The organism is Pseudoalteromonas sp. SG43-7, assembly GCF_014164295.1.
In the GTDB taxonomy this organism is placed as follows: domain Bacteria; phylum Pseudomonadota; class Gammaproteobacteria; order Enterobacterales; family Alteromonadaceae; genus Pseudoalteromonas; species Pseudoalteromonas rhizosphaerae.
Genome location: NZ_JACJEY010000009.1, coordinates 79,628 through 137,000 on the forward strand (window position 1 = coordinate 79,628; position 57,373 = coordinate 137,000).

A 57,373-nucleotide genomic window follows, 5' to 3' on the forward strand; every position below is an offset into this window, starting at 1 on the left:
AATCGTTTTTAAAGCCCTCTTTGCCATTATTTTTTTAGAGCGTTTCAATATTTACTTAGCATGCTAAGTAATGTTAAACTAGTTAGCATGCTAAGTAACTAGGTACTATTATGATTTCATCACCTCCTTTTCATGAAACTTTAGATTTAAGTTTATGCGGTAGCATGGGGCGCGTTTTCCGACTCTGTCGCAATGCCGTTACTCTCGCTGTTGAGCCTTTAGGGTTAACACAATCTCGTTGGACTGCGATGATCCATATCCATCATTTAAAACAAGGTGTTACACAACAAGAACTGGCTAGCAGTTTGGGGATTGAAATGCCTTCGCTAACGCGAACAATTAAACAGTTAGAGCAACAAGCGATTATTGTTCGTCGCATTGATAGCGATGATAAACGTAGTCGTAAAATCTATTTTACTGAGCAAGGATTACTATTATTAGATGCGCTCAGAGATATTATGGCTGAGGTTAAAACACAACTTTATGCAGAACTTACAACGCAGCAGCTTGATACTATGGCCTATGGTTTAGTGCAAATGGAAGCCAATGCTCGACGTTGTATTAGCCACTTTTCTGGAGAGAAATAATTCATGACACCGGATCAAAAATTTGCCCGCTATGTAAAAATATCATTAGTTGGGTTTATTTTATTGTTCGCTTACTTTGTCGTTGCCGATATGTTTTTACCGGTTACTCCGCAAGCGCGCGTATATCACCCTGTAGTGCAAGTAACGCCACAAGTGAGTGGCCGCGTGAACCAAGTATTGGTGAATAATAATCAAGCGATTAAAACGGGTGAAGCGCTATTTTTAATAGAAGCAGCTCCTTTTAAATTAGCACTAGAGCAAGCACAACTGGCTTATGCTGATGCGCAGTTGCAAAACCAGCGCTTAGACAGCAGTGTTAAAGCGATACAGGCTCAGCTAGCCGCTGGAAATGCCAAGCTGCATGAGCAACAGTTGTTATTTGATCGCAGTGAATCGTTATTGAAAAAACGGTCTATCTCGGAGCAAGAGTACGAAACAATTAGCGCTAATTATCAATCAAGTAAAGCGAATGTCGCAGCTATTGAAGCACAGTTAACCGAGGCAAAACTGGCACGAGGGCAATTAGGCGAAGACAACCTAGCATTACGCCATGCGCAAAACCAACTGGCACAAGCGAAACTCAATTTATCATACAGCATAGTGACTGCTGATGCTGATGGTAAAGTCGCAAACTTGCAAGTAAGCACCGGAACATTTGCTAATAAAGGTCAACCGATGTTAGCTGTTGTGGCCAATAAAGCTGATTTAGTGGCTGATTTTCGTGAAAAGTCGTTAGTTAATATTAAAGTGGGCAGCAAAGCAAAAGTAACGTTTGATGCTCTGCCAGGCCAAGTATTTGCTGCTACAGTGAATTCTTTTGAAGCTGGCGTAAGTAATGGGCAGCTCAATGCTAATGGCTTATTAAGCAGTACTGAAAGCAGTAATCGCTGGGTTCGTGATGCGCAGCGCCAACGTATTCACATTGATTTAGAGCAAGCACAGCTATTAAGTAAACTACCTAGTGGTGCTCGTGCAACAGTGCAGCTACTGCCTGAGTCAGTAATTGGGCAATGGTTTGGTGTCATGCAAATTCGCTTTATCAGTTTACTGCATTACATTTACTAATAAGGCTTTATTATGTCTGCATCAGTCCCTGTAAAACTAGACCAGAATGGCCTTCGGCAAGCGTTGCGTATCGCTGGCGGCAGCGCGTTGGGATTTAGTTTATGTAAATTGATGAATTGGCCAAATGGTATTTTCTTCACCGTTTATCCTATGTTGATATTAGGATTAGTGCCGATTTTAAATGCACATATCATTCGTCAGTTTTTTGCCAGCGCGGCATTTAGTGGGTTATTTGTATTAATAGTACAGGGGTTATTTTCTCATTTACCAGTGGCGATGACCTTGCTGTGCTTTTTAGCGTTTGCATTTTTGTTTTATCAAATGAGCTGCGGTGCTAACTTTTTGTTTGGTGCTTTAAGTGTCGTTAGTTTATCTATTCAACTGCACTTTTCTAGTTATGTTGGTAATGGCACAAGTATTTATCCGTTGATCATCAGCAATGGTTTAGCAGTCGTAGTGACCGTGTTAGCGGCGGTATTAATGCACTTTGTATTTCCTGATGTTGCACCACGCCAAGGTCGGGTGATGCCAACAAAAGCAAAAGAGAGTATTCGCCACGAAGTACTGTTGTGCGCTACGGTTGCTACACTGTCGTTTGTGATTTTTCAGGTATTTGATTTACAAGATTCAATTTCAGCACAAGCGGCATCGATCTTAATTTTGTTTCCATTGTGCTGGAAAGCCGCTGGCATGGCTGGTTGGCAACGAGCAATTGGCACATTAATTGGTTGTAATTTAGCGTTAGTATCGCAGCTGTTTTTGTATAATCACACCGATATTCTGATTTTTCCGGCGCTGATCTTGTGGGTTTTAACCTTTATATTTAGCCGTTATCATATTTTAGGTGGCGGTATCCCTGGTGTTGGATTTGGGGTTATTACCACATTTGGAATTTTATTTGGTCAGTCTCTCGGACCTGGGCAAGACTTGGTTTACAGTGCGCTTTATCGGTTTTCGTCTGTATCGGTTGCGATAATCGTGAGTTTATGTGCGGTGTATATTATGCATCATATTCTTAACCGGTTTAGTGTCACCCGTCATCATACTTTCGACTAATATAATAACCGCCTTAGTCAGTTCCTTATGCACTAGGGCGGTTATTACTTTGTTATACTAACAGTGTTTAAATAATGATCACTTTAGGCGTGAGTTTATAAACCACTAATTAACACAATCGCTACTCAACGATGCGTTAAGCTGATTTATTGCGAGTGTTATTTTCGCGGGATCAACCATAAAGTCAGCGCGCCTAACAATATCCCCCAAAATGCCGAGCCAATAGAAAATAAAGTAAGATCAGAGGCGGTGACCAAAAAAGTGATCATTGCCGCTTCAGTGTAGTAACTATCAGACAAAGCTTGCTGTAAGCTCGAGGCAATGGTGGTGAATAAAGCAATCCCCGCCAAGGCTAAAATAAGTGCTTGTGGCAAACTTGCCACTAAACCCACTAGAGTCGCTGCTCCAATCGCCATCAGGATATAAAAGCCACCGCCCGCGATACTTGCCCAGTAACGCTTTTTAGGGTCGCTGTCGGCATCTTCACTCATGCAAATTGCCGCAGTAATAGCTGCTAAATTAATGGCGTAACCACCAAAGGGGGCAATAAGGATATTACTAAAACCAGTGACATTGAGCGCTGCAGAGATGGGGGCTGGGTAATTATGTGCTTTTAACACTGCAATGCCTGGCAAGTTTTGTGAAGTCATAGTGACGATATAAAGCGGAATACCTACGCTGATCATCGCTTGTAAATTAAATTCAGGAGCGATAAACGCAAACTCGCTCATTTTCCATTGCCAACTGCTGGTATCTATTTGTCCTGTAACGCCTGCCATTACAAACCCGGCAATCAGTACTATAAGCATTGAAAAACGTGGCATTAAACGCTTACAGACTAAATAAACCAGCACCATCGCACCAATTAGCAATGGTTTTTCACCCATAAAGTTAAATACATCTATGCCAAAAGTCACTAAAACACCGCCAAGCATTGCACAGGCAATTTGACTCGGGATACGTTGCATTATTTTTTCAAACCAGCCAGTGATCCCTGAAATAAATACCAGTAAAGCACTGAACATAAATGCGCCTACAGCTTGATTTAAACTATAACCTTGGGCACTGGTAATGAGTAAAGCGGCACCGGTTGTTGACCAGGCAATTAAAATTGGGATTTTATAGTAGTACGATAAGCCAATTGAAGTGACACCCATCGCAAGACCTAACATAAGTACCCAACTTGCAACGAGCTCCGCTGTGCCACCTAGCACAATAACGACTTGGTAAATAAGTGCGATAGAGCTGGTAAAACCGATGATCACCGCAACTAAGCCCGCAGTTAAACGGTTTAATAGTTGATTTGATAGTTGCATGTGGTTCCTAAATCGTTGAATTCAATCGTTCTATTTATACACAAATATTACTTTGATGCTAGGGCGTGTTTATCTTTCAAGGTTACTTATGACTAAGGTCTTACTGGTTGGAGAAAGTATTGATGTTCTGAGGTAGTGATAAAGTGTTAGATTTGTAATGGCGACGGTGTAACAGTTTTCACACGTCACCAATGACAGCTTAGTATACAAAGCAATAGTCGTTATTTACGACTAAAATTTTACTGTACTACAGCGCTTAATTTGGGGCTTGGAGTTGGCTGTTCCATCGCTGCTTTACTGTCTTCATCCAAGGCTAAGCTTAAATTCTCTGGGCGGTCAAAAATACCCAAGCGAATGCGAATAAAATGCAAGATTTCACGAGCCACATTGATCCCCAGTGCAGCTTCTAAGCCTTCAAATCCAGGGCTTGAATTTGCTTCGCAAATTTTAAAGTGATTATCATCAAATAATAAATCAATACCAGCAACGTCTAAATTGAGTACATTAGCTGTTTGTGTAGCTAACCATTCAATCTCTGGAGTAATTGGGTGCGGTTTACCAGTGCCACCTGCACTCACGTTCGCTTTAAAGTTTTTACCGCCAGAGTTTCGCTCCATACATGCGACAGCACGGCCACCAATAGTGAGTACTCGCAAATCACGACCGTGGCTAGATTTAACAAACTGTTGCAAGATGATATTAGCTTGCGGGTTGGCGGCTTCAATTAATTGCATTAAATCGTCAAATTCGCTTTTTGACTTTGATAAAAATACGCCACTGCCCTGCGAGCCTGAAAGTGTTTTAATCACCACTGGAAAGCCTATTTGCCTATCTACTAAGTCGATATTTACTGGAAATTTTACCAGCATAGTATTTGGTGTAGGTAAGTTACGCTCAGCTAAAATTTGCTGTGCAAACAGTTTATCTTTTACCGTCTCAATTGATTGTGAGCTATTAACGCAGTACACCCCTAGTCGCTCGAGATGGCGAATAATTGCTAGTGCAAAATAGGTGGTGCTGGCGCCCATGCGAGGAATAACAAAGTCAGGCAAAGTTGTGGTTACACCGTCAATTAGAATGCTTTTGCCATCTTCGCGGGTGATAGTTAAATCAAATTGATCGGGAGAGAAAACTTGTAAATCGATACCTTCTTCTTTTGCTGCGGCCAGTAAACGCTCTACTTCGTAGGTCTCTTGTTTTAGTAATCCAGCACTGTCTTTATAAATGATCCAGCCACGCATGGTATTTCCTCTTGAGTATTGATCCGCAGCTCACAGAAAAAATAGGCTCACTACGTTATAGATGTTCACAGTCACTTATGATGATGAGAGTCTGCGGCAAAAGACGCGGAGTATGAGGTTCATCTGATGTGCAGTAAAACAAATAAATTTTATCGTCACGATAATATTATTTTTCAGATCTCATTTTGGTTAATCAATAGTCGGTGTTTTTTTATTGCAATAAAGTATGTAACTGTAAAAGGTATAATTGATAAGTTAATGTTAACTTAAAAGGTTGTGTTATGAGGGTGAAAGTTAGCTTTTAATAGGTTTTGTTTGATGAAATTATTAACCATAAGATTAATATGATAAATATTTAAAAAGACTGTTTTTATTTTCGGTAACAAATTTATGCTTGCGCTTTAATTTACTCTGATGTAAAAATAACAATATATTAACTTTTAGATCTAAAAGAGAGACAAATGAAAAGGGCTATTGCATTTATAATTGTCGTTCCGATCAGCGCTTTTTTGCTATATGAGTTTGTTATCTACAAAGAAAGCAATGTCACCCATTCGGTTGCTGCGAGTGACGTTCAGTTATCGGGTATAGCGCCTAAGAAGCTAGCCGCTAAAGTATCAGCTGATATATCGTTGCCAAGTGTGTCAGCTACACAGCCAGCTGTAGTAGATCAAACGTATGATGAATTTGATGCTATTAATCGTCTCTCAGAGAAAGCAGAGCAAGTTCTCAAAGCCTCAGGATTGTTGCCTACAGATTTACATAACGAAGCTTATATCGAGTTCGATTTAGTGGCGCTCAGAAAGCTCAAGCAAGGTGATAATTTTGATCTAGCTATTCCACAAACTGCTGAAACTTTTAGTGCAGAGGTGACTAATATTATTGCAGCAAGCAATGGTGATAAAAGTATTTTTGGCCGAGTGCTTGGTGCTGATGGGCGATTTCACACCACCGTAATGACTATTGGCGAAGACGCTATATATGGTCAATTAACTGCACCAAGCGGTAATTATGTATTTGAAAGTAAAGGTCAATATGGTTGGCTTGCGGCAAAGCGAGATCTTTATAAAAATCATATGGAACATCAAGTAACGAAACAACCAACCCCTCAACCAAGTAATGGTGAAGATCCATTTGCGCCAAAACCTACGGGTAATAATTTATAGAAATTTAGCAAAATAAATTTTTATAAGGCAATAAACACAACCAAAAAGGAACTAACATGAATAAACGACTAATTCCCTTAGCTGCATTTTGTGCATTAGGTATGACAGCAACTAGCCACGCTGCGACAATTGATATTGCGATTTTATATACAGATCAAGCGGCGGCTGCCACTGCAAACATTAATACTAAAATTAACCAGTATATTGCCTTTAGTAACCAGGTTTACAGTCAAAATGGTATTGATATTACGCTTCGATTAGTTGGTAGCGAAAACTTAGGAAATCATGCGATTACACCTTCAAGTAGCTGGTTAAATTCAGTCACTAACAGTAGCTATATTCAAGGCTTACGCAATAGCTGGGGTGCTGATATGGTCGCGGTACTTGGCACCGGTCAAAGCGCTGGCAGTAACTTAATTTCGTGTGGTATTGCGTGGGTTGGCAGTGGCAGTAACGGCAATTTATATAGCTCAGTAAGTAACAGTATGTACAGCATTACAGCGGTAGATTGTGGAGCAACAACCTTCGTACATGAATTGGGCCACAATCAAGGCTTAGCGCACTCTCGTAAGCAAGGCGATACCGCCGGTGGTGTTTATGTTGATGGTATGGGCCATGGCGTACAAAATCAGTTTGCCAGTATTATGGCATACCCTCATGTGTTTGGAAGTGCCACGCAATACGATTACTTTTCTAACCCTAGCTGGGATGTTAATGGTATCCCCTATGGTGTAACTGGTGAGTCGTTTGCATGGCGTACAGTAAATGCCACTAAAGACAGTATTGCTAACTTTAAATAGCGTTTATTTTTAGTACATAGTTTTTTCCCTTTTGAGCGCATTTGCGCTCTTTTTATTATTTAATTAAACCAAACCTAATTATGATAGATTTATTACTCAAAGATCAGCTTAGTTAGTTTAAAGCAGGCCAAAGTGTTGCACCATCGCCATCGATTGCATTGAGCACTTTAATTCCCAGTACTTTGGCAATAAGTGGATATATATCTAAATTATTTACTTCATCGATTACTAATGAATTTTTAAATGCTGGGCCATTGGCAATAAAGGTTGCCGCCATATCTTCGCTATACGCATAGCCATGGGTACCTAAATAGCTTACTTTACCGGTATCAGCAAAACTTCTTGGTGCTGTGGTTTGTAAAATAATATCACCAGTTCGGCCATTGTTAGCATAGTGATAAAGCTTACGTTGTTCATCACTTAGCACGGTATAGCGCCCTTTTGCTGCTTTCGTTAAGTGTTGTTTATATGCTGTGATCTCAGCTTTTGTAGTGCCCTTATTAGCATAGATCAATACTCTCGGTCCGGTATTTTTAACCATAAACTTGTCGTCTTTCGGTAAGCTGCTGATAGCAATACTTTGGTTTGGCTCAACGGTACTCATACCATGATCGGAGACAATCACTAAGTTAACATTTTGCTCTAGTTCATTAAGACGTTGCTGTAATTGCCCCATTAATACATCTACTTCTTTTACCGCTTGCTTGGTTTGCTCAGCATCAGGCCCATATTCATGGCCCATACTATCTACCAGTGAAAAATAACTAACAACTAATTGCGGGCGCTGCGCTGCTGGCAATGTTAGCCATTGAATAATTTGATCAACACGATTTTGATAATCACTGTGTTTTGAATAATGGTAAAAGTAATCCGGCAGCATGCCATTAAATCGCGCATCCGATTCTGGCCAAAAATAAGCGGCTGATTTTAATCCCTGCATCGACGCCAAATTCCACAGTGGAATGCCATTGAACCATGTGCTGTCGTCTTTCCCTTTTCCCATGCTATAGCATTCATTTCTTTGTGTATCGCAAAAGCGGTTATCTACTACGCCATGATTAATTGGCAATAAACCTGTAATAATAGATATATGATTAGGAAACGTTTTAGTCGGATATACCGGGCGCATTTTAGTTGCGCGAACTCCCGATTTAGCTATTGCGGCTAAATTTTTAGCACCGTGTTTTTCGATGTAATCCCAGCGGAATCCATCAAGAGAAACAAGTACTACGGTATTACTTGCAGAGTTTTTATCGTCTTTAGCGTGGCTAAAAGAGCTATAAATGAGCAATGCTAATAACAGAAAACTTAAAATAGGCTTCATTGTATTACTACCTTTGTTGGGCATTATTGGTAATCAGAAGATAAACAAATACGTTACGATATGCTTATGTTTAATATGCAGTGTACCGCTATTTTATGACCGTGATAATTATTAATAGATAAATTTATGTGCGAACAGCAGTCATGGATATTAATTTAGTAAACAAGCTGTTAGATTAAAAGTAGACAATAAAAGGAGCGTCTATGATCGATTTCAGCAAAAAAATAACGTCAGCGCGTGAGCTGCGCTCAACCCCTAATTTACAGATGGCGTTAGAAAGCGATCGTGGCCGTATCATCAATAGTGCTGCAATTCGCCGCTTACAACAAAAAACGCAAGTGTTTCCGTTGGAGCGCAATGCTGCGGTACGCTCGCGGTTAACTCACTCTCTCGAAGTACAACAAGTTGGGCGTTTTATAGTGCAACGCATCTTTGCGAATTTAACGGCCAAACAACAAGCTGAATATGGCCTAACAGGATTAGAGAGGCCGCTAGAAAGTCTGGTTGAAATGGCCTGCTTGATGCACGATATAGGTAATCCACCGTTTGGTCATTTTGGTGAAGCTGCGATTAATCACTGGTTTAACGCAAATTTAGCAACGCTTACCCCTCAGCGCTGCGCCGATCCACACACGGGAATTGGCTTAATATTTAAACATTTAGCACAAGATATTTGTAACTTTGAAGGTAATGCGCAAGGTATCCGTATTGTACACTCACTATTATCACTTAATTTAACCTATAGCCAAACGGCTGGTATTCTAAAATACACGCGTCCGGCAAGTATGGCGAAAGAAGATATACCGCGAACTAAAAATTATTTGATGAAAAAAGTAGGCTTTTACTACAGTGAAAAAAACTTTGTTGAAAGATTGCAAAAAGAGCTATTGATAGAGCCACAATGTCGCCACCCCGCCAGTTATATAATGGAAGCGGCGGATGATATTTCATATTGCTTAGCTGATATTGAAGATGCCGTAGAAAAGGGCATCATCACTGTTGAGTTATTATGCGATAAACTCAAACAGCATTATCAAAAAGTGTTAACTAATCTTACTATTGACGATGCAGAACATCAGCACGTGGTTGAAAAAGCAGTTAACTATGCCCTCGATAAGGCCGCTCAGCAACCTTATAACTTTAATAGCGAGTTTTTTATTTATTTACGGGTAACTCTACTCCACCCTCTGGTTAATTATGCGGCCAAACGTTTTATAGATAATATTGAAGCGGTTTATCATGGTGATTTTAATCAGGCCTTGTTAGAAGACCGCAGTCATTTACACGCTATAACCACCACTTTGAAACAAGTGGCGTTTGAATATGTGTTTTCACATAAGGAAGTCGGTAAACTTGAATTACAAGGCTATCGAATTATCAATGGATTACTTGATTGTTATAAGCCACTACTACTGCTAAGTCATGATGACTTTAAACGGGTGATCAAAGGGGATGGTCGTTTCTTAATTGAAACACGGTTACTCAAAAAGCTTTCGAAAAAGCATTTAAATAGCTATTTACAAGCCATTGAAGCGATGCAAGCAGAACCTGATCATGTACTCGCTTATGAGTTTTATTATCGCTGTCGATTTATTCAAGATTATATCAGCGGCATGACAGATCAATTTGCTTACGATGAATACCGTACCTTGATGGTAATTGATTAGCAAAACACACTGCTAGATAAATTTGCGCACAACTATTAAACTGGGTTTATTGTGTTATTTTGTTTAATAGATTTATGATGGCTCACGTATTACGACTTTGCTTATTTATTTTATTTACTTTTAGTTTCAATAGCTTTGCTAAATACAGTGAAGCTATGTGCATTTTGTATAAACAACAAATGCAGCAATACAGCGATAATACAAGTAGCCGTAGTTATCGAAATGCGGCAAAAGATTATAAAAACAACTGCAGTAACCCACCTCCAGCAGCGTCTCAAGCGCAACCAGCACCTGTAGTGGTTGCACCAAAAACACATGTTGATAATAAAATAAAATCTACATTAGAGACGCAAAACTCGACTGTAAACCCCCTTGACAGCAATTCGTCAGTAGCCAAAAATGAGCCAGCAGAAGTTCAAAGGGAGGCGTCTGTAATTGTTGAAAATGTTGAGAATGTCCAAAGTATTGAAGTTGAGCAAAAGAGCAGCGCAGAAACCACAGTCGAACAGCCGCTTGGGCAAAACAATGATGTAGTTGATGCTACACCCGAAGCAGTAATAATAAGCGAACCTGCGACGATAAAGGTAACAGCCCCAGAACCAGTGCGCACTGAGTCGGATTCGTTATTAATGCCAAGTTTATTGTTGTTAGTAGTTTTATTATTAGCTGCAATGTTGCTGCTGCGCTTACGCGCTAACAAAAAAGCAGCAGTTGAAACTGCACCGCTAATTCCTGCAACTGATAAGGCTTCAAGTACAGAAGCCGCTGAATCAAAACCAACCCCCGCAAAGGCTGAGCCCATAGCAAGCGAATCCACTGTTGCGCCAAAAAAAGCGGTTATAGCAGAGCAAGTAGTCATTGCAACTCCACAAACTGAAGTGATAAGTGCAGACGATGTAAACGTAAAAGTTGAGTTAACGCAGCGGCTTTTTAAAAATGAGCATGATTTTAAAGAGCCTGAAGTGCGTATGTTTGATCCTGATGCGCCATTACCAGGTCAGAAGCCACAACAACCTAAAAATGTCATAAAGCCTGCGACGATAAATGTTGAAGCTGATCTTGATACTAATTTAGAACCACACCAAACGACCACAACAGAGCTCGATAGCGAAGCTGAGCAATTACCTAAAATGGATGATGAAAACGTTATTCATTGCGCAACGAATGAAGTAGCAAATGAAATTGTCCATTCGGATGCTGTTAATAGTAGTGGCCAAGTGCTCACATCAGGCCTTTCGCAAACGAGGGAAGTTAAGCTATCAACGACCGTAGATGTTCAACCACAAGCTGATACTTTAACGGTAACTGACAGTGATGATGAAATAGCACAGGCGCTTGCTGCATTAAACGATGAATTAGCTGCAGAGCAGCATAGTGTATCAGAGCAAGATGAAAGAGATGATATATCTGGCGCATCTGTAGCAGATCCAAATCAGAGTAAAGCTAATCCATTTGCTAATTTATCACTCGACCCTACTTGGGATCCAAATTCAAAAGAAAAGCCGACGATTGTCCCGAAAAAAACAGTGCCAAAATCAGCCAAATTAATTGCAGCACAAGAGCGTGCAAAACAGTTAAAAACCGACGATTAATTTATTAATTGTCGCTGGGGGGTGTTTATTCTCCAAAGCTCAGACTATTTCGTTTAGTAGCAGCCTGCTCTGGGCTGTTACTTGCTGCTATAAATTACTTTATTTGTATGAGTTAAGATTACGAACCGCTTCACCCTTTTAGCATGTCGCCAACTAAAAAATAAAATCACAACGGTAATAAACAAACAAATACACACAATCCCCATTAATGAAGAAGCATGTTGTAATAAGCTTGTTTGGGGGAGTGACTTTACGTTTTGAGTAGCTAAACTAATCGATTGCATGCCTTTTCTGGGTAGGATGATTTCATAGACATGATCATTAGGTTGTACTTCGGCACGTTGTAAGTTGCCCGCTGTTTGCCATTGTAACTCAAACTGTTGGCGTTTTTTTCGCTGATGCTCCGTACACCAAAGTGCATTAATGGTGGCGTTTTCTTTAGTTTTACAGCGCGCTGGCAACTCATAAAAATTGCGCCATGCAGTCTGTTTTGCCGTGTTGTTATATGAGTGTAGATAAAAACCAGCTGTTATTGGTGATTCAATTATATTCGCGAAGCTGTCTTTATCGGTTGATGTTGTGATGTTTTCTCTGCGATTACAAAAATCAGCTAGTCGAGTTAATAGTGTTGTGTCAGGTTGTTCTAATTGCGGTTGTGTCAAAGGGGAGTAAACAGCGGATGCAGTACATAGCGGGCTGAAACTGAGGGAGATTAATATAAAAATCCATTTTTTCATTAGTTACGTCCTGTAAAAGATGAACTTACAGCCTACCATTATTTTTTGTTATTGCAAACTTTATAGGTACAAAAAAATAAGACGGTAACCGTTAAAAGCTTATATTTGGCTTGAAAGCACATGAAAAAATTATTATTGATTCTAAGTGTGTCAGTACATTGTTGTTAGTGGGATGATACACAATCCCAAGTAATGGTGGTTTTATTAGACCTAATACGAATCTATTTGGTTAGGGTAAGATATTGAAAAATAAAGTGTCAATATTAAAACCGTTAACCAGCGTTGGGTAAACGGTTTTAAAAATGCTTTAATGCATGTCTAGGAAGTAATAGAGCATTGTGAAAGGTAAATTATTAGTTTACGTTTAGCGTTTTTGTGCCACATAACCACTAAAGCCAAGTGTTTTAAAATACAACTTGCCACTATTGAAGCCTGTTTCATCGAGTAAGTCGGCAAGACGAATTCTATCAAGTGGGAAAAACTCATGCTCAAAATTATGCTGCATGCGCTCTACCCCTGTTTCAGTTAAGCCTAATTGTTTGCTGAGTATCAATTGGGCATCACGCTCAAAAAGTGTTTCTGGACGCATTAAATCGGCTAAATATAATTGCCCATGTGCTTTTAGCTGTGTGCTAATTGCTTGCAACATGGCTTTTTTATCGCCGTTATCTGCCACAAAGTGCATCACTAATAAGCATAATGCGGCATCCGCTTGTTGTTTAAGTTCGGATGGCGAGCCTAAGTGTAAAGTAACCCGCTCACTGATCCCAAGCTCAACAAATCGTTGCTTTGCGATATCGAGCATGTCTTGTGAGGTATCTTGTGCAGTAAAATGCCATTTAGGCTGCAAGGCAGCAAGGAGGGCGACTTCTTTACCGGTACCGGCGCCTATTACCAATATATGTGCTTCATCGCCGAGCGTTGCTTGTAGTTGCGCTGCGGTACTGTTGTGCAGTAATTCATACCCCGGTACTAAACGAGGAATGCGAGAATCATACTGCGTTGCTTCGTCTTGTGTAAATGTTGGCATTACTATTCCTTAAATAATTGTAACAGTCGAATAGCCACCAGGTTTCTTGGCGACATGAACTTGGGTAGCAACCCGTTCTGTCATTTGAGATACATGGGAGATCACGCCCACTTTGCGCCCCTGCGCTTGTAATGAATCAAGTGCATCCATGGCAATGCTTAATGTTTCACTGTCTAACGTACCAAAGCCTTCGTCAATAAACAAAGAGTTAATACTTACTTTATTGGATGACAAAGATGCAAGGCCCAGCGCAAGTGCCAACGAGACTAAAAACGACTCGCCGCCGGATAAGGTATTAACTGAACGTTGCTCATCGGCCATGTCCTTATCAACAATGGCGATATCCAAGGTTTGCTCAATAGCTGTAAGTTCATAGCGTTTGTTTAACGTTCGTAAGTGGCTGTTTGCATAGTGTAATAATATTTTTAGCGTTTGCGTTTGTGCTAAGTTACGCATGGTTTTACCCGTTGCATCACCCAACACTTTATTAAGTACATGCCATTGCTCGACGTGTTTTTGCAAGGTTGCCAATTCAGTTTGTTTGCCTTGCAGCGCCTGACGGTTTTGATTGTGCTGTTCAAGTACAGTATTGGTTGCAAGCTGTGCTTTGTGCTGCGCAGCTTGCTGATCGTTTAAATTGGCTAACTGTTGAATAAGCTCAGCATGGCTTTGCTTAGGTTTATTGCTGTTTTGATGCTGTAAGTAAGCGTGTTTGTGCTGCTTTAACGCGGCATTTTCATCTATTAAAGCTTGCGCTAATTGTTCATGTTGCTTTAAATGCGTTTTAATTTCATCGCTACTTAGTGTTAGTAAAATTGCGACCTGTTCGTGGCTTGTATCGCTGTAGCGGCTTTTAAATTCAGCAAACCATTGATTATAGCGAGTATCGAGGTCGGCTTGTTCTTGCGCATTTTCAAGTAGCCGTTGCTCGAGGCCTTGCAGCGTTATCGCGTGCTCGTCGCGTTGCTTTATCGCGTTATCGTGCGCTTTTTGGCTGTGTTGAAGCTGTGCTTGGCATTGCTCTTGTTGAGCAGCTAGCTTCGTTTGGTAGTCGTCAGCACTAATGTGTTCATTATTAAATAGCGCTAAGCGCTCACTTTGCGAGCTGCTATGTTGTTGCTGTGCTTTGGCTAAATCATCATTTAGGTTTTTTAAGATCAGCTCCGCATCACTGATCAGCGGTGTAAACTGCTGCATCTGTTGGTCAGCGCTATCGAGTTGTTTTTGCGCTTGCTCAAGCTGCTCTTGGTTGTGCTGATATTGCTCAACTTGCTGGTTTAACTCAGTTAAATCAAGCGTATTATTTTGCAGTTGTTGCCAAAATTGAGCCTCTTGAAATTGTGAATTAAGGGTCGCGGTTAGCTCATTAATTTGTGTGCTTAGCTCACTTAGCTTGCTATTGAGCTGGCTTTGTTGATTGCTTAGTTCAAGGTGGCGTGTATGTAACTGTTGTTGAGCTTGCTGCTCATTTTTAAAGATACTTTGCAGTTGGTTTACCTGCTCTTGCAAGTTGCGCTGTTGTTTTTGTGTTGCATAATACTGTGTTTTTTGTTCATTGAGCGCAATGTAACTGGCCTCCAATTGCTCTGAGGTTAAGTCATTAAGTTCAGTGCGGGCCGCTTGCATGGTATGTTTTATTTCAAGCTGTTTAGTCTGTGCAGCCTGTACCGCTTGGCTGTGTTGTGTGTGTTCAGCAACGAGCACAGCATGCTGAGTTTGATGCGAGTGAAGCTCTGCTAGGGCATTTTCGTAGTGCTGTTTTGCAGTTTTATAGTCATTTTCAAAAGCAGCGATTAAGTTAGTTAATTGCTGATCTGCGAATGGGTGTTCGGTTGCTCCACATACCACACAAGGTTCATTTGGCGTAAGTTGAGCACGTAAATGTTCGACACTTTCGCTGGCACGCAAGCGAGCTTGATTTAGTGCGTATTCACTGTGTGTAAGCGTTTGTTCTCGTGTTACTAGGTTCTGGGTTAGCGTTGTTTGTGTTTGCTCGCCCTGACTTAGTTTGCTTGCAATAACGCTTTGTTGTTGCGTGCTTTGCTTTAGCTCTTGATTAAACTGTTTGTAACGCTCGCGTTGCTCTTTTAAGTAATCGATATTTTTAAGTTTGGCATCACATTGCTCAATATTAAATTGGCCGTGTTGCTTATTGAGTTGATCAAGCTTTTGTTGTTCGCTTAAAAGTGTTTGTTCGCTTAGCGTCAGTTTTTTAGTTTGTGTTTCCAGCTGCTCGTTTTGCCGTATAAGCTCAGCTGCTAACTGTGTACTTTGTTCAGTCGTTGTTGCAAATTGCTGCTTAGCGTGCAAAAACTGATTAAAGCTATGCTGATAGTAATTCCAATCACTCGCTAGTTGCTTAAGTTGACTATGCTGGGTTAGCCATTGCTGGTGTTGCTCGGAATGTTTTTTTGCTTGTTGATGACTTGCTTGGCTTTGTTTAAATTGCTGCTGTAAATGAGTAAGTTGTTTTTGCTCTTTTTCATTTTGCCTTGTAATGCTGGTTATTGTTTGTGTTTGCATCGCAAGTTGATTGTCGAGCTCACGCGCTTTAGCAATGATTGGTTCTGCGCTTTTTTGCTGTTGTTTCGCCGTTTGCAAGCTCTCGTTGTGCTTTTCAAGTGCGCTGGCAAGATCAGTAATGAGTGCCGCGTGATCGATACTCTTTAAATCATTTACCTTGGTATTTAGTTCATTATTTTGCGCCGTTAAGCTTTTAAAACGATTGCGATTGTCTTTAATTTCCAGTGCACTTTGCGCTTGTTTAGCCTGTTCACTTTGTGTTGCAATGGCTTTAAGCGCTGTACTGGCTTGTTGTTGATTTTGTTGTGCTAGATTCAGTGCTTGCTCTAAGCTATTGGCTTGCTTATACCAGTTTATACCCTGCTCGATGCCAGCTAAGGTTTTTGTAGTATCTTCAATTTGCTGTTTTAAATCATCAAGTAGTTGAGTTTTCGCGGCAAGTTCTTCGTCGGTGAGTAAGGTATAACTGGCTAAACTGGCTTTGAGCAATTCGAGTTTATTTAGCTGTTCTTTATGGCGCTCAAAAATACGTTTACCAATCAAGCTAAATTTATCTGTGCCAGTTAAGCATTCTAAAAGCTGGGCTCGTTCATCACCCGTGGCCTTTAAAAATGCAGCAAACTCATGTTGCGCTAATAATACCGCCCGCGAGAATTGTTCAAAGTTGAGCCCTATTTTACTTTCGACTTCTTTTATGGTGTTGCTTTTATCAGCTATTAGCGTTTCGTCTGGCAAAGTATAGAGGCTGTGCTCAGCTACTTTTAACTTGCCGGTTATTTTTTTATGAGTTCTTTGAATGGTATAGCGCGCGCGATAGAGCTGTTTATCTTGGCCTAAAAAATCGACCTCGGCAAAACCTTCCCATTTACCCTTACGTAATAAGTTACGTGGGTCATTTAACTTTATACTGTCGCCATTAAAATCTATTAAGTTACCTTTATCACCTCTTAATCGAGCTGTTTTGGTATAAAGGGCTAAGCAAATCGCATCTAAAAAAGTGCTTTTTCCTGCACCGGTGTCGCCCGTTATGGCAAATAAACCAGCATCCCTTAACGGTGCTTTGGTAAAGTCGATTTCGGCGTCAACAATTGAGGCTAAGTTATGGATGCGTACTGCGGTTATTTTCATAGTTGTTCTTGCTCCGCAAGTTCGCTTATTACATCGTTTAAAAGGGTTTTTAGCTCATCCGGGACAGCTTGCCCCGCCATGTCTTTGTTATTGGCAAACGCTTGCTCTAATAACATTTGCGGGTTGAGCATCTCGACTTGGCTTAAATCTTCAAAGACAGTTAAACGCTGCTCTTTATTTTGCTGACGAACGCGTTCTATGCCACAAAAGCGCACTTCTTTGTTCTCTAGTGCTTTTTCAATTTGCTCTCGAAAAGTTGTATCGGTATCACCTGCACTAAGCTTTACTCTTACATACGGAGCTTGGCTATATTGGCTTAGGTCTAGGCTCGATAGTTGTTGGCATAATTGTTCAAGAGGTACGCACTCTCCTTCAGGTAATAAAATCACTTCTGTTGGGCGAGGAATGTAAAGGGGGTTTACAGTCACTGCAATCGTATCATCAGTGGTGGTTGTAAACTCAGCAACACATACTTGGTGTTTATAGTTGCGCTCTGAAAACGACATCGGCATTGGTGTACCGCTATAGCGGATTGTCTCGGACTTTGCGACTATTTGCGCTTTATGCAAGTGGCCCAGGGCAACGTAATCAGCATGATTGCTAAACACGTTTGCTGTGACTGATTCTTCTCCGCCAATTATCAAATTTCGCTCAGAATCACTAGAGATATCGCCGCCCTTGGCATGTAAGTGCCCCATCACTATTAGCGGCGTTGTTGCAGGCTTATCAATGAGCGCATGCTCAATACTTAGCTGGTACGCCTTAGCTATGCCTTGAGCGTAATCGTGACCGTTTTCAGTGTGACTAAGTGAACTAACATCACTGGCACGTAAAAATGGCATTGCAACGATATGAGCTGTTACAGGGTTGCTATTTAAACGCAGTACCACATCTGCTGGACTATTCGCATCAAAACGGCCTACGACCTGAGTATCAAACTGAGCAAGCAGCGGCTGGGCGGCCATTATGCGATTTGCAGAATCATGATTACCGGCAATAAGCACTATTTGTAATGCAGGGCAGTGTTTTTTGGCATCTTTTATAAATTGGTAGAGTTGATTTTCACTGCTAGCAGGTGGGGTAGCTGTGTGATAAATATCACCAGCGACTAACAGCAGATCTATTTGTTGTGTGATGAGCGTGTCTATGAGCCAACTGAAAAACACCTGATGCTCTTGGCAGCGATTGTGTTCGTAAAATTGTTGGCCTAAATGCCAATCTGAGGTATGTAAGACTTTCATGTCACGCTCTTAAAAAACAGTTAAGAGCGTCAATATACCCAAGCTAAATTAAGATGCAAGGGCACAAGCTGAATCTTTAACTTGTTAGGTTATACCAAGCAAAGATCACCATGGGTAAAGCTAACAATGCCAGCACTAATGGTACTTTGAGAGCTTTGGTTTGTTTGGCCTGCAGTACTTTTAACGCATTCGTTTCGTTACAGGCAGCTACTTTATCAATATAAAAATAACCTGAATCTAAATACTGTTTACAACTTTGTTCATCTGCTGGAATTGCAATTACTTCTTGTTGTTTTTTTAGGATATAAAAATCCATATGCCCACCGCATTTTACTAGTATGTTGAAACACTTTTGAGGAGAAAAGCGATGCTTTTAACCCCCTCAAATCAAAAAAGTGGGCGATTTTAAATACAAATGACTATAAAGGTCAACTAAAGAATTCATTATTTAGCCATTAATACAAAAATAGCCGAAATTAAGCTAAAAGTTATGCTTATAACCAACAAACTACTGCATAAAACAAGCCACTTTTTACGTTTTTTACTATGTTTTGGAAAGCGAGCGAGTGCGTCGTTTTTATCGCAAGCCGCAACGACTTCAACAAACTTAAAGCCCCGCTTTTGATATTCATTTAGTTGCTTAGTCTGAGCTGGAATTGCCGCAACACTATTATCTTTTTTTACAATGTAAAATTTCATCGGTTACCCCTGCAAGCTGTCAGCTAACTTATTCGATACTATGGTAAGAGGGTTTACTACTCATCGTTTAGGTTAACGTGTTTACAAACTGTAAAGCTAACTGTAATTGACTTGCATTAATTAAGCCTGAATTTCGTACAAAAGTTGCTGTAAACCCCCTTTACAATAATTGCCTTGTTGTTAATCATCAGTATTTAAGAATAAGTTATTTTTTACCCTATAAATGCGGCGGTTTATCGCTATTTCATTGAATATATCTCACTATTTTGACAAAGTATGCTTACGAAAAATTAACAGGATTAATTATGAAAAAAGCAGTTGTAACTTTAGGGGCTATATTTTTACCGTTAGCTCTCTCAAGTACTGTTATGGCTTCTGCAGTTGAGCAAACAAAAGGCAGTTATGTTGATAAGTTTCGCCAACTTGATGAAGTGCTGCCTACACCGAATGTTTATCGTAGTGCAGCAGGTGAGCCTGGTGAAAAATATTGGCAGCAGCATGTTAATTACGACATCGATGTAAAGCTTGATGAAAATGCACGTCGCTTAACAGCAAGTCAAACCATAGAGTATAAAAATAATTCACCGCACACACTCAAGTATTTATGGTTGCAACTCGATCAAAATATTTTTAAAAGCGACTCTATTGCAGAACGTACTGCTACATTTAACGGCTCTGCCCTACAGGGAGATCCACAACCAAAAGCAACTAAATTAAGTTTAAGTCAGTTACGTCGTCAACAATTTATGAGTGACAATGAACTTGGCTTTACAATTGCTAATGTTAAAGATGATAACGGTAAAGAATTAAAAGTCACAGTTGTTGATACACTAATGCGTATTGACTTAAATGAACCACTGAAACCAGGCAAAGACACTGAATTCAGCATGGACTTTGCTTTTAACATCGTTGAAGAAGATGCCGTTGGCGCTCGCTCTGGTTACGAGCATTTTGAAAAAGATGGCAACGACATATTCTTACTTGCTCAATGGTTTCCGCGTTTAGCTGCTTATACAGATTACGAAGCATGGACTAATAAAGCCTTTTTAGGCAGTGGAGAGTTTACGCTAGAATTTGGTGATTATGATGTTGAGATCACTGTTCCTGCCGATCATATCGTCTCTGCAACGGGTAAGCTTGATAATGCTAGTAGCGTGCTGACCCGTACTCAGCGAAACCGTTTAGAACAAGCCAAAAATACAAAGCGCCCAGTATTTATCGTTACTGAAGATGAAGCCTTAGAAAATGAAAAAGAAGGCACAGACAAGACCAAAACATGGCACTTTAAAGCTGAAAATGTGCGTGACTTTGCATGGGCGTCGTCGCGTAAATTTATGTGGGATGCAAAAGGTTATCAACAAGGCGGTAATGATCAGCCATTAGTGATGGCTATGTCATTTTTCCCCAAAGAAGGTGGCGATCTATGGAAGAAGTATTCGACCGAAGCAATCGTACATACAATGGAAGTTTATTCACGCTTTTCATTTGATTATCCATACCCTGTTGCGCAGTCAGTCAATGGTCCAGTAGGCGGTATGGAATATCCAATGATCACATTTAATGGCCCTCGAACTGAGTTACAGGATGACGGTTCGCGTACTTATTCACAAGCTGAAAAGCGCTTTTTAATTGGCGTGGTGATCCACGAGGTTGGTCATATTTATTTTCCTATGGTGGTGAACTCTGATGAGCGCCAATGGACTTGGATGGATGAAGGTTTAAACAGCTTTTTAGATGGTGTTGCTGGGCGTGAATGGGATCCAACTATTCCATGGGGGGTTGAACCACGTGACGTTGTTGCCTACATGAAGTCTGAAAATCAAGTGCCGGTAATGACTCAGTCAGACAGCGTGCTGCGTTTAGGGCCTAATGCTTATACCAAACCTGCGGCCGCACTGAATATTTTGCGTGAAGTGATTTTAGGCCGTGAGTTGTTTGATTTTGCGTTTAAAGAGTACGCCCAGCGTTGGAAGTACAAGCGCCCTACCCCTGCTGATTTTTTCCGTACCATGGAAGAAGCATCAGGTGTTGATTTAGATTGGTTCTGGCGTGGCTGGTTCTATAGCACTGATCATGTTGATATCTCGCTCGATAAAGTCTATCAATTACGTTTAGATACTAAAAACCCTGATATAGATTTTAATCGCCTACGTGATATTGAAGCGGCTAAACCTATGCCACTATTTGTGGAACGTAATAAGGCTGAAGCTAAAAAGCTATGGGTTGAAGAAAACTCCGACGTAACTGATTTCTACGATGAAAACGACCGCTTCACTGTTACTAACAAAGAGCGCAACTCGTATAATAAATTCTTAAAAGGCTTAGAGCCATGGGAGCGTAAAGTACTCGATCGCGCAGTTGCAGAAGATAAAAACTATTACGTGCTTGAATTTTCGAATTTAGGCGGCCTAGTAATGCCAATTTTACTTGAGCTTAGCTATGAAGATGGTACTAAAGAAGATCGTATGATCCCTGCCGAAATCTGGCGTCGCAACCACAAACATGTGCAAAAACTTATTATTACTGATAAGAACAAGCCTTTGGTATCAGTAACGGTTGATCCTCGTTGGGAAACTGCAGACGTAGATGTTGAAAATAATAACTACCCTCGTCGTATTATCCCTTCACGTATTGAAGTGTATAAAAAAGAGCAAAGTAAAGCCAAAGTCAGCCGCGATATCATGCACGATATTAAAACTGAGCTAAAAACAGGTGACGAAAAAGACAGCGATAAGGAGCAAGAATAATGCGTTTTATGCTTATTATTCTTGCTTTTATAGTTGCTATGCCAGCGATGGCGCATCAACTTAAAGCATCAGTAACTACAGTTTTATTTAATAAACGTACTAGTAATATTGAGCTAATGCATCGTTTTTATTTACATGATACCGAGCATGCTGTGGAGCATTTATTTGCCGGTGGTGCAGATATTATTAGTAATAAAGAAGATCAACAACGCTTTGTAGATTACATCGAATCACATGTTGCTTTACAAACACTCGATGGTGAGCCGCTAGTGCTGAAGGAAGTGGGTGCGCAAGTTGATGGTAAGTTTTTTTGGGTTTATCAAGAAGCACCGATCCCAAAGGATATTAAAGGTATCCGTATGAGTCACGGCGCGCTGCGCGATTTATGGCCTGCGCAAGTGAATATGGTTAATGTTGAAGGTAAAGGCAAAGTGAAAACACTGCACTTTACCCAAGATGACACTTGGCTAGAAGCGCGCTTTGAACCAGCTAATACAGCGGTAGACCAAACAAAGTAGGCAAATTTAAAAGTCCCCCAACCGACGCGCACAGTAGTTTTGTGCGCGTTTTTTATTAATTTTTATATTAAATACGAATATGTTCCTTTTCATATCTAATTGCGTAAACTATCTTAAAGTAAGTAATTTGGATGAAAATCAAATCATATACAAGGAGTGGTATGAATACGTATCAAAGTACAGTAGCTGGGGTTATTTTTGATTTAGATGGCACCTTAGTATCATCTGAACTTGATTTTACTCTTATCAAAGCTCAAGTCGGTTGCCCTGACGAGCATGATCTACTTAGTTTTATTGATGGCCTTCCGTCTCCTTACATGCGTGAGGAAGCAATGAATATTGTCCATCAGCATGAGCTTATTGATGCTCAACATGCAACGTTGTTACCCGGTGTAGCGCAAGCTATCGCGCGTTTAAAAGAGCAAGCAATACCAATGGCAATCGTGACACGTAATTACGACCGCGCTACTGCGCTGAAATTAAAAAATAATCCGTTGCCAATTCAAACTGTACTCACGCGTAGTGATGCCCCCCCTAAGCCAGATCCGAGTGCTTTGAATGCAATTGCAACGTTATGGGGAATAGATCAGCAACATATACTTTATGTTGGTGATTATCTTTATGATATCCAGGCTGCACATAATGCCAATATGCGTGCTTGTTTATATGCACCGAGTGATGTTCCTGCATATGCAGAACAAGCTGATTATATTCTGCACCATTTTTCTGAATTGCCTAAGTTAATAAATAATTTAGGGCAAACACGACAATCTCGACTTATAAATGCTTCAGTTTAAGTAGAATTTTAGTGTTATGTTAAATAGCGTGTTGTTTAACTTTTATAAGCGTAAGTACTGTTAAGCGAAATGTCATAATTGTGATTTTGCAGTCATTTAATCACTAGCTCAATACTGCGCAAATTGTTAAAATGTTGCCAATATCGAGTTTCCAATAGAGGCATAAGATGGGCAGAGCATTTGAAGTACGTAAAAGCTCCATGGCGAAAACAGCCAATGCTAAAACCAAAGTTAATTCTAAGTACGGTAAAGAAATTTACGTAGCAGCAAAAAATGGTGAACCTGATCCAGAAGTAAACCAGTCGCTAAAACGCTTAATCGAACGCGCGAAGCGAGATCAAGTACCAGCACATGTCATCGAAAAAGCGATAGAGAAAGCTGCTGGCGGAGCTGGTGAAGATTATGCAACAGCCCGTTACGAAGGCTATGGCCCAGGTAACTGTATGGTGATTGTTGACTGTTTAACAGATAACCCAAATCGTACTATTAAAGATGTTCGCTTACCGTTTACTAAAACTGACTCAAAAATAGGTACACCAGGCTGTGTAGCACATATGTTTGATCATTTAGCTGTACTTGGTTTTAGTGGTGACGATGATGAAGTGGTACTTGAAGCTTTAATGATGGCTGATGTTGATGTAACCGATGTAGAAGTTGAAGATGGCAAAGTATCGGTTTTTGCTCCACATACCGAATATTACAAAGCAAAAACAGCATTAGAAGAGGCGTTTGCAGGTATTATTTTTGAAGTTGACGAAATCACCTTCGTGCCACAAGTGCATATAGAAATTACTGATGCCGATGTTATCGCTAATTTTGATAAATTTATTGCAATGTTGGAAGATTGTGACGACGTACAAAACGTTTATCATAACGCCACGGTAGTGAATTAGGCTGAAGTTATAAATTTAGCCAGTAGTAACACTAGTTTCGAGAAGATACAAAAGCGCATTTCATTGCTGGAATGTGCTTTTTTGTTGTTGATGGCTTATTTTTCTGAATGCTGATTATTCAGCAAAGTTATGGTTAAAGGATAATTTAAGCAAAAAAAACCAGCCCGAGGGCTGGCAATATGACACTAACAAACTCGAAGGGGAGTTATTGTTGCGCTTTATATTTTATACGAAACGCATGCAACAATGGTTCAGTATAACCACTGGGTTGTTTAACTCCTTCTAATACAAGGGCTAATGCCGCTTGATATGCAATACTTTGTGCTAAGCTTTGCACTGAATCAGCCATATTAACATAAGCCGGATCCCCTTCATTTTGGCCATCCACTACTTTTGCCATTTTCGCCATAGTAGTTTCTATTTGTGCTTGCGTGCATACCCCATGCTGCAACCAGTTAGCCATATGTTGGCTTGAAATACGCAGTGTAGCCCTATCTTCCATTAATCCTATATGGTTAATGTCAGGCACTTTAGAACAGCCTACACCTTGATCAATCCAACGTACTACATAACCTAAAATACCTTGAGCATTGTTATCCAGCTCTGCCTGAATATCTTCTTTGCTCAAACTATTAGGATCAACCATCAAAGGCGGAGTTAATAGTTCTGTTAAACTAGCTTGTTGACGCTGGGCAATCGCTTTTTGACAGGCAAACACATCAACGTCATGATAGTGCATAGCATGTAAGGTGGCTGCAGTAGGGGAGGGCACCCAGGCTGTATTAGCGCCTGCTTGCGGATGGGCAATTTTTTGCTCCATCATCAACGCCATTTTATCGGGCATTGGCCACATACCTTTGCCTATTTGTGCGCGACCACTTAACCCGGTTTGCAAACCGATATCGACATTTCTGTCTTCATAAGCATTGATCCAAGGTTGTTGTTTAATGGCTGCTTTTGGTAATACTACACCTGCTTGCATTGAGGTATGAATTTCATCACCTGTACGGTCTAAAAAGCCAGTATTGATAAATACCACACGTTGTTTAGCAGCATTAATACAGGCTTTTAAGTTCACCGATGTACGGCGCTCTTCATCCATAATGCCCATTTTGATGGTGTTTTTGGGTAACTGTAAAAGCTGTTCAATACGACTAAATAATGTATTGGTAAAAGCAACTTCTTCAGGACCATGCATTTTCGGTTTGACGATATTGATACTGGCTGCAGTTGAATTTTTTACCGGGCTATTGCCATTTAAGTCATGCAGTGCGGCAGTGACCGTGATCATTGCATCCATGATACCTTCAAATACGTCGCGGCCTTGGCTATCTTGAATCGCAGGGTTTGTCATTAAATGGCCAACATTACGCACAAACATCATACTACGCCCTTTTAGACTTAGCGGTTTCCCATCAATACCTAAATAACTGCGGTCTTTAGCGAGTGTACGCTCAACCGTTTTGCCATCTTTTGTGAATGACTCAGCGAGAGTGCCTTTCATTAAGCCTAACCAATTTTGATAAACTTGCACTTTATCTTCGCCGTCAACGGCGGCAACGGAGTCTTCACAATCCATAATGGTGGTAAGTGCAGCTTCGAGGAGGACGTCTTTTAAGCCCGCTTTGTCGGCTGCACCAATGCTATGATTATGATCTATTTGTAGCTCTATATGGAGGCCATGACTGAGTAATAAAATTGCCCTGGGGTTTTGTGCTTCACCTTGAAAACCAATAAGTTGCGCTGGTTGTTTTAAGCCTGTTTGTGAGCTATCACGTAAGGTGATGATGAGCTGGCCATTAACTACCGAATAATTAGTACTTTCAATATGTGAGCCATTTTCAAGTGGTAACGCTTTATCTAAAAACTGCCTTGCGTAGGCCATTACTTTAAAACCGCGAACAGGATTATAGTTGCTGCCTTTTTCAGCGCCATCTTCTTCGCTAAGTACATCAGTGCCGTATAAGGCATCGTATAACGACCCCCAGCGTGCGTTAGCGGCATTAAGTGCAAAGCGTGCATTACTTACTGGCACAACCAGCTGAGGGCCAGCTGTGCGGGCTATTTCAGGCTCAACATTTTCTGTCTCAATGCAAAAATTATCGGGCTCAGGGACTAAATAACCAATGTCAGTTAAAAACTGTTGGTATTGCGCTGCATCCCAGTGTTTATTTGCTAGGTGATAGCTATCAATTTGGTGTTGTAGGTCTTCACGCTTGACTAATAATGCACGGTTAAGCGGACTAAGGTCATCAATAATTTCAGCAAATCCTTGCCAAAAGTGTTGTTCGCTAATACCTGTACCGGGTAGCAGTTGCTGGTTAACAAAATCGGCTAATTGGTTATCTACGGTTAATCCAAATTGGCTGTGAGAGAGTGTCATAATCGATATCCTTTTAAACGGTCGCGGTGCAATTGACTGCATGTGAGCAATCTTTTGTTAACCATAACCTAAAAATACGCAATAGGTGTTCTTTTAGCCATTCACTAAATATATAGCCAGCATAACAACTATAAATTTACTAAATCCAATAAATCGGCCTAATGTTGATTTAAGCGCTACAGAGCATTAACTCTTAGCCTCTCACACAACCATATAAATAAAATTTAGTTTTAACCCGTTCAGAGGATTTTTTATTATGACTACTTATCAACGTGAAACCGATACTTTAGCTACACTTTGTCAAGCACAAGGTAAAACATGGCAAGCAATTAATCCTGAATACGCAAGTCGTATGCGTTTGCAAAATCGTTTTCGTACGGGATTAGACATCGCTCAGTTTACAGCTGACATCATGCGTGAAGATATGGCTGCATATGATGCTGATACCAGCCAATACACACAATCGCTTGGTTGCTGGCATGGTTTTACTGCCCAACAAATGATGATGGCGATTAAACGTCACCAAAAAACCACTAAGCGTAGCTACGTATACCTAAGCGGTTGGATGGTTGCTGCGTTGCGCTCTGAGTTCGGCCCACTACCGGATCAAAGTATGCACGAAAAAACCTCAGTACCGGCGTTGATTGAAGAAATTTATACTTTCCTAAAACAAGCCGATGCTCGTGAACTTGACCATTTATTTAAAGACTTAGATAACGCCAAAGCAACTGGTGGTGATGTACAAGCGGTACTTGATAAAATAGATAACTTTGAAAGTCATGTGGTACCGATCATCGCAGATATTGATGCTGGTTTTGGTAATGAAGAAGCAACCTACTTACTCGCTAAAAAAATGATTGAAGCGGGGGCATGTGCTATCCAAATCGAAAACCAAGTTTCAGACGCGAAACAATGTGGTCACCAAGCAGGTAAAGTAACTGTGCCACACGAAGACTTTTTAGCAAAAATTAACGCCGTGCGTTATGCCTTTTTAGAACTGGGTATTGATAACGGTATTATTGTCGCACGTACTGACTCACTTGGTGCCAGCTTGACCCAAAAAGTGCCGGTATCACAAACACCTGGCGACCTTGCTAGTCAGTACAATGCGTTTTTAGAAACCACGCCAATTAACGGTGTTGAAGATTTAAATGAAGGTGATACGGCAATGAAGCTGAACGGCCAACTATGTAAGCCGACTCGCCTTGATAATGGTTTATACCAATTTCGCGAAGGCACAGAAAAAGACCGTGTTGTACTAGATTGTATTACCAGCTTGCAGTCGGGTGCTGATTTACTGTGGATTGAAACTGAAAAACCACATGTAAAACAAATTGCTGAACTGGTTAATCGGGTTAAAGAGCAAGTTCCTGACGCTAAACTGGTTTATAACAATTCACCTTCTTTCAACTGGACATTGAAATTCCGCGAGCAAGTTTATCAACAGTGGTTAGACGAAGGCAAAGACTTATCTGCTTATCCAAGTATTGATGATAATAAGGCGCTAATGGCACCAGAGATGGATGCAACTGAACTTGCAGTCGCAGCAGATGAGTTAGTACAAAACTTCCAACGTGATGGCGCGCGCGAAGCTGGTATTTTCCACCACTTAATTACGCTACCGACCTATCACACGGCTGCATTGAGCACTGATATTCTGTCAGAAGGCTACTTTGGTGACTTAGGTATGCTGGCTTATGTACGTGATGTGCAGCGTCAAGAAATTCGCCGCGAACAAGCATCCGTTAAGCATCAAGACTTAGCAGGTTCTAACATGGGAGATACCCATAAAGAGTACTTCTCAGGTGAAAATGCGCTTAAAGCTGGCGGTGAAGCAAACACTATGAACCAGTTCTAACATAACAGTCCAACTCAACAATGTTACAAAGGGCCGCAAGGCCCTTTTTTTGATGCTAGCAATTACACAGGATATACAGCTTTACACCTGCTAACTTTACCGCTCAGATCAGATTTTAACTAAGGCTTGGATCAGTATTTAACTAGCATCAGATTTACTTTCAATTTTTGGATCAGATTTTTATCAAGTAAATTTTTTTGCGGTATTTCTTATCAATTTAGCGATTTAATCAGCTTTTAGCTCTTTGGAAAGGGGGGATTTTGATAAAAATGGCCGTTATTAGCCATTAATCAGAAAATATAAACCGATTTTTTACCAACTCTAACCGACTACAAACCACTTTTTTACCAACTTAAACGCCATAAACAGTGACTCAAACCGATTTTTTACTAACTCAATGACCAAAAAATGTCATAAACCGAAATTTTACTAACTCGATTTTTTACAAAGTCCGATATTTGTGTAAACTTTAGAATATGTGAATGAGCACTCACTTTTTGTAAAGGGGGTTTACAGGGGATTTGACTAGTGACAAATTAGCGAGAGTAAAAGTTGCTAAGGACCAAGCTACGGTTTCTAGCTTCACACTTGCAACTTGTTAACTTTACTCTCGCCGCTAACTAATTTCTATTTACTATGTTTATCAAACCACCATTGAATATAAGCGACTTTAGCCATCAAGTTTGACGGCCGTTTTGTTATGCCATGTGATGCATCAGGAATACGTACCATTGCTGTATCAACTCCTTGTAGCTTTAATGCTTGATAAAATTGCTCGGTCTCAGAAATAGGAGTGCGGTAATCCGCTTCACCAGTGAGTAGCATGGTTGGTGTTTTAACATTACCAACATAGCTAATTGGCGAGCGCTTCATATAATGCTCAATATGATCCCATGGCTTACCTGGGAACCAGTAATCGGCAAAGAATGGGTAGAAGTCAGCAGTTAGTACAAAGCTGATCCAATTGATCACCGGCTTGGCAACAACAGCGGCGGCAAATCTGTCGGTATGGCCTACAATCCACGCCGTAAGTACACCGCCACCTGAGCCACCGGTTACAAACAGTTTTGACTGATCAATAAAACCTTTGCCAATAAGCGCATCAACGCCAGTCATTAAGTCATCAAAATCGTTACTAGGATAATTGTGATGAATAGTTTGCGCGAACTCCTTCCCGTATGAATCACTACCACGCGGGTTCATATATAAAACCACATTACCTTTAGCGGCAAATAATTGTATTTCAGCGCTAAAGTGTGGACCGTAGTTAGCGACAGGGCCGCCGTGTATTTCTAAAATAAGGGGATATTTTTTATTACTATCAAACCCAGGAGGGTAGGCGACCCAACCTTGAATTGATAAGTCGTCATAACTTGATTTCAGCCAAATTTCTTCTACTTTTGCCAGCTGTTTATTACCAAGCGCGTCGTCATTTAATTTTGTTAAACGTTGTGTTTTACCATTTTTAACTATTGCTATATCAGCAGGACGTTGGGTATCAGCAAGCGTGATTGCCACATTACCATCGTCGCTTATATCAAAGTCACCACCAGAATAAGGGCGACCGAATGAAACACTCCCTATTTTTTGTGTGATCACTTTTCGTTTGCCGCTACGTGGTTGATAAGCGAGTGCGGTTTGGCCTTCACTGGCGTAACTAAAATAAAGCCCTTTAGAGTTATCAGCCCATTTAATTTGCTCGACACTGCGGTCAAAATCAGCGGTTAAACTTGTGGTATCACCCGATTTTAAATCGCGAATATATAGCTGGGTATTTTCATAATTGGTACGTTTATCATCATAACCGGTATAGGCAAGATAACGCCCATCTGGTGATATTTGCGGTTGCTGATCAGGACCTTCTCGGTCGGTAAGCGCTGTTATTTTTAGATCATTTAATGTCAGCTGATATATTTCAGAATTTGTTGGTTTGAGTTTAAAGTCAGCATGGCGATTAGCCGAAAAATAAAGGCTGTTACCATCTTCAGAAAAGCTAACTGGCCCGCCATGATCAAAGTCGCCAGAGGTTAACTGACGGGCATTACCGCCATTGGCATCAATAGTAAACAAATGACGAAAACCAGGCTTGGTATAACCGCCGCCATCGGCACGATAATATACGTCATCAATAAATTTAGCAGGCTCTGCCCAGCTGGCACCTTCAGGCTTGCCTGGTAAGTTAATAGGAGAACTAACTTTACTCGGTACAAATTGGCTAAACAGTAATTGCCGACCATTAGGTGACCACTGCAAACTTGCAGGGCTTTGAGTAAGATTACTAATTTTTGCAACAGCGCCTGTTTTTAGCCATTTTACATAAATTTGGCTACTGCCATCACGAGTTGAAATAAACGCTAAACGTGATTGGTCTGCCGACAAGACAGGGGAGTAATCCATATGTACACCCGATGTAAGCGGTTGTAATTGCTTTGAACTACTGTCGACAGACCAAATATTACTAACTTTACTATCTGATTTAATGTCCATCCGATTTCGAACAAAGTAGACGGTTTTACCGTCGTTAGTCATTTCAATTTGATTGGCATATTCAAGGTCGAATACATTTTCTAGTTGAAAAGTTTGCAGGTTATCATTGGCTAATACTGAAAAACACAGCGAGGTTAGGAGGGCTGCGGGGGCAATCAATTTCATTTTAATTCCTTGTTATTAATTATCGCACCTAACCGTTATAGAATAACAAAACCCAAAGGTACACCATCATGCGATGAATACCTGATTGATTATTAGTGGCTACTTGCCGACATTAGTATTTTTGAGTGGTTGAGCTGCGATAGTAAATTCACACTCGGTGAGTACTACACTTTTATTACATTGATAGAAAACGGTTACGTAAGTGTCTTGAGGCACTTGCTCTGCGAGCGATTTAGTAATTTTAAACTGCAATTGTTGCTGATTAAAAGCAATTAGCTGTGCAGCTTCAAAACCAAAAAATTGCTTTACGCTTGGATATAGTGCTTTAAAAATACTTTCTTTTGCTGAAAAAATGACGGTTAATGGATGTGAAAGCTGCCCAGCCAATCGCCTAAACAGTGGATATTCATCAGGATGCAAAATTTGCTTTTGTAGCTCTAGCTCTTGTTTGGCACTCATTAGTTGCTCTATATCAATACCAATTCCAGCGATATCAGTGTGCTGACATGCTATAGCCATTGCGATCCCTTGCGTGTGGGTAATGCTACCAATAATGTTTTTAGGCCATATGGGCGCGCGATCGGGGCCTGAGATAATATCAAAACAGGGGATATTGAGGGCGGTTAACACCTGTTTTGCGCAAAAACGGCCGGCGAGGTATTCAGCTCTTCGTTTAACAACAGCCTTTTGTAGTTGTTGCGGTAACACAATCTGATAATTTAAAAAGTCACTGTCAATAAAACTGCTACTGTCAAACTCACAACAATAACTATTATGACTAAGTTGTGGGCTCAGTTTAGTATAAAGAGAAAAATCCATAACATTTTGCTGTTTTGTTTAGTGTCATTAGTAAGACTTTGATAATACGCTAATAACTTCATAAATAAAGTAAAGGCTATGACTATTTAAGCTGAGCTTTGGTTAAGAGATTTACTAACATATTTATTTTAGCATTAATATTATTTTCAGTTGCAAATGGTCAACTACTGGGTAGTTGGTCAACAGGGAAAAACATTGCTCGTGATATTGCAATATCAGCAAACGGTCAGTTAATAGTGGTAGGCTATCGTAGCTGTGAAGCTGATGTGATCAACTCTCTAACGAAGCAAAATACGCTATTTCAAGTTCATCGCCTTGATATTAATTCTGTAGCACTATCTGCAGATGGACAAACAGCATTAAGCGGTTCAAGCGATAAGTTTAGTTATTTATGGTCAACGAAAGATGGTACTATTTTAAAAGAGTTCAAATTAGCGACTCGTGTTAATCATGTCAGTATAAACGAAAATGCAAGTTTAGGTTTTGTGATAGATTCTGTTGATGATCGTATACTTCTTGATTTAAACACCGGTATTAAAAAAGCTGAGCTAAATATATTTACTAATTTTATAGAGTTTAACCACTCGCGGTTTGTAAATGATGATAAATGGTTTTTAACCGGCTCACCGAAAAGCACGATACAATTATGGCGTGTAAAAGATGGTACATTATTGGCTGAGTATAAAGCGACACAACAGCGCATTCGTGGCTCAGTTTTAGCTGTAGCGTATGATAAAGAAAATAAAACAATTGTCAGCGAAAGCAGTGATGGAGTACTAGAAGTTTGGCCGTATCAGCCTAAGTAAGTGACAATTTAATTGGATTTTAAAAGCCGTGTTTACTTAATAAACCCGGCTCTTATAATTACTGCTTAGCGCTATTAATAATCAAACTTATGTTCAGTAAATAAGCTCTGTACTTGTTGCCATATTTTCCCTGGTTTGCCATCAGCGACCAGTTGACCGTTGAGTTTTACCACTGGGCCAACTTCTTTTGTGGCGCTGGTGATCCACACTTCATCGGCTGCAAATAGTTCCTGCTTGGTAATAATACGTTCTTGGACTTTAAAGTCACTGTGGCTGTGTAATATCGTTAAAATTAACCAGCGAGTGATACCCGGTAAAATTTGGTTATCCAATGGGGGGGTGCTGATCACGCCATCTTTAACAATAAACACATTACTTGAGCTTGCTTCGGTAAGCTCATCTAAGCGATTGTATAAAATGGTTTCTTTATTGCCAGCCGCCGCACCATGCTGGTAATGAATCACGTTGCCGAGTAATGCGGTTGACTTGATGTGGCAACGCTGCCAGCGCTTATCTTGCTCAACGGATACAGTATAAGTCGTGGCGTTGTCGATATCACTAACGGGTTGTGCTGGAATTTCAAAGGCGTAGGCAAATACCGTTGGCGTAATACCACTAGGATAAGCATGAGCACGCTTAGTATCAGCGCCACGGCTAACGTGCAAATAAATACCAAGGTTTTCACCGTGATTTTTCTCACACAGCTGCTGGCAGATTTCACGCCATGTATCAGCTGTATAAGCGAGTACAATTTCCAGTTCATTTAAACCATTTTTCATACGTTCAATATGCGCTGCAAAGCCAAGCATGTTGCCATTATAGGCAGGGATCACTTCGTAAATACCATCGCCAAATAAAAAGCCTCTGTCCATTGGCGATATTTTTGCGTGCTCTGCGTTCATATAGTCGCCGTTTAAATACACCGTACTCATTATAAATCCTCATTCTGATTGGCAACACCGCTAAGCTGACGTAGTCTTGCGATGAGTTGTTGGCCATGCATAGCATGTAAGCCATCTTCGGTTAATTCGTTTTTGTGAGTAACGCCATCTACACTGCCACGTTCACTCAAATATTGCAGGATTGCTAAAGTATCGACTTCTGCGAGTAAGTCTTGGCTATGCCAGCGGCTTAAAAACGCAATAATGCCGTAAGCTGCCCAGTTTGATACATCCGCTAACAGCAGTTCATCGCAGCAAGTAAGGCACGGCATAATGCTCAGCTCAGTCATATATTGTGATAAATTGCCCATCCCTATTTCGTTACCGCCATCACCAATAGCTACAGTTGGGCAGGGTGCTTGGCTGACAAAAAAATCAAAACAACCACAATCAGCCGAAATATCAATACCACGCATATTGTAATATTTATTGCCGTGACACAGCCCGGGGCGCTCGATAGACAATACGCAATCTGGTTTTAACTCAGCCAGCGCAGCTTTGCTAAAAGCCATTGCATCAGTAAAATTATTCAGTGGCAATTCAAAACAGTTAAATTCATTTTTCAGTGCACTGTAAAGGGGGTTTCCACAGACTAAAATAGGATTTTTACCCAGCGTAATTAAAGCATTGTATAAAGCAATGGCGCCAACAGGGCCATCGGTTTCAAAGGTTTGCTTGACGGCAAAACCGGTACCAATGAGTACCGTACTTTTGGCATCAAATAACGACTTTGCAGCGCGCAGATAAGTCCCTGTCTGTTGATAGGCATAGAGATTTTGCATACCACGTAGGTTTTGTTCTACCATCATGGTTTCGATTGCTTGACTTAATTGTTCATCACTTAACGAGTGTGGCATAACGCTTTGATCTCTTGAATTAGGGCAATGCCTGCAGCGTTATCGCCATGCACACATAAACTGTCGGCGTGTAAAGGCAGTTGTTTGCCCGATTGTGTGGTTACGCAGCCGGTGGCGAGTAACTGTTTAACTTGTGCTATTAGCGCAGGTTTATCATGCACACTACCAGCAATTTTCCGTGATACTAATTGACCGTCATCGGTATATTGGCGATCAGCAAATGCTTCTAAAATTAATTCAAGGTTATATTGTTGAGCAAGTTGTTGATGTTGCGCTGCTTTCGCAGTGGCGAGAAGCATTAGTTTTAAAGGGCTCGGGTAACTGGCAACAGCTTGCATCACAGTGGTCAAAATTGTTTTATCGGCCATCATATCGTTATATAACGCGCCATGTGGCTTCACATACTCTAAAGTGAGGCCTTGAACTTTTGCCATGCCTTCAATTGCGGCTATTTGATAATGCAGGCAATTGCTTAGCTCTTGTGGTGTTAATGCCATGGAGCGACGCCCAAAGCCCTGTTTATCAGGATAGCTGGGGTGCGCGCCTATAATGACGTTATGTTGTTTAGCAAGCATCAGGGTGCGTGCTAGAACATCACTATCACCGCCATGAAAACCACAAGCAATATTAGCCATATCAATATGCGGCATTACCTCTTCATCAAGGCCCATTTGCCATGCACCAAAGCTTTCCCCTAAATCACAATTGAGCTTCATCATTATTTCCGTTTAAAAAGCCGAGATATGGGCGTTTTGAATGTCGGTGATCAGCATATGACCTGGGCTATGTGTAATGCAAAAATCAGGCGCAGCATTAGCGATGGCTACTTGCGGCGTGACACCACAGGCCCAAAATACCGGTACTTCACCGTCTTTAATGGTGACAGATTCACCAAAGTTAGGGCGATTAATATCTTTAATACCTATTGCAGCTGGATCCCCAAAGTGAACTGGCGCTCCATGCACATCTGGAAAGCGGCTACATATTTGGATTGCCCGAATCGCATCTGCCGGCTTCATCGGTCGCATACTAACGACCATGTTAGCATGAAATATACCGGCGCTTTCGCAGGGAATATTAGTCATGTACATAGGTACATTTTTATTTTCCGTAATATTACGTATTTCTAGGCCCGCCAACTTTAACGACTCTTCAAATGAAAACGAGCAACCAATTAAAAAAGTGACTAAGTCATCGCGCCATTGCTCTTTGATATTCGTTACTTCTTCAATCAATTGGCCATTTTTAAAAATACGATAGCGAGGTATGTCAGTCCTAATATCTAAATCATGCGCAACATTTGGAATGCTGGTAGCTCCAGGCGTGCGGCTACTTGCTACAATTGGGCACGCTTTTTTGTTTGCTTGGCAAAATTGTAAAAAATCAAACGCATAGCGCTGGGGCAAAATCACTAAATTAGCCTGTACAAAGCCGGGAACAAAGCCCGATGTACTACCGGTATAATCTTCATTCCTGATCATATTACGAATAGCGTAAGGCGTAGTAAGTGATGCGTTATGTTGCATAGTATCCTCGTAAACTTTTAGTTGTTGTTAATGCCACTGACGGTAACAGGCAAAGTACCTTGCGCTGGCTTTTTACCAACTAGTACTTTTGCAAGAGCAGTAAAAGCTGGCCCTGCTACTTTAACATCATTATCTACATCTATGTTATACGCATAAGTTGCTAAAATTGCATCCGCATATTGGCCAAATGTGGCAATATCGTATGGTGCTCGTAAACTAACAAAAACGGTTTTCTTATCAGCTTGTTGCGCTTGCTGAAGCAGTTTTTCAAGTGCCGGACCTTGCGCCGATTTTGCAATTGCAAATGCAGGGTTATCAGCAAGGTCATCCATGCCGCCAATTTCTACCGCGCTTTGGTTTGGTGATGCATTGCCTGCAATGATGATATCCGCTTCATTGATTGCTTTTAACGTCGCTGTGGGCTCAAAGCCTTGTAAACTGGTGCAGCTAAATGCAAGTGGTTGTTGAGTATTTTCTGTAATTGCCTGTTGTAGCGCCAAACACTTGCGGGTATCAGGCATGATGATATGTACTTTACTATTTGTCGTCAGTTTAATCGGTAAAGTGTGCTGGTCATTTTTAACTTGGGTAATGGCGGCAAGAGCCAGCTCTGCTTCGACTTTGCGATGATTATCATCACCGAGAATAAGTTGTGCTTTTTGCATTGCTAACGATTCGTCAAGCTCTGTGGTCAGTTTAAATTTACTTTTTAAATTGATGATGCGTTGAGCAGAGATAGCGACTTCGTCGGCTTGTAAATTACCTTTTTCAACTTCGCTCACTAAGCGGCTGATCAGTTTATCTAATACGACTAAATCTTTTGGACTACGAATTTCAATTGGCATCAAAGCAATATCAACCCCGGCAGCAAAGGTATTTACAACGGCTTCAATTGGTTCGAAAAAGTGGCTAATACCAGCCATATCTAGCGCATCGGTGATCACTACACCTTGATAGCCCATTTCATCGCGTAATAATTCGCTGATGATTTTATGCGACATCGTCGCAGGTTTGATCATGGTTTTGCCATCTTTACTAACAAATGTGCTGCTATCCAGTGCTGGGTACTGAATATGCGCAGTCATGATCATGCCAGGGTTTTGCTTTTTAATAATAGTTTGAAACGGAGGTAAATCTTTTTCCCAGATAGTTTCTTTATCGTGCATTACTTTTGGCAAGCCGGTGTGGCTATCAACGTTTGTATCACCATGGCCTGGAAAGTGTTTCAGTGAGGTAATTACGCCATTACCTTCAAAGCCAGCAACTTGTGCGCCACCTAAAATACTCACAAGTGTTGGATCTTCACCGTATGAGCGCACATTAATAACCGGGTTATCAGGGTTCATGTTTACATCAACAGTTGGTGCATAGTTAACATTCACACCAATGGCTTTTAATTCATCAGCAATCACCTGTGCAGATTGTGTAGCAAACTTGGTGCCGTGAACCGCATAACTTGCGCCAATCGACATATTACCAGTAAATGAAGTGGCAATATCACGAGGAATACGTGCAACACGTCCGCCTTCTTGGTCAATTGAAATAAATAAAGGTGCGCCTAAGCTCGACTTTGCCGCAGCTTGTTGCATAGCATTATTTAATTTAACGATTTGCGCAATATTATCGATATTTTCAGCAAATAAGATCACCCCACCAATATTATGTTTAGTGATCACCTTGGCTAAATCTGCAGGTAATTCAGTGACTGCATTACGGCACTTTTGCTCAGGTGTGTTCTCGCTGTCTTGCTCACAATAATAACGAAAATCGAGCATCAGCTTTTGGCCAAGCTGTTGCTCAAGGGTTAAATTGGTCGCTGCAAAGGTCGATTTCATTGGTAATAAACACCCTAGTCCAAAGAGAATTGATGATATGGCAAACTTATTTAACACAGTAGGCTCCAAAGCTGAATTGCTTATTTTATTTATGAATATTTTATTCCTGATGGTAATGCCATTTTGGATTAAAATACAACATATTTTTGTCACATTAACGTTTTTTTTGCAGAACTGCAAAAACCACCGACGAATCACATGCTTGCCTGATCATTACATAAATATTAAGAGTTAATAGTTATTTAGATGAAAAAAAATAATATTAGACGAGCTTTTATTAATGGTAATTCGCTCTTATTTCAAGTAATAATATATTCCATAATGCTTGGTGGGTCGCCAAGCGAGTAAATTAACAGAACGCAAAGGGGCAAATAATGGCAACAGCACTGACACTATTTCAACAACAACTCAGTGATAAGCTGCCTGCCTCGGCGTTCATTGAAGATTACCCTAGGCGCTATGCTTTTGGCACTGATGCCAGCTTTTATCGTTTAGTGCCGCAATTAATAGTACTGGTTGCTGATCAGCAACAAGCGCAACAGGTCATCAGTGCCGCTGCAACATATAAAGTTGCCATTACTTTCCGGGCCGCCGGTACTAGCTTATCAGGCCAAGCAATTACAGATTCTGTATTAGTGCTGCTTAGTGATTGCTGGTCTGGTTATCAAATTGAAGATAACGGCGCTGCCATTCGGTTAGAGCCAGCTATTATTGGTGCTCGTGCCAATGCCGTACTTGCGCCTTTTGGCCGTAAAATTGGCCCTGATCCCGCTTCAATCAATAGTTGTAAAATCGCTGGCATGGCAGCCAACAATTCATCAGGTATGTGCTGTGGCGTGGCACAAAATAGTTACCATACAGTAAAGGACATGACCTTAATCTTCGCTGACGGTACAGTGCTTGATACACGCAGTGAGCAAAGCCGTTCTGAATTTTTACATAGCCATCAACCGTTTATTAACGATATCACTGCACTTGCCAAGCAGGTTACAAATAATCCTGAGTTGGCACAGCGTATTGCTCATAAATACCGCTTAAAAAATACCACGGGTTATGGTTTAAACGCGCTAATTGATTACACTGATCCGATTGAGATCATTAAGCATTTAATGATTGGCTCTGAAGGTACGCTGGGGTTTATTGCTGATATTACTTACCACACGGTGATTGATCATGCTCATAAAAGCTCAGCGTTTATTATTTTTGATGATATAAGCCAAGTCTGTGAATTAGTAAAGCAGCTAGCAACGCTTGATGTAGCGGCGGTTGAGTTATTGGATAAGCGCTCGCTCCTGTGCGTCGCGCAGCATGACATCATGCCTAAAGATGTTCATAACTACCCAGCAGATAGTGCAGCATTATTAATCGAAGTACGTGCAGAAGACGCAACAAAATTAGTTAATTTACAACAACAAGTGGATCAGCTTGTCGCACATTTTAGCGCCCATCAATTAGCGATTATGGCGTTTTCAACAGATGCTAAGCGCAATGCATCATTATGGAATATTCGTAAAGGTACGTTCCCGGCAGTCGGTGCAGTGCGCGAAAATGGCACCACTGTGATCATTGAAGACGTGGCTTTTGAGCTGGATGTATTAGCTCAGGGTGTTAAAGCTCTGCATCAATTATTTGATAAATACAGTTACGATGAAGCGATTATTTTTGGCCATGCCTTAGCGGGTAATTTGCATTTTGTATTTACCCAAGCATTCGATACACCAGCGCAAGTAGCGCGTTATGAGCAATTTATGCGGGACGTGTCGCAACTGGTGGCGGTTGAACTTAATGGCTCATTAAAAGCTGAGCATGGTACTGGGCGAAATATGGCGCCGTTTGTGGCAACTGAATGGGGCACTGATGGCTTTGCTGTGATGCAGCGTATTAAACAATTGTTTGATAAAGACCACATTTTAAACCCAGGAGTGATCATCAATACCGATGAAAACTGCCATATTCAGCATTTAAAAACCATGCCTAGCAGCGACGATATAATCGACAAATGTATTGAGTGTGGTTTTTGCGAAACCGTATGCCCATCAAAAGGACTCACCTTAACGCCGCGCCAACGTATTACGCTGTGGCGACGTCGCACTGAATTGGTTAATCAACTTAGTAACACCGGTGATATTAGCGAAAAACAGCACATTAATCGTCAGCTCAGCAGTATCGAAAAAGATTTTCAATATTTAGGTATTGATAGCTGTGCAGCAACCGGGCTGTGTGGCATGAAATGCCCCGTTGGTATTAACACCGGTGAATTTATAAAATCCCTGAGGGCAAAAAAGCAACTCAATGCAAAAGTGGCGCCGCGCATAGCCAGTTTTGCGGTCAAACATTTTGCGGTATTAGCAAATACAGCACGCTTTGGTTTAACCAGTATGGCGATGGTGCGAAACATCATTGGTGCACAGGCACTGCGTACTTTAACCAAACCTACTAATAAGCTGATTGGCACCCCACTTTATTATTCAGCGTGGCCAAGGGGGGAGCAGCCAATTAATCACAGCATAGTACATGCACAACAGCCTGATAAAGTGGTTTATCTTCCCAGTTGTGCCAGCAGGGTGTTTGCAGCCGATGAGCAAGCGGATGACCGCCGCTCAATTATGCAAGTTATGCATAGCCTCGCGACTAAAGCGGGAATTGAACTGTTACTGCCGATGCAAATTAATGAGCTATGTTGTGGCATGCCCTTTGCCAGTAAAGGCTTACCTGAACAGGCAAAAAGTAAAGCTGAGCAGTTACTCGATATCGCGCAGCAGGTGTCTGAAAATGGTCGTTACCCGATTATTTTTGACGCCAGTCCATGTGCATTAACAAGCAATGATGCAGCGCAACAGCGCGGTTTAACAGTACTCGAAAGCGCTGAGTTTGCTTATCAATATTTATTGCCTAAGCTGACCATCACAGCCCAACCAGAGCCGGTTATGTTACATGTTACCTGTAGTAGCAAACGCCGTGGCAGTGAACAACAACTTGTTGCCGTAGCTAAAGCATGCAGTGACGAAGTGATTATTCCGGCTGATATTGAATGTTGTGGCTTTGCCGGCGATAAGGGCTTTAACTTGCCAGAGCTAAATGCTAATGCATTAAAAACGCTGCGTAACCAAGTGCCTCAAAATTGCAGTAGCGGTATTTCTAATAGCCGCAGTTGTGAAATTGGCTTAACTCAGCACAGCGGTATTAACTACCAATCTGTGCTGTATTTATTAGATAAAGTGAGTCAAGCAGCCTCTTGATGAGGCTTAGACATTATACTTTCCAAAAAATCCCGCGTTTATAGCACGCATACATCACTAGATAAGAGGCGAGTAAAAATAGCAACGAATAGCTAAAAGAGCCTAAATAATTACCAAATAGCGGTTGTAATACTTGATTAAATATAGCACTTTTTAAACTTGTATCAGCCACTGGGATCATAATTAAAATACGCGCTACGATGCCAGCAAACATAAAGAACAAAATAGCGTTAGCGCCAAACACTAAAAACGGCGCACTCCACAAGCGAACTTTACGAATATCGAGAATATAGCTACACAGTGCATAGCATAACATCGCTAGTCCTGAGCTGATTATTACATAGCTTGGTGTCCATAGTGCTTTGTTTATTGGTATTAAAAGTGAAAGTAAGCACCCGCAAACAATGCTTGTAATAGCCACTAGGGTAAATATTCTGACTTGTTTGCCAAGGTTTTTTTCAGTGCTTATATAGTATCCGCAAATATTCCTGATGATTCCTTTTGCCTGGATTGCATTAACCGATAGTGTGATCGACATCCCAACACTAAAAATAAAAAATGGGAAAATTAAATCAGTGGGTATATAACCAATTCCCTGGGTTATTGACTAGAATCATCGCAGTGATAGTGAACCCTCGCAGTACATCTAAGGCGAGCAAACGATGACTGGGTAATTGTGATAATATATTCTGGCAGTGATGTTTAACCATAACGTTCTTTTATTTGTTATTTGTCTTTTAATTGTAATAATTTATTCATTTTGCGCAAGGTAAATTTTCTTCGCTTATTTTGTTAAAAGCGCAAACAGATAAATTGATTTTTCTATGGGGAAACAGCAATCGCTTAGCGCAAGCTCAGCAACAAATTGTTGCATAAGTTCAACTGGCATGTAGTGAAAATTCAAATAATATTACAAGTATTTGAATTTAAAATTTTTATGTCGCGAGAGCCAAGCTGAGCGCGGTCTAAAAATTGCATAGAGATAAATTATTAGCCGTTGGGAACAACAGAAATAAGTACTTTACGAGCTTTTAGCTGGATCGTATGGGAGCTATTTGCTATCATTTATCGTTAGTATAATTGCCAAGGAAATACAAGGCCAGCATAGAGAAGTAAGTATTTTGCTAGACCGTGTTAATATCAATCTTGATTTAAAAAAGTTAATCTTATTTTTAGCTATTTCAGTGACTGTGATCACCTTTCTAAATGGCTTTTATTCCAGCTACCAAGTACAAAAACAGCAGCTACAATCGCAAACCTTAAAAAACCATAATGCGTATGCCGCTAAACTTGTCTCTGCCACTGACCGGTTTCTACTGGCTGCTCAGCAGCAACTCGCTTATTCAGCAAAAATTCTTGCAATCCAATTTAATGATGCAAACACTCTTGCGCAAGAGGCGCAGCGACTTAGGTTGCAAACTGATAGCTTTAACTCAACGGTTGTCGTTGACAAAAATGGTGTGGTATTAGCCCATTCACCATTGAGTCTAAAGCTAAAAGGTCAACTTTTAGAAAGTGATGGTGCAAAACAAGCACTAGCGAATAAAAAGCCAATGATCAGTGAGCCTTATATTTCTGCGGTAGGGAACCTCGTGATAGTTATTTCGCATCCGATATTTAACTCTCAAGGTGAATACCTTGGCTACATAGGAGGGACATTATATCTAAAACAAAAAGGGATTTTACACGACTTACTGCAAGTACATTTTCATAAAGACGGCTCATATATCTATGTTATTGATAAGAATAGGCGCTTACTTTATCACCCTGATGTTGCTCGGATCGGTGAACAAGTTTTTGGCAATCCAGTGATCGAAGCGGTGCTAAGAGGTGAAAGCGGCACTAGGCAGTTAATTAATAGTCAAAACATTGTCATGCTGGCAGGTTATGCACCATTAAAAAGTGCCTCTTGGGGCATTGTCACACAACGACCATTAGACGCTACATTTGCGCCATTAGACGATTTAATGATGAATGTTTTATATCGAACCCTGCCAGTAGGGTTGGCAACCTTTATATTTATTTGGGTGCTAGCTCGGTTAATTTCAAAGCCGTTAAGGCAACTTGCAGAAACGGCTAAAACACTTGATAACCCGTCAACTTCGCAACAGTTAAAGCAAGTGCGGTCTTGGTATTATGAAAGCTCTGAACTGCGTTTAGCTATGCTAAAAGGAGTCGGCTTATTACAAAACCAGATTGGTCTATTACAGCATGAAGCACAAACAGATCCACTTACGGGCTTACATAACAGACGTAGCCTGGAGCTCATGTTAGATCAATTAACTTTACAGCAAACACCCTTCACTGTGCTTGCTATCGATATTGATTTTTTTAAGCGTGTTAATGATGAGTTTGGCCATGATATTGGTGATATTGTTTTGCAATCGTTGGCTACAATTATTGTTGATGTAACCCGTGAAAATGATTTTGTTGCACGTACGGGGGGAGAAGAGTTTATTGTTATATTACCAAATATTAACGCCAAATCAGCTTATCAACTTGCGGAACGATTACGTATGCGTGTATCAGAAACAATCATCGAACCAGTAGGAAGTATCAACATATCAATAGGTATTTCTGGCTGGCCACTGATGCAATTGAGTGTTGAAGAGATACTCAAACAAGCGGATCAGACTTTATACAAAGCGAAAAAAACGGGTCGTAATCGGTGTATTATTGATTCTCAGTTTATCCAATCTGATGATTCTCAGTTTATCCAATCTGATGATTCTCAGTTTATCCAATCTGAACTTGTCGAGCAGGAATAATTTATTGGCAATGGCTTTTAACTATGCAATATTAATAGCCTGTTTTTAATGTTATAAGCTACTACAATGTTGTTAAATATCAGTTTTAAACTAATGTCACTGCTTGGAGTGTATGCTTTAAGCAGTGCAGCAATTGCCCATGACGCTAACGCTACATATTCCGACCCAGCTCAAAGCTATCGTAGTGAGTTTGTTGATGTTGCAACGTTAATACCGACCGCATTATTTGATATTCGCTATTTTAGTGGGCAAAACTTTGTTGGTAAACCAATCGAAGGTTATAACGCGCCTAAATGCTTATTGCATAAAACGGCAGCTGCAGCGCTGGTAAAAGCACATTCTCAGGCGGAGCAAGCAGGTTATAATTTTAAAATTTATGATTGTTATCGACCACAACGAGCCGTTGACCACTTTGTGCGTTGGGTTAACGACGCAACTGACACAAAAACCAAAGCAGCGTATTACCCTAATTTAGGAAAAGATCAGTTACTCGGTGATTATATCGCAGCTAAATCAGGCCACAGCCGTGGTTCAACAATTGATTTAACTTTGACTGATAGTCAAGGCAAAGCACTAAATATGGGCTCACTGTTTGATATGTTCGATACCATCTCAAATACCGATGATCCGCGTATTACTCAAGACCAACAAGCAAACAGATATAAGTTAAAAAATATCATGTTGGCCGCTGGATTTTCGCCTTACGCAATGGAGTGGTGGCACTTTACCTATCAGCCGCAAGCCTACCCGAATACCTATTTTGACTTTGTGGTCGAGTAATTAAAACTGCTCCTCAATGGGTGAATAATTAATTGCGATTTCAATAGTATCAATAACGGTATATTGCTTTAAATCACTTATTGTTGATTTCAAGTCGGTATTTTTATCGACTAGGAATTGATAGGTGTGCTTGGTAATTTTTTTTGTGTTGTACGTACTTTTGAGTGCTAGCGGAATATCATCGCTTTTCAAGGTGATAAACACGGCTCCAGTGACAATTCCTTGCTCCGATGTCGCGTGATTATGGACAGTTGTTCCTTTAAGCAATTTATCCGTTTTATAGCTAATCTTTTCCCCGTTATTATTAATTGAATTGCTAACTGAAAGTGTTGTTTCTACATTCTTTAGTTTTTGTGAAGTATTTAAAGCTACTTCTTGAGCTTTTTCATTACTAGCATTGATGCTATTTTCGGCACTGTCAGTTAGCGTTTCATTTTTTTTACATCCACTCATTAGTGCAATTGCAATTATAACTAGCTGTAATTTAAAGTTATTTGACATATTTGAAATTCTCTCATTTACCTTTGTTTACATTTGGCTTTCTTTGGTTAACATCATTAGTGTACATTGTTCTTGGTTATGAATGTTAACCAAATTAAAATTATAACAACAGGGGATTATTAATGTATCAATTTAAAGTAACGGCCGTTGCTTCGATGGTTACGGCTATTTTGGCATCGACTCAAGTACAAGCTACTGAGCAAACTCGATTTTTTAATGCGCCAAGCGTCAGCTCTCAAGTTCAATTTAATCCACAAATAACCCAGCAACGTGCATTAGCTGAACGTAGAACAGTATCGGGGCATGATTCAATTTTTGATGCTCAGCTTGGCAAGGCAACGTTTCTTTGGCAAGCCGTTGGTCAAGCAAAACCTAATATGTCAGTTGTTTTACCTGAACAAAGAAATGCATACGCTGCAGATTTTTATTTAAATGCTTTAACCGGTTTCAGTACTAGTAAAAAAGGGACGTCAAACGCAGTTCTTGCAGATTTATCTAAACAAAAAAGTGGTTCTGTAACGGCTAAATATAAACAACAAGTTCATGGCGTAGAAGTTTTTAATCGTGAATATAACCTTATCATGGATAAGGAACATAACTTGGTGGCAGGATCAGGCTATTTTGCTAACACAAGTGCAAATACTAAACGTTCATTAGCACCATTAGCTGATTTTGTTGGTGCTGAGCAGAGCATTAAACAAGCGATTAAAAAGCTAGCAGATATTAATGTATCCCTTACAAAATCAACTGAACAAGGCGATTACGTTAAATACACTGTAACTAATCAAAGTGGTGATAAAGTTGTAGTTGGCCAGCCGCGCGCTAAAAAAGTATTCTTTGAGGTTAATGGTCAACTTGAATCAGCTTATTATGTTGAAGTTGAAGTCGCAGATAAGAACAGTTTAGAAAGTGACTACTTCAGCTATGTTATTGGTGCAAAAAACAGCAAAGTATATTTCAAAAAAGACCTGAAAGCGCATGCTGCTGATTTTAACTACCGTGTCTGGGCTGATGCAGATGGTTACCCATGGGAAGGCCCACATGGTGATGTTATTCCTGCTGACGGTCCTGATCAAACAGATGAAACCGAAATCCTTGATGCACCGATAGTGAGCCTTTCTTATTACAGTAAGTTAAGCACCATGGATCCATGGCTTACTGATGATGCTACAACTACATCTGGTAATAACGTATTTGCATATGCCGACGTTATAGCACCACAAGGTTTCACTGAAGGTGACTTCACTGCTGAAACAACCTCAGATTTTACATTTGATTACCCCTATCAAGTTGATCAAGTCGCAAACAGTTACGACAATCGCAAAGCGGCAATTGTAAACTTATTCTACATGAATAACTTTTTGCACGACTTCTTCTATGATCATGGTTTTGATGAAACTTCGAATGTAGCTCAGCTCTCTAACTATGAGCGCGGTGGCATTGAAGGGGATCCAATTGAGGCTCAAGCGCAAGATAATAGCGGTTTAGATAATGCTAATATGGCAACACCAGCTGATGGTGCAAGTCCACGTATGCAAATGTATTTGTATAATAGTAAAGATGCAAAAGTAGGCACAGACTTTGGTGTGGTTGTAACCTCTGACGCAACTATTGGAGTTCTTGAGTCTTCTAAAGTCTCGGGCTTTGGGCAATTCCAATTTGCTGATGTTACAGCTGAAGTTGTACGTTTGGTTGATGGTAATGACACTGATTCAGGTAGCGTTTTCGATGGCTGTGAGCCTGCAACTAATGGCGCAGAGTTAGCTGGAAAAATTGCCCTAATTGATCGTGGTTCGTGCAACTTCACAGCAAAAGTTTTACATGCTCAAGAAGTTGGAGCAATCGGCGCAATTGTTGTAAACAACGTTCCAGACACTGATGAGCCTGCGGCTATGGGCGGTGAAGATGATGCGGTGTTAATTCCTAATATGGGTCTTAACTTTGCTGATGGTCATCTCATGTATGACTCTATAAGTGCTGGTAATACAGTTACTGTTAATATGTTCAATAATGCCAAGTTAAAAGATGGCACACTTGATAACGGTATTATTGCTCATGAATGGGGCCACTATATTAGTAACCGTTTAGTTGGTAACTCTGCGGGTCTAATTAACTTCCAAGGCCGTGCAATGGGTGAAGGCTGGGGTGATTTCCACTCCCTGATGTTTATTGCTAAAGCTGATGACATCAACATCACAGGTAACGACAAGTTCCAAAAAGCATACGGCAGTGGTACGTTTGTTGAAGACTTCTACTATGGTATTCGTCGTGTACCATACTCTACAAATAAAGAAGTTAATCCGCTTTCATTCCGTCACATTACTGAAAATGCAGGTGCAGATGTAGGCATTTCACCAACAAGTGTAGCCTCTCCACATGCTGCGGGTGAAATTTGGGCGACTATGCTTTGGGAAAGTTATGTAGCATTAATCAATGAACATGGTTTTGAAGAAGCACAAAATCGCATGGCTAACTACCTTGTTGCAGGCTATAAATTAACACCAATTGCGCCTTTATATACTGAAGCACGTGATGCGATATTAGCGGCGGCATACGCTGTTGATACCAAAGATTATGAGCTTATTTTAGGTGCATTTGCTAAACGCGGCATGGGTTTAGGTGCTGTAGCGCCAGATCGTTTCAGTGAAGATTTAACGGGCGTTGTAGAATCTGACAAGATGGAACTGGCTAGCTTTAACCTCAAAGATGTGGCTATTGATGCAAACTACAATGGTGCAGAGCTAGGCTTTTGTTCAAATGACGGTATTGTCGATAAAGGTGAAACGGCCACATTAACTGTGAGTATTACAAATACTGGTAGTAAAATGCTTACTGGTACGCAAGCTCAACTGACTGTGGTCAGTGATCATGATGTGACATTTGAAAATGATGGTTTAGTTACATTTGCTGACACAATGCCATTTTCGACTGCAACGAGTTCACCCCTTAAGTTTACCTTAAATGAATCAGGTACAGCTGAAAACTTAGAAATTGAAGTATCATTCCCAGAGTTATCTGCTGACGATGAAATTGTTGAAGCTGCCACTGAAAAAGTTACTTATTCGGTCAACATGGCTTTTAAAGAAAAACAGCCAGTCGGCGCGCAAACTATGGATAACATGGAAGTAGCGAGAGCATCATTATATGATCTAAAAGAAAATGTAATGATCGGTGGTGATTTAGCTAAAGGTACACAAAGTATGGCAGCTGATGATAATGTTGCCTTTTTCAACAGCTTTGGTTTTGAGCTTGGTGAGCAAACGATGTTCTTGCAGAACAACGATTTCCAATCAGATGTAGCGATAGAAACTAAAGGATTTGATATTGGCTTTGCAGGTGACTTTGAGGTGTCATTCTGGCATTTTTATCGTATTGAAAACGAGTGGGATGGTGGTGTTGTTGAAATTAGCGTCAATGGTGGTAGCTGGGTTGATGTGACTGAAATGGGTGGTACATTTAATCGTGGTTACGATGGTCCGTTAATTGAGAATGACTCCCAAGCTATCCAAGAGCGTGATACGTTTACAGGTAACAACATCAATCAGGATAACGTATACGGTAACTACGAAACAATTAATTTTGGTAGTGAACTCAATGGTAATAGAGCAAAACTACGCTTTCGCCTTTCATCAGATGGCGCTGTTGGTGATTTAGGATGGTGGATTGATAACCTTACATTTAACAATGTAACAACGCCAATCTTCTCAGCAGTAATTGCTGGCGATGCAGTCGCATGTGATAACGCAGCTCCTATAGTAACAGTTACCGGTGAGTTAGGTATTAAGGAATCAGTAACCAGTACTTTAAATGCTGTAGCCACGGATAGAAATGCAGATGAACTCACTTATGCATGGACACAAGTAAGTGGCACAACCGCAACACTATCTAATGCAGATACTGCGGTACTTAGCTTTACTCCAGGCGCAATCACAAGCGACGAAGAAGTCGTGTTCGAAGTTGCGGTCAGTGATGGCACCGTATCGGTTACCGAGCAAGTAACGGTTGCCGTAAGCAACGAAGCAGAACCTGTGGTTGAAAAGCCCAAATCGAAATCAAGTAGCGGTAGTCTAGGCTTCTTGATGTTATTACTTACTCCATTAGCAATATTTGGTCGTCGCCGTAAGCGTTAATCATAATATTAGTAACGATTAAGAAAAGCCCTTGCAGTTAGCTGCAAGGGCTTTTTTATTGGTCGTATTTACAAGCCATTATAAAAACGCATGTTACCGCTGCGTGCTGTTTTTTAGTTTTGAATTTACTACAGGTTGGCTCATGACTGAGTATTTATATATTAATTAATAAAGGGGTTGACATAACTTATTAACCCTGTATAGTTTGCTGCAGCTAGAAAGAAAGCATGAAAGCTATAAATCTCCATTTCGATGTTGTATAAGTAATACTTGTAGTACCGTCCTGAAGTTTTTAAAGTACCATCTCATTTTTTGCTACACCGCTCATTAGAGCAATTATTTTATTTTTATATCAGGATATTACAATGTCTAACATCGTATCAGGTACAGTTAAGTGGTTCAACGAGTCTAAAGGTTTTGGTTTCATCGAGCAAGAAAATGGCCCAGACGTTTTCGCACATTTCTCAGCAATCAAAAGCGAAGGTTTCAAAACTTTAGCTGAAGGCCAACGTGTAGAGTTCACTCTTTCACAAGGTCAAAAAGGTCCACAAGCAGAGAACATCACTGCTGTATAATTTTACCTTTTAGGTAGAATAAAAAAAGCAAGCTTAGGCTTGCTTTTTTGTGTCTGAAAATTGACGTAACTTGCTCCCCCTCCTATTCTTTATCTATTATTATTATTCTGTAACGAGATAGATTATCTACCGATTACTCATCCTAGTAATTAGCCTTGGATTCACATTTACTTGCATTGCAAAGCCAACAATTACTATTTTTACTGAACAGTTTCCCCCTTATAATTTTTCGAATAAAGGGCAGCTGCAAGGGATTAATTTAGATATTGTGCGTACGTTGTGTGAGCTTTCACAAGTGGAGTGCAAATTTGAGCTGTTGCCTTGGGCAAGGGCATACGATTTAGTGCAAAAAAATCAGCTCTCAGGGCTAGTATCAACCGCTCGCAGTGCTGAGCGAGAAGATTTATTTTACTGGGTTGGCCCGTTGGTTTCTTCACGTACATTTTTTTATCGACTTCGTGATAACAAACACATTAATCCAACTGATATTACTCAAGTTAGTGCATACACCTTAGGTGTCGTTAGAGGCAATATTTATGAGGGGTTAGTGGAGAGTATTGGTTTCCAACAAGATAAAAACTTATTAAAAGTAGCTCATCACTATGAGTATATGAACTTATTTTTTAAAAATAAAATCGATTTAATTCTCGGCTCAGAGTTTGCCTTAGATTACCAACTACAGCAATTTGGTCACGGTGGTAAAGAAGTCGTCAAACTTGTTGAGCTGCCAGTAAATACATTACAGGGTAATTATTTAGTTTTTAATAAAGAGATGCCTATCGAGATAGTTGAGCGCTTCAATGAGCAGTTAGAAAAACTTAAAGCGGTGGATAACTTTGACGCTTATCGGCATCGTTATGTACAATAGCTAGTTAATGAGCTGTTATTAATTGACGGTATTTTTCAGTACTTTTAACCTTTAAAAAAGCCTGCTGCAGTGCTTTTATAATATCTTCATCAGTATTGATATTTGCAGCTAAGTAACCAGCTACTGCCAGTCCTTCTATGGCATGTACGAACGTCAGTGCGTTAGCATTGATCGCTAGCTGCTCACTCATTGAAGCTAGATAATTAGCATCGTCTACTACCAGATCAACTTTTCTTGCCAGTAGTAACTGATATGACTTTTGAATATCAGTGGTCAGCAATACTTCGAAACCACGTTTTACTAATACTTGCGATGCAAGATCATGGCGCTGTACGGCAATTTTATATTGCTTGGCTTGCTCTGTATTATCAAAGTTAATATCACTGCGCTCAGAGAGTTTTACAAAGCCCATTTCAAACTGTGCTACTGGCCCAATCCAATGAAACAGTGTTTCGCGCTCCGTAGTGCGTGCCATACTGTAAATTAAGGTGTTGCTATTATTAACCGCCATTTTATAAGCACGTGCCCAAGGGTACATGTTGATTGGGGCATTGAGCTTAGCCTCTAAAATAATCATATTTACTAACTCAGTGCTATAACCAGTTACCTGATTATTCAGCAAAACTTGATTCGGCGGTGACAACTCGGTCACAACCATTAAGTTTTGATTTGCAGTACTATGGACACTGATACAAAGAAGTAGCAGATTAATAAATAGCCGCATTTATTTTCTCTTTTTGACGATAGAACTTTGAGTATAGCAATAACTAAGAAAAGTATTATGAAAGTAAACAGTGAATTAAAAACGATAAAAGGGCCATAAAGGCCCTTTGTGAAGTATCGTTCAAGTAAGATAAGTCTTTAACCCCTTAAAGGCTTATCCTATTGTTTTGCAACCAAGGCTCATCTCAAAGTTTCTAAGCTAGCGAGAGGAAAAAACCTGCAATTGCGGCGCTCATAAGGTTAGCCATAGATCCTGCTAACACTGCTCTGAGCCCTAAGCGTGCGATATCCTTTCGCCGACTAGGCGCCATACCGCCTAATCCACCTAGTAAAATGGCTATCGATGATAAGTTAGCAAACCCACATAACGCGAATGTGACAATCGCTTGTGTGTGCGCACTTAACGTATCGCGATAATTCATAAAGTCTAAATAAGCAACAAACTCGTTTACTACTAATTTTTGACCAATAAAGCTACCAGCTATAATTGCTTCATTCCACGGTACACCTAGTAACCAGGCAACCGGCGCAAATATATAACCTAAAATTTCTTGTAGTGTTAGGGTTGGATAATCAAACCAACCACCAATACCACCTAATAAACCGTTTAAAAGCGCAATTAAAGCTACAAATGCCAGTAACATTGCGCCTACATTCAAGGCTAAATGCATACCGTTTGCTGCACCCGATGCTGCTGCATCAATTACGTTAACCGGCTTGTCTTCGTCAAGCTCTAAATCAGCTAAAGTATCTTTTGGTGTTTCGGTCTCTGGCACAATCATCTTGGCCATTAAGAAACCACCCGGCGCTGCCATAAAGCTGGCTGCAATTAAATATTTAAGCTCTACACCAATAATCACGTAACCGGCCATTACTGAGCCCGCTACCGTTGCTAAGCCACCTACCATTACTGCAAATAACTCTGACTTAGTCATCGTTGCAATGAACGGCTTAACAATCAGTGGCGCTTCAGTTTGACCAACAAAAATGTTTGCGGTTGCTGAAAGCGACTCAGTGCGTGAGGTTTTCAACAGTTTTTGTAAACCACCGCCTAATATTCTAATTATCCAATCCATAATGCCTAAGTGATATAACACAGCAACTAATGCTGAGAAAAACACAATAACTGGCAATACCTGAATAGCAAAAATAAACCCTAACGTATCCTGATTTGCTAACGGTCCAAATAAAAAACTGATCCCATCATTAGCAAACCCGATCACTGATGATACGGCTTTTGACATGCCAACTAATGCATTTTTGCCTGCGTCTGAAAACAGGACAAAACCACCAATTATAAATTGCAGGGCAAAAGCGATACCGACAGTTCTAAAACTAATTGCTTTGCGATTTGTCGAAGCCGCAAATGCAATGCCTAGCAGCATACACATGCCGACTAAGCTCATAAATGTTGTCATCTTTGCTTATTCCCGTTGTTATTTTTGCAGTAAATATTTTATTTTACTTTTAATTATATCAATCGCAACACGATTCATACCACCACGTGTAACCACTAAATCAGCCTTGTGCTTTGAAGGCTCAATAAACTGATAAAACATCGGTCTCACAGTAGCTTGATATTGTTCAACAACGGACTGTAATGTTCTGCCTCGTTGCTCCATATCACGTTGCATACGGCGCATCAGGCAAATATCAAGCGGTGTATCAATAAACACTTTGATATCAAATTCTTTACGTAGCGCTTTATCACTAAGCAATAAAATCCCTTCAACTATGAGAATTTCTGCTGGCATCACAGTGCGTGTTTTGTCACTGCGAGTATGCTGCGCATAATCATAGGTAGGTACTTCTACCGCTTCGCCATCACGTAACTGTGTTAAATGCTTACACATTAACTCATGTTCAAACGCATCAGGGTGGTCGTAATTCGTTTGCGTACGATGATCAAACGGCAGATGCGATTGGTCTTTATAGTACGCATCTTCTTCAATCACGGCGATGGCGCCTGGTTCAAGCTCATTTACCAATTCATTGTAAATTGTTTGGCTAAAAAGAGATTTGCCAGACGCAGAAGCGCCAGCAATGGCTATTATTGTTCGTGTCACTAAAGTTCTCATCCACACAGAAGGATACATTGTTGGTAGATCACAATAGCAAAAAAGACACGAATAATCTCTCTTGCTTCGCTTTAAGGGGTGAAATTTATAATGTTTAGGTTTTATGAAACAGGACTTATGTCCTGTACGTTAAAAAGCACAAAAATATAAAGTAGCTACATTGGATAATCGAGGTGAGTATGGCAAGAGCAATTATATTAATGGCAGATAGCCTAGGCATAGGTGCAGCACCAGACGCTGATAAGTTTGGCGACGTGGGCGCAAACACTTTTGCACATTTGCTTAAAGCATACTTTGAAGAAACCGGCGAACGGCTATCACTACCTAATTTATCGTTATTAGGTTTAGTTGATGCATGTGAAGCTGCAGGCAACGAACCGTGCCTTGTTAGCGACCGCCAAACACCGATTGCTGCTTGGGGTTACGCTAAAGAGCTTTCTAGCGGTAAAGATACCCCATCAGGTCATTGGGAAATGGCCGGTGTACCGGTGTTATTCGATTGGGGATATTTCCCTAAAACACAACCGAGTTTTCCACAACAGTTAATTGACGAGCTGATTGCTCGTACCGGTATCCCGGGGATTTTAGGTAATTGCCATGCCTCGGGTACTACGATTTTAGAACAGCTAGGTGAAGAGCACATAAAAACAGGTAAACCAATCTGTTACACCTCAGCTGATAGCGTGTTTCAAATAGCCGCGCATGAACAAACTTTCGGTCTAGAAAAACTTTATCAGGTCTGCGAAATCACACGGGCGCTGCTTGATGAAATGAACATAGGACGAGTGATTGCGCGGCCATTTTTGGGTTCCAATAATCAAGACTTTGCCAGAACGGGCAATCGTCGAGATTATTCAGTGTTACCGCCAGCGCCAACATTGCTAGACAAACTAGCCGATGACGGTGGTGAAGTGATTAGTATAGGGAAGATATCTGACATCTATGCACATCAAGGGATCACCCAAAAACACAAAGCCCCAGGCTTACAAAACTTGTTAGCAAAAACCACTGAGGTAATGGCATCAGCGCCAGATCACAGTTTGATATTTACTAACTTAGTTGATTTTGATGAAAAATTTGGTCATCGCCGCGACCCTGTTGGGTATGCAAAAGCGCTTAAACAGTTGGACGATTACTTACCAACGATACTTAAGCAGCTTAAAGCCGACGACGTACTAATTATTACGGCGGATCACGGTTGTGATCCAACATTCCCGGGCAGTGAGCACACCCGCGAATATGTGCCTGTACTTGCTTATCAGGTAGGGCTTGAAAATACCCCGCTTGGTGAACGTGCTAGTTTTGCAGACATAGGTCAAACACTTGCCCAGTGGTTTAACTTATCTGCACTTGAATATGGCGATGGCTTTATTGATAAGCTTAACGCGCTAAAAGTAAAAGGAAACGAATAATGAGTACTCCACATATTGACGCAAATAATGGCGATTTTGCACAAACGGTATTAATGCCGGGTGATCCATTACGTGCGCAATACATTGCTGAAAATTTTCTTGATGATGCTGTAAAAGTAACCGGCGTTCGTAACATGTATGGTTTTACTGGCACTTATAAAGGTAAACCAGTAAGCATTATGGGTTCTGGTATGGGCATTCCATCAATGTCGATTTATGCACGCGAATTAATCGTCAGCTACGGCGTTAAAAACCTAATTCGTATCGGCACCTGTGGCGGTATTGGTAGCGACATTAAAATTCGTGACGTTATTTTTGCACAAGGCGCAAGCACAGATTCAAATGTAAACCGTGCGCGTGTACGTGGTTATGATTTCTCAGCAATTGCTGATTTTGATTTACTATTAAACGGCGTTAATGCAGCAAAAGAGCTAGGTATTAAAGCGAAAGTGGGTAACGTATTTACCACCGACACATTTTATCAAGCCGATAACAGCTTTTATCAAGAACTTGATAAACTAGGTATGTTAGCGGTAGATATGGAAACAGCCGGTTTATACGGCGTTGCTGCTGAATATGGCGCAAAAGCCATGGCATTATTTACCGTGAGTGACCACGTGATCACTGGTGAAGCAACCCCAAGTGAAGAGCGTCAAAGCACCTTCAATGAAATGGTTAAAATTGCCTTAGAGTCAATCTAAGCGTAATAAAAAAAAAGTTCCTTGGTAACGTATTCACTCGTTTGGAGACACGCCCAAATACAGTGAGACTAACCTCCAAAGCCGCCTAGTTAAACTAAGCGGCTTTTTTTGTGGCGAAAAGTTAGCGAGGGTAAAGTTAGCGAGGGTAAAGTCTGAGCTAGTACAGGTAATGTTAGTGGGAGTAAAGTGGATTAGTCGCCATTTAACCTGACACTTTCACAGGTAGAGTTATATCAAATCTGACAGTCTCTTGTGTACGTGAAGCGGATATTTCGCATTCTCTATCATACAAATACAGTGTACAGTTATACAGCTGAAAACATTGATAGTGTGATACGAAAAATCTGAAATGCTAATTTATCTCACATATCAGTTCACATGGAAAGCAAACGTTTTTACACGAAAACAATTAGATAGGGATAACTCATGCACAGATTAGTTCAGGCGCTCACTATTGGCCTACTACTAAATTCAGGTAAAGCTGTTGCACAAAATAATCAGATAATGCTTTTAGAAAAAAGAATGGACGCTATTGCCGAAAAGAGCATTAGCTCAGATGGGCCTGGATGTTCTATAGGTATAATTCAGAACAGAGAGTTTATATTCAAAAAGAGCTATGGACTAGCTAATGTTGAACACCAAATACCGCTCAGTAGTCAATCGTTATTCAGAATGGCGTCGGTATCAAAGCAATTTACAGCTTTCGCTGTTTTGCTGTTAGCTGATGATGGCGCCATCGCGCTCACTGACGATATTCGCCAGCATTTGCCAGAATTAAAAGAATATGGAAAAAAGATCTCCATCAACTCACTACTCGGACATTTCAGCGGTTTGGGCGATTTTGAAGATCACCTAAGTACACTTCGTGAGTCTTCCTTAAGCGGCTTTTTTATTGGGAGTGAACAGTTCGTATCAAATTCAGAGTACTATTCTGTCATTAAAGACTTTCCGCTTGTACATGAACCTGATACCACTATGGAATACAGTAATCACGGGTATATCATTCTGGCAAAATTAGTTGAACGAATAAGTGGATTGACGATACGCGAATTCACCAATAAGCGTATATTTAAGCCCCTTGGTATGAATCATACGTTTTTTTCAGATAGCGCCGAAGAGATTATTCCTAACCGAGCATCCGGATACCGTTCGCCTGAAGCAGGAAAACAACGCAATCATTTGACTGCTTTACACACAATTGGTGATGGAGGCTTATTCAGCACCATAGATGACATGCTGATATGGGATAATCACTTTAATGATCCTAAGTTGGGCAAAGATCCTAAAGCGTTAATTGCGCTAATGAATAAGCCAAATGTGAATGTGCCAGAGAGCGATGAGGGGAAATGGTACTACGCCAATGGGCAAAATACCGATGGTCGCTATTTTTTCCACAACGGTGGTTGGGTTGGAACAGGCACCAGCTACATTCGAAGACCAGACACCCAAACGTCTGTTGTTGGAATGTGCAATTCGGTGTCACTAAGTGTAAATGATTTTACTTATGCAACCTTTGAGATATTGGCTGATTTAAAGTTGTGGGACGGGGAAGACCCTTCGGTATACTGAAATAAAAAGCGTAAATGGGTAAAATAACAGCTATCGCTGACAGGCTCGAATTTAAAAGACAAGTTGAACGTCCGCAAATTGTCTGAAGCGGCCTGTCAGATGGTATCTAAACCAGCAAATAAAAGTGTCAGATCAGATATGAGCCACTACAAGTAAAGAGACGAAGTACTTGACTACCGCGTTTAAAAATTCATTCTGATAAAACTCGCAAACTCGCAAACTCGC

Annotated in this window: 44 protein-coding genes; 22 read left to right on the plus strand and 22 right to left on the minus strand. The window is 40.6% G+C overall.

Going from position 1 to position 57,373, the window contains the following annotated elements:
* Nucleotides 1-110: 110 nt before the first annotated feature.
* Genes H5200_RS06005 through H5200_RS06015 form a run of 3 tightly spaced genes read left to right on the plus strand, consistent with a single transcriptional unit; the run spans nt 111 to nt 2,708 of the window.
* Nucleotides 111-587, plus strand: a complete 477-nt coding sequence (locus H5200_RS06005) for a MarR family winged helix-turn-helix transcriptional regulator (RefSeq protein WP_182761147.1) — start codon at nt 111-113, stop codon at nt 585-587.
* Nucleotides 588-590: 3 nt separating this feature from the next.
* On the plus strand, nt 591-1,652 hold the full coding sequence (locus H5200_RS06010) for an HlyD family secretion protein (RefSeq protein WP_149980335.1): 1,062 nt from the start codon (nt 591-593) through the stop codon (nt 1,650-1,652).
* A 12-nt stretch (nt 1,653-1,664) separates the two neighbouring features.
* Nucleotides 1,665-2,708 (plus strand): DUF2955 domain-containing protein, encoded by a 1,044-nt coding sequence (locus H5200_RS06015; RefSeq protein ID WP_182761148.1) that lies wholly within the window; start codon nt 1,665-1,667, stop codon nt 2,706-2,708.
* 158 nt (nt 2,709-2,866) lie between these two features.
* On the opposite strand, the gene H5200_RS06020 is transcribed toward H5200_RS06015, so the two are convergent.
* Both H5200_RS06020 and H5200_RS06025 read right to left on the minus strand, forming a co-directional pair.
* Entirely contained in the window at nt 2,867-4,024 is a 1,158-nt protein-coding gene (locus H5200_RS06020) for a benzoate/H(+) symporter BenE family transporter (RefSeq protein ID WP_182717321.1), read from the minus strand.
* 239 nt (nt 4,025-4,263) lie between these two features.
* Nucleotides 4,264-5,265: a RimK family alpha-L-glutamate ligase gene (locus tag H5200_RS06025; protein WP_149980338.1), complete on the minus strand. Its 1,002-nt coding sequence runs from the start codon at nt 5,263-5,265 to the stop codon at nt 4,264-4,266.
* A gap of 461 nt (nt 5,266-5,726) precedes the next feature.
* Between H5200_RS06025 and H5200_RS06030 the strand changes: the two genes are divergently transcribed.
* Both H5200_RS06030 and H5200_RS06035 read left to right on the plus strand, forming a co-directional pair.
* A complete protein-coding gene (locus tag H5200_RS06030; RefSeq protein ID WP_149980339.1) occupies nt 5,727-6,431 on the plus strand; it encodes a hypothetical protein in 705 nt (234 codons plus the stop codon).
* Nucleotides 6,432-6,487: 56 nt separating this feature from the next.
* Nucleotides 6,488-7,231, plus strand: coding sequence for a zinc-dependent metalloprotease family protein (locus H5200_RS06035; RefSeq protein ID WP_149980340.1), 744 nt, complete (start codon nt 6,488-6,490; stop codon nt 7,229-7,231).
* A gap of 112 nt (nt 7,232-7,343) precedes the next feature.
* On the opposite strand, the gene H5200_RS06040 is transcribed toward H5200_RS06035, so the two are convergent.
* Nucleotides 7,344-8,555, minus strand: coding sequence for an ectonucleotide pyrophosphatase/phosphodiesterase (locus tag H5200_RS06040; RefSeq protein ID WP_182717323.1), 1,212 nt, complete (start codon nt 8,553-8,555; stop codon nt 7,344-7,346).
* A 203-nt stretch (nt 8,556-8,758) separates the two neighbouring features.
* On the opposite strand from H5200_RS06040, the gene dgt reads away from it, so the two are divergent.
* Nucleotides 8,759-10,222, plus strand: coding sequence for a dGTPase (dgt, locus tag H5200_RS06045; protein WP_182739341.1), 1,464 nt, complete (start codon nt 8,759-8,761; stop codon nt 10,220-10,222).
* A 74-nt stretch (nt 10,223-10,296) separates the two neighbouring features.
* Nucleotides 10,297-11,814 (plus strand): hypothetical protein, encoded by a 1,518-nt coding sequence (locus tag H5200_RS06050; RefSeq protein ID WP_182761149.1) that lies wholly within the window; start codon nt 10,297-10,299, stop codon nt 11,812-11,814.
* Nucleotides 11,815-11,891: 77 nt separating this feature from the next.
* Here H5200_RS06050 and H5200_RS06055 read toward each other — a convergent pair whose 3' ends face one another.
* The 6 genes from H5200_RS06055 to H5200_RS06080 all read right to left on the minus strand — a co-directional run bounded on the left by H5200_RS06055 (nt 11,892) and on the right by H5200_RS06080 (nt 19,172).
* On the minus strand, nt 11,892-12,551 hold the full coding sequence (locus H5200_RS06055; protein ID WP_182739343.1) for a hypothetical protein: 660 nt from the start codon (nt 12,549-12,551) through the stop codon (nt 11,892-11,894).
* A gap of 364 nt (nt 12,552-12,915) precedes the next feature.
* Entirely contained in the window at nt 12,916-13,581 is a 666-nt protein-coding gene (locus tag H5200_RS06060) for a class I SAM-dependent methyltransferase (protein WP_149980345.1), read from the minus strand.
* Nucleotides 13,582-13,590: 9 nt separating this feature from the next.
* The gene (locus H5200_RS06065) at nt 13,591-17,232 is read right to left on the minus strand and encodes an AAA family ATPase (RefSeq protein WP_182739344.1); all 3,642 of its coding nucleotides are present in this window, start codon (nt 17,230-17,232) and stop codon (nt 13,591-13,593) included.
* Nucleotides 17,229-18,473 (minus strand): exonuclease SbcCD subunit D C-terminal domain-containing protein, encoded by a 1,245-nt coding sequence (locus tag H5200_RS06070; RefSeq protein WP_149980347.1) that lies wholly within the window; start codon nt 18,471-18,473, stop codon nt 17,229-17,231. The genes H5200_RS06065 and H5200_RS06070 overlap by 4 nt, the downstream gene beginning before the upstream one ends.
* A 76-nt stretch (nt 18,474-18,549) precedes the next feature.
* Entirely contained in the window at nt 18,550-18,789 is a 240-nt protein-coding gene (locus H5200_RS06075) for a hypothetical protein (RefSeq protein ID WP_145238872.1), read from the minus strand.
* 128 nt (nt 18,790-18,917) lie between these two features.
* The gene (locus H5200_RS06080; RefSeq protein ID WP_182761150.1) at nt 18,918-19,172 is read right to left on the minus strand and encodes a hypothetical protein; all 255 of its coding nucleotides are present in this window, start codon (nt 19,170-19,172) and stop codon (nt 18,918-18,920) included.
* 305 nt (nt 19,173-19,477) lie between these two features.
* Here H5200_RS06080 and H5200_RS06085 point away from each other — a divergent pair, with 305 nt between their 5' ends.
* The 4 genes from H5200_RS06085 (at nt 19,478) to H5200_RS06100 (ending at nt 24,127) form a co-directional block, all read left to right on the plus strand.
* Nucleotides 19,478-21,919, plus strand: coding sequence for a M1 family metallopeptidase (locus tag H5200_RS06085; RefSeq protein ID WP_149980349.1), 2,442 nt, complete (start codon nt 19,478-19,480; stop codon nt 21,917-21,919).
* Nucleotides 21,919-22,437: a DUF6702 family protein gene (locus tag H5200_RS06090; protein ID WP_182717331.1), complete on the plus strand. Its 519-nt coding sequence runs from the start codon at nt 21,919-21,921 to the stop codon at nt 22,435-22,437. The genes H5200_RS06085 and H5200_RS06090 overlap by 1 nt, the downstream gene beginning before the upstream one ends.
* Nucleotides 22,438-22,598: 161 nt before the next feature.
* Nucleotides 22,599-23,234 carry an HAD family hydrolase gene (locus H5200_RS06095; RefSeq protein ID WP_182717332.1) on the plus strand — a complete coding sequence of 212 codons (636 nt, stop codon included), beginning with the start codon at nt 22,599-22,601 and terminating at the stop codon, nt 23,232-23,234.
* A 167-nt stretch (nt 23,235-23,401) separates the two neighbouring features.
* Nucleotides 23,402-24,127 (plus strand): YebC/PmpR family DNA-binding transcriptional regulator, encoded by a 726-nt coding sequence (locus H5200_RS06100; protein ID WP_182761151.1) that lies wholly within the window; start codon nt 23,402-23,404, stop codon nt 24,125-24,127.
* Nucleotides 24,128-24,332: 205 nt separating this feature from the next.
* On the opposite strand, the gene H5200_RS06105 is transcribed toward H5200_RS06100, so the two are convergent.
* Complete coding sequence (locus tag H5200_RS06105; protein WP_182761152.1) at nt 24,333-26,510, minus strand: malate synthase G; 2,178 nt, start codon at nt 26,508-26,510, stop codon at nt 24,333-24,335.
* A gap of 256 nt (nt 26,511-26,766) precedes the next feature.
* Between H5200_RS06105 and H5200_RS06110 the strand changes: the two genes are divergently transcribed.
* The gene (locus tag H5200_RS06110) at nt 26,767-28,368 is read left to right on the plus strand and encodes an isocitrate lyase (RefSeq protein ID WP_145238853.1); all 1,602 of its coding nucleotides are present in this window, start codon (nt 26,767-26,769) and stop codon (nt 28,366-28,368) included.
* Nucleotides 28,369-28,995: 627 nt separating this feature from the next.
* On the opposite strand, the gene H5200_RS06115 is transcribed toward H5200_RS06110, so the two are convergent.
* Nucleotides 28,996-31,020, minus strand: coding sequence for a S9 family peptidase (locus tag H5200_RS06115; RefSeq protein ID WP_182761153.1), 2,025 nt, complete (start codon nt 31,018-31,020; stop codon nt 28,996-28,998).
* 99 nt (nt 31,021-31,119) lie between these two features.
* Complete coding sequence (locus H5200_RS06120; protein ID WP_182761154.1) at nt 31,120-31,839, minus strand: 4'-phosphopantetheinyl transferase; 720 nt, start codon at nt 31,837-31,839, stop codon at nt 31,120-31,122.
* A gap of 98 nt (nt 31,840-31,937) precedes the next feature.
* Between H5200_RS06120 and H5200_RS06125 the strand changes: the two genes are divergently transcribed.
* A complete protein-coding gene (locus H5200_RS06125; RefSeq protein WP_182761155.1) occupies nt 31,938-32,645 on the plus strand; it encodes a WD40 repeat domain-containing protein in 708 nt (235 codons plus the stop codon).
* A gap of 74 nt (nt 32,646-32,719) precedes the next feature.
* On the opposite strand, the gene H5200_RS06130 is transcribed toward H5200_RS06125, so the two are convergent.
* From H5200_RS06130 to H5200_RS06150, 5 genes are read right to left on the minus strand one after another with little or no spacing between them, the layout of a single operon-like run.
* Nucleotides 32,720-33,577 carry an aminotransferase class IV gene (locus H5200_RS06130; protein WP_182761156.1) on the minus strand — a complete coding sequence of 286 codons (858 nt, stop codon included), beginning with the start codon at nt 33,575-33,577 and terminating at the stop codon, nt 32,720-32,722.
* The gene (locus tag H5200_RS06135) at nt 33,577-34,443 is read right to left on the minus strand and encodes a glutamate cyclase domain-containing protein (RefSeq protein ID WP_182761157.1); all 867 of its coding nucleotides are present in this window, start codon (nt 34,441-34,443) and stop codon (nt 33,577-33,579) included. Before H5200_RS06135 ends, H5200_RS06130 begins: the two co-directional genes overlap by 1 nt.
* On the minus strand, nt 34,428-35,159 hold the full coding sequence (locus H5200_RS06140; protein ID WP_182761166.1) for a 5-oxoprolinase subunit PxpA: 732 nt from the start codon (nt 35,157-35,159) through the stop codon (nt 34,428-34,430). The genes H5200_RS06135 and H5200_RS06140 overlap by 16 nt, the downstream gene beginning before the upstream one ends.
* A gap of 12 nt (nt 35,160-35,171) precedes the next feature.
* The gene (locus H5200_RS06145) at nt 35,172-35,969 is read right to left on the minus strand and encodes a putative hydro-lyase (protein WP_149980357.1); all 798 of its coding nucleotides are present in this window, start codon (nt 35,967-35,969) and stop codon (nt 35,172-35,174) included.
* Nucleotides 35,970-35,986: 17 nt separating this feature from the next.
* Nucleotides 35,987-37,804, minus strand: coding sequence for a glycoside hydrolase family 3 protein (locus H5200_RS06150; RefSeq protein ID WP_182717339.1), 1,818 nt, complete (start codon nt 37,802-37,804; stop codon nt 35,987-35,989).
* 374 nt (nt 37,805-38,178) lie between these two features.
* On the opposite strand from H5200_RS06150, the gene H5200_RS06155 reads away from it, so the two are divergent.
* Entirely contained in the window at nt 38,179-41,043 is a 2,865-nt protein-coding gene (locus H5200_RS06155) for an FAD-binding and (Fe-S)-binding domain-containing protein (RefSeq protein ID WP_182761158.1), read from the plus strand.
* Nucleotides 41,044-41,056: 13 nt separating this feature from the next.
* Here the strand turns inward: H5200_RS06155 and H5200_RS23910 are convergent, their stop codons facing one another.
* On the minus strand, nt 41,057-41,359 hold the full coding sequence (locus H5200_RS23910; protein ID WP_259399179.1) for a hypothetical protein: 303 nt from the start codon (nt 41,357-41,359) through the stop codon (nt 41,057-41,059).
* A 739-nt stretch (nt 41,360-42,098) separates the two neighbouring features.
* On the opposite strand from H5200_RS23910, the gene H5200_RS06165 reads away from it, so the two are divergent.
* Together H5200_RS06165 and H5200_RS06170 are read left to right on the plus strand one after the other, a co-directional pair.
* The gene (locus H5200_RS06165; RefSeq protein ID WP_259399180.1) at nt 42,099-43,811 is read left to right on the plus strand and encodes a sensor domain-containing diguanylate cyclase; all 1,713 of its coding nucleotides are present in this window, start codon (nt 42,099-42,101) and stop codon (nt 43,809-43,811) included.
* A 66-nt stretch (nt 43,812-43,877) separates the two neighbouring features.
* On the plus strand, nt 43,878-44,591 hold the full coding sequence (locus H5200_RS06170) for a M15 family metallopeptidase (RefSeq protein ID WP_182717341.1): 714 nt from the start codon (nt 43,878-43,880) through the stop codon (nt 44,589-44,591).
* On the opposite strand, the gene H5200_RS06175 is transcribed toward H5200_RS06170, so the two are convergent.
* Nucleotides 44,592-45,092 (minus strand): hypothetical protein, encoded by a 501-nt coding sequence (locus tag H5200_RS06175; RefSeq protein ID WP_182761159.1) that lies wholly within the window; start codon nt 45,090-45,092, stop codon nt 44,592-44,594. It lies immediately after the preceding gene.
* Between the two features lie 122 nt (nt 45,093-45,214).
* Here H5200_RS06175 and H5200_RS06180 point away from each other — a divergent pair, with 122 nt between their 5' ends.
* The 3 genes from H5200_RS06180 to H5200_RS06190 all read left to right on the plus strand — a co-directional run bounded on the left by H5200_RS06180 (nt 45,215) and on the right by H5200_RS06190 (nt 50,665).
* Nucleotides 45,215-49,222: a rhombosortase-dependent M36 family metallopeptidase gene (locus tag H5200_RS06180; RefSeq protein ID WP_182717343.1), complete on the plus strand. Its 4,008-nt coding sequence runs from the start codon at nt 45,215-45,217 to the stop codon at nt 49,220-49,222.
* Between the two features lie 365 nt (nt 49,223-49,587).
* Nucleotides 49,588-49,797 carry a cold-shock protein gene (locus H5200_RS06185; RefSeq protein ID WP_058559473.1) on the plus strand — a complete coding sequence of 70 codons (210 nt, stop codon included), beginning with the start codon at nt 49,588-49,590 and terminating at the stop codon, nt 49,795-49,797.
* A 196-nt stretch (nt 49,798-49,993) separates the two neighbouring features.
* The gene (locus H5200_RS06190; protein WP_310737043.1) at nt 49,994-50,665 is read left to right on the plus strand and encodes a transporter substrate-binding domain-containing protein; all 672 of its coding nucleotides are present in this window, start codon (nt 49,994-49,996) and stop codon (nt 50,663-50,665) included.
* Between the two features lie 4 nt (nt 50,666-50,669).
* Here H5200_RS06190 and H5200_RS06195 read toward each other — a convergent pair whose 3' ends face one another.
* The 3 genes from H5200_RS06195 to udk form a co-directional block, all read right to left on the minus strand.
* Entirely contained in the window at nt 50,670-51,389 is a 720-nt protein-coding gene (locus H5200_RS06195) for an ABC transporter substrate-binding protein (protein WP_182717344.1), read from the minus strand.
* A gap of 193 nt (nt 51,390-51,582) precedes the next feature.
* A complete protein-coding gene (locus tag H5200_RS06200) occupies nt 51,583-52,806 on the minus strand; it encodes a NupC/NupG family nucleoside CNT transporter (protein ID WP_182731970.1) in 1,224 nt (407 codons plus the stop codon).
* An 18-nt stretch (nt 52,807-52,824) separates the two neighbouring features.
* The gene (udk, locus tag H5200_RS06205) at nt 52,825-53,454 is read right to left on the minus strand and encodes a uridine kinase (protein ID WP_145238801.1); all 630 of its coding nucleotides are present in this window, start codon (nt 53,452-53,454) and stop codon (nt 52,825-52,827) included.
* A 191-nt stretch (nt 53,455-53,645) separates the two neighbouring features.
* On the opposite strand from udk, the gene H5200_RS06210 reads away from it, so the two are divergent.
* The 3 genes from H5200_RS06210 to H5200_RS06220 all read left to right on the plus strand — a co-directional run bounded on the left by H5200_RS06210 (nt 53,646) and on the right by H5200_RS06220 (nt 57,148).
* Nucleotides 53,646-54,878 carry a phosphopentomutase gene (locus tag H5200_RS06210; RefSeq protein WP_182761160.1) on the plus strand — a complete coding sequence of 411 codons (1,233 nt, stop codon included), beginning with the start codon at nt 53,646-53,648 and terminating at the stop codon, nt 54,876-54,878.
* On the plus strand, nt 54,878-55,579 hold the full coding sequence (gene deoD, locus H5200_RS06215; RefSeq protein WP_145238795.1) for a purine-nucleoside phosphorylase: 702 nt from the start codon (nt 54,878-54,880) through the stop codon (nt 55,577-55,579). Before H5200_RS06210 ends, deoD begins: the two co-directional genes overlap by 1 nt.
* Before the next feature lie 426 nt (nt 55,580-56,005).
* Nucleotides 56,006-57,148 carry a serine hydrolase gene (locus H5200_RS06220; RefSeq protein ID WP_182761161.1) on the plus strand — a complete coding sequence of 381 codons (1,143 nt, stop codon included), beginning with the start codon at nt 56,006-56,008 and terminating at the stop codon, nt 57,146-57,148.
* Nucleotides 57,149-57,373 lie beyond the last annotated feature (225 nt).

Bases quoted from the DNA above. Each gene is read 5' to 3' on its own strand.
- H5200_RS06135 (WP_182761157.1), bottom strand. From the start codon at position 34,443: ATGCCACACTCGTTAAGTGATGAACAATTAAGTCAAGCAATCGAAACC.
- H5200_RS06035 (WP_149980340.1), top strand. From the start codon at position 6,488: ATGAATAAACGACTAATTCCCTTAGCTGCATTTTGTGCATTAGGTATG.
- H5200_RS06075 (WP_145238872.1), bottom strand. From the start codon at position 18,789: ATGGATTTTTATATCCTAAAAAAACAACAAGAAGTAATTGCAATTCCA.
- H5200_RS06050 (WP_182761149.1), top strand. From the start codon at position 10,297: ATGATGGCTCACGTATTACGACTTTGCTTATTTATTTTATTTACTTTT.
- H5200_RS06025 (WP_149980338.1), bottom strand. From the start codon at position 5,265: ATGCGTGGCTGGATCATTTATAAAGACAGTGCTGGATTACTAAAACAA.
- H5200_RS06005 (WP_182761147.1), top strand. From the start codon at position 111: ATGATTTCATCACCTCCTTTTCATGAAACTTTAGATTTAAGTTTATGC.
- H5200_RS06155 (WP_182761158.1), top strand. From the start codon at position 38,179: ATGGCAACAGCACTGACACTATTTCAACAACAACTCAGTGATAAGCTG.
- H5200_RS06180 (WP_182717343.1), top strand. From the start codon at position 45,215: ATGTATCAATTTAAAGTAACGGCCGTTGCTTCGATGGTTACGGCTATT.
- H5200_RS06105 (WP_182761152.1), bottom strand. From the start codon at position 26,510: ATGACACTCTCTCACAGCCAATTTGGATTAACCGTAGATAACCAATTA.
- H5200_RS06150 (WP_182717339.1), bottom strand. From the start codon at position 37,804: ATGAAATCGACCTTTGCAGCGACCAATTTAACCCTTGAGCAACAGCTT.
- H5200_RS06120 (WP_182761154.1), bottom strand. From the start codon at position 31,839: ATGGATTTTTCTCTTTATACTAAACTGAGCCCACAACTTAGTCATAAT.
- H5200_RS06020 (WP_182717321.1), bottom strand. From the start codon at position 4,024: ATGCAACTATCAAATCAACTATTAAACCGTTTAACTGCGGGCTTAGTT.
- H5200_RS06170 (WP_182717341.1), top strand. From the start codon at position 43,878: ATGTTGTTAAATATCAGTTTTAAACTAATGTCACTGCTTGGAGTGTAT.
- H5200_RS06145 (WP_149980357.1), bottom strand. From the start codon at position 35,969: ATGCAACATAACGCATCACTTACTACGCCTTACGCTATTCGTAATATG.
- H5200_RS06090 (WP_182717331.1), top strand. From the start codon at position 21,919: ATGCGTTTTATGCTTATTATTCTTGCTTTTATAGTTGCTATGCCAGCG.
- H5200_RS06115 (WP_182761153.1), bottom strand. From the start codon at position 31,020: ATGAAATTGATTGCCCCCGCAGCCCTCCTAACCTCGCTGTGTTTTTCA.
- H5200_RS06110 (WP_145238853.1), top strand. From the start codon at position 26,767: ATGACTACTTATCAACGTGAAACCGATACTTTAGCTACACTTTGTCAA.
- dgt (WP_182739341.1), top strand. From the start codon at position 8,759: ATGATCGATTTCAGCAAAAAAATAACGTCAGCGCGTGAGCTGCGCTCA.
- H5200_RS06210 (WP_182761160.1), top strand. From the start codon at position 53,646: ATGGCAAGAGCAATTATATTAATGGCAGATAGCCTAGGCATAGGTGCA.
- H5200_RS06060 (WP_149980345.1), bottom strand. From the start codon at position 13,581: ATGCCAACATTTACACAAGACGAAGCAACGCAGTATGATTCTCGCATT.
- H5200_RS06080 (WP_182761150.1), bottom strand. From the start codon at position 19,172: ATGAAATTTTACATTGTAAAAAAAGATAATAGTGTTGCGGCAATTCCA.
- H5200_RS06085 (WP_149980349.1), top strand. From the start codon at position 19,478: ATGAAAAAAGCAGTTGTAACTTTAGGGGCTATATTTTTACCGTTAGCT.
- H5200_RS06070 (WP_149980347.1), bottom strand. From the start codon at position 18,473: ATGAAAGTCTTACATACCTCAGATTGGCATTTAGGCCAACAATTTTAC.
- H5200_RS06200 (WP_182731970.1), bottom strand. From the start codon at position 52,806: ATGACAACATTTATGAGCTTAGTCGGCATGTGTATGCTGCTAGGCATT.
- H5200_RS06175 (WP_182761159.1), bottom strand. From the start codon at position 45,092: ATGTCAAATAACTTTAAATTACAGCTAGTTATAATTGCAATTGCACTA.
- H5200_RS06030 (WP_149980339.1), top strand. From the start codon at position 5,727: ATGAAAAGGGCTATTGCATTTATAATTGTCGTTCCGATCAGCGCTTTT.
- H5200_RS06130 (WP_182761156.1), bottom strand. From the start codon at position 33,577: ATGAGTACGGTGTATTTAAACGGCGACTATATGAACGCAGAGCACGCA.
- H5200_RS06220 (WP_182761161.1), top strand. From the start codon at position 56,006: ATGCACAGATTAGTTCAGGCGCTCACTATTGGCCTACTACTAAATTCA.
- H5200_RS23910 (WP_259399179.1), bottom strand. From the start codon at position 41,359: ATGTTATGCTATGCACTGTGTAGCTATATTCTCGATATTCGTAAAGTT.
- H5200_RS06185 (WP_058559473.1), top strand. From the start codon at position 49,588: ATGTCTAACATCGTATCAGGTACAGTTAAGTGGTTCAACGAGTCTAAA.
- deoD (WP_145238795.1), top strand. From the start codon at position 54,878: ATGAGTACTCCACATATTGACGCAAATAATGGCGATTTTGCACAAACG.
- H5200_RS06195 (WP_182717344.1), bottom strand. From the start codon at position 51,389: ATGCGGCTATTTATTAATCTGCTACTTCTTTGTATCAGTGTCCATAGT.
- H5200_RS06055 (WP_182739343.1), bottom strand. From the start codon at position 12,551: ATGAAAAAATGGATTTTTATATTAATCTCCCTCAGTTTCAGCCCGCTA.
- H5200_RS06015 (WP_182761148.1), top strand. From the start codon at position 1,665: ATGTCTGCATCAGTCCCTGTAAAACTAGACCAGAATGGCCTTCGGCAA.
- H5200_RS06065 (WP_182739344.1), bottom strand. From the start codon at position 17,232: ATGAAAATAACCGCAGTACGCATCCATAACTTAGCCTCAATTGTTGAC.
- H5200_RS06010 (WP_149980335.1), top strand. From the start codon at position 591: ATGACACCGGATCAAAAATTTGCCCGCTATGTAAAAATATCATTAGTT.
- H5200_RS06100 (WP_182761151.1), top strand. From the start codon at position 23,402: ATGGGCAGAGCATTTGAAGTACGTAAAAGCTCCATGGCGAAAACAGCC.
- H5200_RS06140 (WP_182761166.1), bottom strand. From the start codon at position 35,159: ATGAAGCTCAATTGTGATTTAGGGGAAAGCTTTGGTGCATGGCAAATG.
- H5200_RS06040 (WP_182717323.1), bottom strand. From the start codon at position 8,555: ATGAAGCCTATTTTAAGTTTTCTGTTATTAGCATTGCTCATTTATAGC.
- H5200_RS06095 (WP_182717332.1), top strand. From the start codon at position 22,599: ATGAATACGTATCAAAGTACAGTAGCTGGGGTTATTTTTGATTTAGAT.